Source organism: Pantoea sp. BAV 3049 (assembly GCF_009765445.1).
Classification (GTDB): domain Bacteria; phylum Pseudomonadota; class Gammaproteobacteria; order Enterobacterales; family Enterobacteriaceae; genus Erwinia.
This window is the reverse complement of record NZ_WHOY01000031.1, coordinates 3,265,445-3,323,115: the sequence shown is the minus strand read 5'-3', so window position 1 is coordinate 3,323,115 and position 57,671 is coordinate 3,265,445. Positions and strand designations below refer to the sequence as shown.

Genomic DNA, 57,671 nt, shown 5'->3' with positions numbered 1-57,671 from the left:
GCAGATAGTCCCGCTGCCACAGCAGGCAGACCGGCCCCAGTGCCAGCATGCCGATGCTTTCGGAGATCACCCAGATGGAGACAAAACGGAAGCTGGCGTGCCCGCTGGCGCTGAGCATCCAGCAGGCAAGCAGGCCACCCACCAGTGGCGTAAACAGCCCGACCGCTACAAACATTTTGCTCCAGCTCAGCAGCGAGTCCAGTGGAGTTTTTCGGTCCAGTAAAGCGCGGAGCAGCAGGCCGCCCAGCAGAGCCTGGGCCAGATTGAGGAGGGGAAACCTTATCGCCGTAAATGAATAGCCCAGCACCAGTGCATTGGCCACGGCGATCCCCAGCACGCAGCAGGCCAGCTGCAGGGGCAGTAATTTATTGGGCTGGCGGAAGACCAGGATGGTCATCAGGGCGGTGGAAAACCACAAAGGAGAAATCTGTCCGCTGACTTTTATTAACTCAACACAGAACAACGTCAAAGCGAAAGAGAGTACGCCAAACATCAGCGCGTTGGCCCACGGAGAAGAGGTGTGATCGGGTGCTAAAAAGGTCTCAGTCGTCATTCACAAATCCAGCAGGGCAACGGTTATGTCAGCTCGATCCAGGTTATTTTTGGCATGCTAACATAACCACCCTGGAATGCTTGTGGTAATTCAATTTACCCCTGTATTCGGACGATTGACGACCTGTTCTGCCGCAAATCGCAGGCTTACTGACGCAGCTTCAGCAGTTCGGAGCGCGTCCAGGCATGGTCGATGCCGGCAATCTGCACCGAAAGGCGTTGCAGAAATTGCTGGGTGGTGGCAATCCGGCCGTGGCCCATCAGTAAAATCGGCACCAGCAACGCTACGCACAGCTGGCCGGTGGAGAAGCCTTTCAACTCCGAACGGCGCTGGCTGACCAGGAATGCAGTACTAAGAGTAAAGCCGAGGATCAGACCGGTAATCACTTCGCTTTTGGAGTGATAGTTGAGGAGCAGGCGGGAAACACCCACCATCAGAGGGATCAGGTAGCCAATACCAATGGCGACGAACCGCCAGAAACTGGGGAGGCGTCCGCTGATCAGCCACAGCATCACCGGCCACAGGGTGGCGGACATCGCGCTATGGCCGCTGAAGCCGGTAAAGTTGAAGCGGGCGCTGCCGATGCCGAAACCCAGGAAAGCAATTTTAGACAGGCTGACAATAGCGCCAGCGGTGCAGAAAACCAGCGCCCAGTACCAGACGGCACGGCGGTCGCTGTTTTTCCAGGTGATCAGCAGAGCCATAATCACCGCGGTAGGGATAAGCAACATGCTGTCGCCAAAGTAGGTCAAAATATGCAAAATATGCCAGGACACCAGAATTCCTTATGACTAAAAACGTGAAGTCAGTCTCATTAACATCAGTTTAACCTTCATCTGCAGGGGCGTATAACGGTAAAGTCTGAAAAGCTTTTTCACTCCATTTCACTGGCATCAACCCCCCGAAATCCTTATAATTACGCGCGAATTCATCCTCTCCATTGTCTCTGACAATCCGTAACCAGGTCTTTAATTTATGACTGATAAGTCGCATCAGTGCGTCATCGTAGGTATTGCCGGCGCCTCAGCTTCGGGAAAAAGTCTTATTGCCAGTACCCTCTATCGCGAAGTACGCGAGCGGGTGGGCGACGAAAATATTGGTGTCATCCCCGAGGATGCGTATTACAAAGATCAAAGTCACCTGACTATGGATGAGCGGGTAAAAACTAACTACGATCACCCCAGCGCGATGGATCACAGTCTGCTGCTGCAACACCTGCAGATGCTGAAAGCCGGGAAGCCGATTGATCTGCCAGTTTACAGCTATGTTGAGCATACCCGTACCGGGCAAACTCTGCAGCTGAAGCCTAAAAAAGTGATTATTCTGGAAGGGATCCTTCTGCTGACCGATGCGCGTCTCCGTCAGGAAATGAATTTCTCTATTTTTGTCGACACGCCACTGGATATTTGCCTGATGCGCCGCATGAAGCGTGACGTTAACGAGCGAGGCCGCTCAATGGATTCGGTAATGGCTCAGTACCAGAAGACCGTCCGCCCGATGTTCTTACAGTTTATTGAACCTTCCAAACAGTACGCCGACATCATCGTGCCTCGCGGCGGTAAAAACCGCATTGCGATTGATATTCTCAAGGCGAAAATCAATCAGTTCTTCGAATAGCCCGGCTGACTCCGGTAGCCGCTGAGAGGTTGCCGGTCCCTGTACAGGATGTGCAGTGGTGCAGAGCCGGATAGCTCACTTTGACTTTTATGGAGTACCCCGATGAGATTATGCGACCGCGATATTGAAGCCTGGCTGGATAATGGCCAGCTGGAGATTTCCCCTCGTCCGCCGGTTGAACGAATCAATGGCGCGACTGTTGACGTGCGCCTGGGCAACCTGTTCAGAACCTTCCGCGGTCATACGGCGGCCTTTATTGACCTGAGTGGCCCGAAGGATGAAGTCAGCGCCGCGCTGGATCGCGTGATGAGCGATGAGATTGTGCTGGCCGAAGGCGAGGCCTTTTTCCTGCACCCGGGAGAACTGGCGCTGGCCGTGACGCTGGAGTCCGTTACGCTGCCCGATAACCTGGTTGGCTGGCTGGATGGGCGATCGTCGCTGGCCCGTCTGGGACTGATGGTTCACGTCACCGCGCACCGCATTGATCCGGGCTGGCAGGGCCGGATAGTGCTGGAGTTCTATAATTCAGGTAAGTTGCCGCTGGCGCTGCGTCCGGGCATGCTGATTGGCGCGCTGAGTTTTGAGCCGCTTTCCGGGCCTGCCGCCCGTCCTTATAACCGTCGTCAGGACGCGAAGTACAAAGGACAGCAGGGCGCGGACGCCAGCAGGATTGATAAGGATTGATTAAGGGGAAGGCATGAGAAGATTCATTACCACGCTGGCGATTTTGCTGGTGGTAATTGTGGCCGGAATGACTGCGCTGGTGCTGTTGGTCAATCCCAATGATTTTCGCGCCTATATGACCCAGCAGGTTGAACAGCGCAGCGGTTACCGCCTGGCGCTCAATGGCGATCTCCGCTGGCACGTCTGGCCGCAGCTCAGCATTCTCTCTGGCCAGATGACCCTGACCGCCCCGGGTGCACAGCAGCCGCTGGTCAGCGCCAGCAACATGCGGCTGGATGTCAAGCTGCTTCCTCTGCTTTCCCATCAACTGGCGGTAAAACAGGTGATGTTAAAAGGGGCGGTGGTCCGCCTGACGCCGGACAGCGAAGCACAAAGCCCTGCCAATGCGCCGGTCGGGCCCGCTGATTCAGCTCCGCCGGAAAGCAGCCACGGCTGGAAATTTGATATCGACCAGCTGCGCGTGGCTGACAGCCTGTTGATCTGGCAGCAGAGCAACGGCGAGCAGCTTAACGTGCGCGATCTGAACCTGCAGCTTTCGCAGAATCAGCGGCGGCAGGCACACATTGAAATGAGCAGCCGTATCAGCCGCGATCAGCGTGAACTGCTGGTCAGTCTCAATGCTGATGCGGATCTCAGCCGTTATCCTCAGCACCTTTCTGCGATGATTAACCAGCTGGATTACCAATTGACCGGGGCCGATTTGCCCACCGAGGGGCTGAAGGGGCAGGCGAAAATGCAGGCCGACTGGCGGGGTGATAACCAGGCCTTCAGCCTGAAAGAGATGGCGGTCAGCGCCAATGACAGCCAGCTTGAAGGCAGCGCAAGCGGTACGCTGGCCGGGCGGCCACAACTGAAGATTGCTCTGCACTCGGCAATGCTGAATATGGATTCGCTGCTGGGGCTGGAAACCGCGAACGTCAGCAACACGCAAGGCGTGGAGGCACAACGCTCCGGCCCGGGACCGGTGATTTCACAGCCGACGGAGCATGACAATGCCGATTCACCGCTGAATGCGCTGGACGGTAGTCTGACGCTGGCGGTTGACAAGATGCGCTGGCGCGGGATGGACTTTGACCAGGTGGCGCTGAATGCCAGCAGCACTAATGGTCTGCTGAAGTTAGCCACGCTGAGCGGTAAAGCCGGTAACGGGACTTTCTCGCTGCCGGGCACGGTGAATATTCGCAGCCCGCAAACGCAGGTTGCTCTTCAACCCTTACTGCAGAATATTGCTGTTGCGCCGCTGTTGAAGGCCTTTGATATGCCGCAATCCTTAAGTGGCGATCTGTCGCTTACCGGTAATTTCAGCGGAACCGGCCTGACGGTACCGTCATTCAAGCGCGCCTGGCAGGGGAGTGCAGAGCTGAGTCTGAACAATGCGCAGATGGCCGGTCTGAACTTCCAGCAGATGATCCAGCGCGCAGTTGAACGTAACAGCAGCCGGGTTCGCGGTCCGTCGAAAACGGAAGACGGCAGCAATCTGCAACAGATTAAAGGCAGCGCTAAGCTCAACAACGGCCAACTGACGTTTGGTGATTTGCAGGGGCACTCCTCAATGCTGGACTACAGCGGGAAGGGCGGTGTGAACCTGGCGGATCAGCAGGCGGATATTACCTTTGGCGTGACGGTGACCAAAGGCTGGCAGGGCGATGATGCGCTGGTAAGCCGATTGCAGCAAACGCCGGTGCCGCTGAGGATCTACGGTCCGTGGTCGTCGCTGAACTACTCTCTGCAGGTCGATCAGGTCCTGCGGCAGCAATTGCAGGACGAAGCGAAGAAACGGCTGAAGCAGTGGTCGGACCGTAATCAGAGCAGCGACAAGAACAGTTCGGTGCAGAAGCTGATCAAGGATTTATAACCGTAAGAAAAAGAGTCGCTGATATCCTTAACAGCGACTCTTTTAAACTTCGTAATCCGGTTCTTCCACCTTCAGTGGAATAATCTGCACCTTCTGCACACGGTGACTCTCCACCTGCAGAGTACGGAACAGGTACTCGCCGACCTGAATCTCTTCTCCTTCCTGCGGCACCCGCTGCATATGCTCCATCAGCAGACCGGCCAGCGTGTGGAATTCGCGTTTCTCATCCAGCGGCAGTTCAACGTACATTACCAAATCTTCCAGAGGCATATGCCCGTTCGCTGTCCAGCTGCCATCAACATTTTGCTGAATGTCATAGCGCGGATCGATCGCTTCTCCTTCGTTGGGCAGATTACCGGCAATCGTCTCCATCACATCACTTAATGTCACTACCCCTTCCACCGAGCCAAATTCATCCACAACAAAAGCAAAATGGGTGCGGGCTGTGCGGAACTGTTCAAGGGCAGGGAGCAGAGTGAGCTGCTCCGGAAAGACCAGGGGCTGGCGGATCAGTGCACGGATATCCAGGCTGTCGCCATGCAGCGCCTGCTTCAGCAGATCGATCACGTGCACCACGCCAAGAGGATCGTCGCTGTTCTCCGTCACCACCAGTCGCGTGTGCTGGTTGTTGTCGAGCAGCGCCATGATTTTCTCCGGCGATTCACTCAGGTCAATGTGCTCAATATCGTGACGCGAAGTCATAATGCTGCTGACGGTGCGCTGTCCCATCCTCAGCACCCGGGCAATCATCATCCGCTCCTGCTTATTGAAGATCGCGCGATTCTCTGCGTTGTCAGCTACCAGCGAGGAGGTTTCAGCATCCAGCTCTGCATGTTCATGACTGCCACGCAGTAAGCGCAGCACGGCTTCGGCAGTGCGCTTACGCAGGGGCGCCTTCGCCGAGAGAAAACGCCTGCGGTTAAACTGCGCCAGCTGATTAAGTGCCTCGATAATCACTGAGAAACCGATCGCGGCGTAGAGATAGCCTTTCGGAATGTGGTAACCAAAGCCATCCGCCACCAGGCTGAAGCCAATCATCAGCAGGAAACTGAGGCAGAGGATCACAATCGTCGGGTGTTCGTTGACAAATCGGGTCAGCGCCTTGCTGGCCAGCAGCATCAGCAGGATGGCGACAATCACCGCTGCCATCATCACCGCAAGATTATCCACCATCCCAACCGCAGTAATCACCGAGTCCAGCGAGAACACCGCGTCCAGGACCACTATTTGCGCGACTACCGGCCAGAATTTAGCACCACGCTTTTGTGGATTTTCATCCTCGTCCTTTCCTTCCAGCCGCTCGTTCAGTTCCATGGTGGCCTTGAACAGCAGAAACACGCCGCCAACCAGCATGATCAGGTCACGTGCACTGAAAGGGTGCCCAGCAAGTGTGAAGAGGGGAGAGGTTAAGGAAGAGAGCCAGGAGATAGAAGCCAGCAGCAGCAGACGCATGACCAGCGCCAGCATCAGACCCGTTATCCTGGCCCGGTCGCGTTGCGAGGGGGGAAGTTTCTCTGCCAGAATGGCAATGAACACAAGGTTATCAATGCCCAGCACCAGCTCCAGCACGATCAGGGTGACCAGCCCAGCCCAGATTGACGGATCGGCGATCCATTCGAACATCACACGCTCACCACTACAGGTTACAGGAATGGTCATGATGATAGTGAACGCAGCGCGATTCAACAAATAATAGCCGTGCGGACTGACCCAGGCTCAGATTATCGCCAGCAACGGGATTATCATCATTTGAAATTACCAGCATAAATCCGGGGAATATCCGCCATTTTATTTTCAGGACAATTCGCATAGGTCAGAGTGGTGAACTGAGGGATACTTATAGCGTTAAGACGAAGCGTTCAGGATTATTCTTATTTTTAGATCGAATTATTCTGAATTTTATCCGGAGGCAAAAGATGAAATGCACGGTATAGACTGGAGCGAAAGGTAGTCTTAATCCTAAAAGACCGTGCGGGTGCGGGCAGACTCTTGTAAACAGGCCAGTAATAACTAGTATAGCAACGTGTTAGTAAATGTCTGCGTTAATGTAACGATTAGCAAGGCGCGTCTTTTTCGTCCGGTTGCAGGATGCGTAAGATGGCTAATGCATGAGCCTGCCGACCGGAGAGGACAGGATAAAAGCAACAAGGTGAAAGCGCGTTACAGCACATTGGCAGCTACAAGCCAGGGGCGGTAGCGTGTCACGAAAGGGCGGGTCTGGTCCGTTTCGCTGCATTTATCACCCACTTTGTTGTTGATTTTACATGTCTAATCTCACGCCGCACCGCAAGTTACGATGACCTTTTAGCACGACTCCCAAATACGTTTCCTGTGTAATAAATGACGTGATGAGAAAACACGCAATTATTTTCAGCGGTGGAAATTAATAAATCACAGGCTTTCGAAGAAAAAATTAAGAGTTAACTATGCGCGATATAGAATTCACCTTTAAAGGGCTGTTAATAAAACTGTCACTGGCACTTTCAGACCTGATTTTTTTTAATGCCTCTTTGTTTATTGCAATCTTATTGATGAATGCATTACCAGGTAATCTGCTAGATGATATTCTGACACAAGATCTGCATTTGAAAATTGCTACACACATTATCCTCTCTGTGATTTGTATCGGCTGGTTCTGGGTTCGCCTGCGCCACTATACCTATCGCAAACCATTCTGGTTTGAGCTTAAGGAAATATTCAGAAGTGTCCTGATTTTTTCCGTTATCGATCTGTCAATTACCGCTTTGTCTAAATGGGAACTTTCCCGATGGATTTGGATCCTGACCTGGTTACTGGCACTGGTATTTATTCCGGTTGGCCGTGCGGTGATCAAACGCCTGCTGAATCATTATGGTCTGTGGAAGCGTCAGTCGATCATTATCGGCAGCGGTAAAAATGCGGAAGAAGCCTATATGGCGCTGCAGAGTGAAGAGGTGATGGGCTTTGACGTGGTGGCATTCTACGATGTGGATGGTACTACTCCTGCTCCTGCCCTGTTCGGTATTCCGGTGATCCGTGAAGAAGACGCCTTATGGCAGATGGTTAACGGCGACACGCAATTTATCGTTGCGGTTGAATTTGAACAGAGCCATCACCGCGATCTGTGGCTGAAGAATCTGGCTAAACATAACTGCCGTTCCGTTTCCGTGATACCTTCATTACGCGGCGTTCCGCTTTATGGCACGGATATGGCCTATATTTTCAGCCATGAAGTGATGATCCTGCGGGTCAGCAATAATCTTGCCAAGCGGACTTCGCGCTTTGTCAAAAGGGCGTTTGATATTGTCGGCGCACTGGGGATTATCATCATGCTGATGCCTGCGCTGGCGGTACTGATCTTTATGGTCGCTCGCGACGGCGGTAACCCAATTTATGGTCACGAACGTGTGGGGCTGAACGGGCGCAAGTTTAAATGCCTGAAGTTCCGCTCGATGGTTGTGAACTCGAAAGAAGTGTTGGAAGAAGTTCTGCGTACCGACCCGGTTGCCCGGGCGGAGTGGGACAAAGATTTCAAACTGAAAAACGACCCGCGTATTACACGCATTGGTCACTTTATCCGAAAAACCAGTCTCGACGAGTTGCCACAGCTATGGAATGTGGTGCGCGGCGAGATGAGCCTGGTCGGTCCGCGTCCGGTGATTGAAGATGAGCTGGAGCGTTATGCCGGTGATGTGGATTACTACTTCATGGCTAAACCGGGTATGACTGGCCTGTGGCAGGTCAGTGGCCGTAATGATGTGGATTACGAAACTCGCGTCTACTTTGACTCCTGGTATGTGAAGAACTGGTCACTGTGGAACGATATCGCCATCCTGTTCAAAACGGTTGGGGTAGTTTTGAAGCGCGATGGCGCTTACTGACAGAAGCGTTTTTCTGTCCTGCGGGTGCTGATGTGCCGGCAGTGCTGGCGTCTATTGACTGTTAACTGTCATTGACTTGCGTACTAAACAAACTTTTTTTTTGACGAATGTTAAGCGTCGGCTTTAATCAAACCGGCAAGGCATAAAAAAGGATAGGGAGTTTAAGATAATGACCGACAGTTACAGTGCCTGATTAAGTGATTCACCTTATTACTTTTGCATGACGCTACACAGCGGCGGATTCGCCACTATCATTCAAATTACTGATAGCGATGATATAGATGATTACAATCAAAACGAAAGTATTACCCTTGTTGATAACGGCTACCCTGCTTTCCGGCTGTACCGTGGTGCCTGGCTCAACGATTTCGACCAGCGGAAAAGATGTTATCAAGCAGCAGGATAGCGATTTCGATATCGATAAGTACGTCAACGTCTTTCCACTGACCCCAAGCCTGGTTGAGCAACTGAAACCAAAACCCGTTGTGGCCCAGCCTAACCCTGAGCTGCAAACCGAGCTGCAGAGCTACGAATACCGGATTGGTATCGGCGACGTACTGACCGTGACGGTCTGGGATCACCCGGAATTAACCACCCCGGCAGGTCAGTACCGTAGCGCCAGCGATACGGGTAACTGGGTCCACTCCGATGGCACCATTTTCTATCCGTATATCGGCCGTGTTCGCGTGGCAGGGCGTACCGTTCAGGAAGTGCGTAACGAGATTGCTAATCGTCTGGCACAGTACATCGAAAGCCCTCAGGTTGACGTCAGCGTGGCTTCCTTTAAGTCACAGAAAGCTTACGTGACGGGCGAAGTGACCACCTCCGGCCAGCAGCCAATCACCAACGTGCCGCTGACTATCCTTGATGCGGTTAACGCCGCGGGCGGCCTGACCGCTAACGCCGACTGGCGTAATGTGGTGCTGACCCATAATGGTCGCGAAATTCCAATCTCCTTACAGGCTCTGATGCAGAACGGCGATCTGTCGCAGAACCACCTGCTGTACCCAAGCGACATTCTCTATATTCCGCGTAACGACGACCTGAAAGTGTTTGTGATGGGCGAAGTGAAACAGCAGGCGACGCTGAAGATGGACCGCGCCGGTATGACACTGGCTGAAGCACTGGGCAACGCGCAGGGTATGGACCAGGCCGTGGCGGATGCGACCGGCGTGTTCGTTATTCGTCCGACCAAAGGACCGAACCGTAAGAAGATTGCCAACATTTACCAGCTGAACGTCAAAGACGCATCGGCCATGGTCATGGGCTCAGAGTTCCAGCTGCAGCCGTATGACATTGTCTACGTGACGGCGACGCCTCTGGCACGCTGGAACCGTGTCGTTTCTCAGCTGGTCCCAACCATCACCGGTATCTACAACGCCAGCGAAAACGCCCAGATTATTCATAACTGGTAACCACCGGAGAACATTATGATTAATTCAATCTTAGTGGTCTGCGTCGGCAATATCTGCCGCTCTCCTACCGGGGAGCGGATGCTCAAAACGGCTCTGCCAGGCAAGGACATCGCCTCAGCCGGATTGAGTGCCGTGGTGGATCACGCGGCTGACGATACCGCAAGCAGCGTTGCCAGTGAACACGGGCTCTCGCTGGAGGGGCATATCGCCCGCCAGCTGACCTCAGGCATGTGCCGGGATTACGATCTGCTCCTGGTAATGGAAAAAAAACATGTCGATCTGGTTAACCGCATCAACCCCTCCGTTCGTGGCAAGACCATGTTATTTGGCCACTGGCTCAACCAACAGGAAATAGCGGATCCCTACAAGAAAAGCCGCGATGCCTATGAAGCCACGTACGGATTACTCGAAAACGCTGCCCAGAAATGGGTCAACGCATTAAGCCGATAGTTGGGATTATCCATGAATATAAAAAGTAAGGCACCGTCAGCGTCGCAAGAGGACTCATCCGGATGGGACCTGGCGCATCTTGTGGGACAGCTTGTTGATCATCGTTGGGTAATTGTGGCTGTTACGGCTCTGTTTATGCTGCTCGGCACCCTGTACGTTCTGTTCGCCACGCCGATTTACAGTTCGGATGCGATGGTGCAGGTGGAAGACAAAAACGCCAATACCGTGCTGAATGACCTGAGCCAGATGATGCCGAACGCGCAGCCGATGTCTGCGACAGAAGTGGAAATCGTGACCTCCCGTCTGGTTATTGGCAAAACTGTTCAGGACCTGGGTCTGGATGCCCTGGTGCAGCAGCACTATCTGCCGGTCATCGGTAAAGGCCTGTCCCGTCTGATGGGTAACAAACCGGGTCAGGTGTCCGTTTCACAACTGAGCATCCCGGTCAGCTGGGAAAAGCCGGTTATGCAGCTGGAAGTCACCGGACCGGACAGTTATACCGTCAGCAAAGATGGTAATGAATTGTTCAAAGGTAAAGTCGGGGAGCTGGAAAACCACAATGGCGTGACCATGAAGGTTAACAGCATCCAGCAGGCCGATCCGGGTACGGATTTCACCGTGACCAAACTGACCCAGCTGCAGGCAATCAGTATGGTGAGCAATAACCTGACTGTTGCCGATAAAGGAAAAGACACCGGTGTACTGGGCCTGACCTATCTGGGTGAAGATCCGGTGCAGATCAGCACCGTGCTGAATCAGATTATCAACAACTACGTTGACCAGAACATTGACCGTAAATCGGCTGAAGCCCAAAAAAGCCTGGTGTTCCTGAAGAAGCAGCTGCCGGATGTGCGCTCCAAACTGGATGCCGCAGAAGATAAGCTGAACGCCTATCGTCGTCAGAATGATTCCGTGGATATGTCACTGGAAGCGAAATCTGCGCTGGACTCTTCAGTCAGCATCCAGAGCCAACTGAATGAACTGACCTTCCGTGAAGCGGAAGTGTCGCAGCTGTTCAAGAAAGATCACCCCACCTACCGTGCGCTGCTGGAAAAACGCCAGACGCTGGAAGATGAGCAGAAACGTCTGAATCAGAAAATTGGCCAGATGCCAGCTACCCAGCAGGAAATCGTGCGTCTGACCCGTGACGTTCAGTCCGGTCAGGAAATTTACATGCAGCTGCTGAACCGCCAGCAGGAACTGAACATCAGTAAAGCCAGTACCGTGGGCGATGTGCGCATCGTTGACCATGCTGAGACGGCTGCTGCTCCGGTCGCACCAAAAAAGCTGCTGGTGATCCTGGCCAGCATGATTCTGGGTGGCGTGGTGTCGGTGGGTTATATCCTGCTGAAAGCGCTGTTCCACCACGGCATCGACCGTCCGGATCAGCTGGAAGAGCGCGGCATCAACGTCTACGCCAGCGTGCCCCTGTCCGAATGGCAGCGTAAGCGTGATGCTGAAGCGCTGGCCCGCCGTGGTTCGCAGATAAAAGTTGATCCGCATAACTCGCTGCTGGCATTGGGTAACCCAACTGACCTGTCTATCGAAGCTATTCGTAGTCTGCGTACCAGCCTGCACTTCGCGATGATGGAAGCGAAAAACAACATTCTGATGATTACCGGTGCCAGCCCGGGGATTGGTAAAACCTTTATCTGTTCCAACCTGGCGACGCTGGTGGCGAAAGCCGATCAGAAAGTGCTGTTTATCGATGGTGACATGCGCCGTGGTTATACCCACGAGCTGCTGGGTGCCGCGAATAAAATCGGTCTGTCCGACGTGCTGTCCGGTAAAAAACCTTTCAGCACTGAGATGATTCAGAGCGGGCCATACGGCTTCGACTTTATCCCACGCGGTCAGGTTCCACCGAACCCGTCCGAACTGCTGATGCACAGCCGTCTGGGGGAGCTACTGGAATGGGCGAGCAAAAACTACGATCTGGTGCTGATCGATACGCCACCCATCCTGGCGGTAACGGACGCCTCCATTATCGGTAAGCTGGCGGGAACCTCACTGATGGTGGCTCGCTTCGAGACTAACACCCTGCGTGAGGTTGAGTTCAGCTATCGCCGCTTTGCTCAGAATGGTATCGAAGTGAAAGGCGTTATCCTGAACGCCGTGGTGCGTAAAGCAGCCAATGCCTATGGCTACGGTTATGACTATTACGATTACAACTACAAGCAGAATGCAAAAAGCTAACTAAACAGGCGGGAACCTTTCGCCTTACGTGAAGGGTTCCTGGCTGACTTTTCTGCGGTTTTGTATTCCAGGCCGTATCAACTGGACGTAAAAAGGTAGCTGGTAATGAAGGATATTTTCTTCTCGATTGTTATTCCTGCATACAATGCATCCGACTCTATTGTGACCACGCTGGATTGTGTGGCCGCACAGACTTATCAGAATTTTGAAGTGATCATCATTGACGATAAGTCCGCTGATGCTGAACAGCTTGCCGAAGTGGTGAAAAATTACAGCCAGCTGAAGATCCAGCTGGTGCTTTCACAGGAGAAGTTGTTTGGTTCTGCTGCCCGTAATAAAGGGATCGATCTGGCGACAGGGGACTATATCTGCTTTCTGGATGCTGACGATGAATGGCACAAGGACAAGCTGGCGGAATCACTGAAAACCATTCGTGAGCTGGAAGCGCAGGGTAAACAAAAAACCATCATTTTCAGCCAGGTCAATATCATTCAGGATGGAAAATTCCTGAAGGTGATGCCGATGCAGCCGGTCGCACACAATGAAACCGTGGCCGAGTATCTGTTTGGCTGCTACGGCTTTATCCAGACCAGCACCATTGTACTGAAGCGGGAATATGCGGAAGACATCAAATTCGATCCGCAATATATCCGTCATCAGGACTATGACTTCTGCATCCGGGCAGATAAAAAAGGCTACGAGTTTGTGATGATTGCTCAGCCGCTGGCAAACTATCACCTGGTTTCCTCGTTTGGCTCCAAACACAAAGGCGAGTCGGTGAAATACTCCTTCTTCTGGCTTGATAAGATGAAGCCTCACCTGACGCAGCGCGATATTAACACCTACAAAGCGTATAAACTGCCGTTGCGCTATAAAATGGATGGAAAATCACTGCAGGCCAGCGTCAGTTTTATCCGTTATTTCTTCTTAACAAATAAAGATAACCGCACCTACTTTATCAATCGTCTGAAGGATAAGGTCAGAGAGCGATTAGGTGGTAAATAGCGTTAGTTTTCGTTCCGGAAAACTAGCCTTGTGGGGATAAGAATGGCCATATACTGGATAATAAGCTACACACTGCTCGTTTTTTGTCTTTTTGAACTGGCCACCATTAACCAGTCAGCACAGCCGAAAACCCAACGTGTCATTACCTATTTTTTCTTTATAGGAACCGTGGTTCTGATCCTGTTCGCCGGGATGCGTGGGCCGGGCTCAGGGATAGATGACTGGCAGTATCTTGGGTTCTTCCATGACTTTTCACGACAGACCAGCATGGAAGGGTACTCAACGGTAGCGGATGTCTATCGCTACGAAAACCTGTTCATGATTCTGGCCTGGGTGCTGGGTTGGTTTACGCATAACAGCTACTATTTCCTGCTGTTTGTGGCTTTTATTGCGGTGACTACCAACGCCTTTATCTATAAAAAATATTCGCCGTTGATTCTGTGCTCGCTGTGTCTCTACTCCGCGCACCTGTTTATTAACAAAGACATGAACCAGATCCGTTTTGGTCTGTCGAGTGCCTTTGCCGTGGCCTGTATCTGTACCGCAGCGGGCAGAAAATACCTGCTGGCGGTCATCTTCCTTGTGCTGAGCAGCCAGTCACACTCTACCGGTTATGCCGTGTTGATGGTGACGCCATTCCTGTTCCTGAAAGAGCGCAAGTACTTCGGTATTGCGATGGTGATTGCGGCTATTCCACTTGGACTGATCGGCGGCAAAAAACTGTTCCTTGATTCGCTGGGGATAGTCCCGGCAATCGGTGACAGGGCAATGGGCTACAGCGGGACCACCTTTGACGTGGCGTCACCGGTGTTCGGTCTGGCTAACCTGAAGAATATAGCGTTTATTATCTTCTTCACTGTGGTCTATTTTAACAAGCCAATCGAACCCAAAGACCGGCTGGCGTACATGCTGCTCATTGCGTATTCCGCCGGTGCGGCCGTGCGTATCGTCTTCTCCGACTTCTCAATTCTCGGAGGAAGGGTGGGTAACCTGTTCCTGCACACGGAACCGCTGCTGCTGTCGTTTCTCATGCTGCGCATCAGAAACCCGCTGCTCAACTTCGGTTTGCTGTTCGCCATGACGACCTATTACCTGGCGTACAACACTATCCTCTCCGTTCAGTCGATAGACGGTTACAGTATTGCGCCGCTCTTTCGAATTTTTTGAGTCACTGGCCAGGTAATCTGGCCTTTTTTATTCCCAATTTTGGTCTTCCACGATTCACATGCAGGATTTCAGATGAATAATCAAATCGGCACAGTAGGCATTGTCATCCCTATGTATAACGCCCGTAACACAGTTTTACGCGCGGTACAGTCGGTACTTGATCAAACCTGGACGGACTGGCGGATATATCTGATAAACGATAAATCAACCGACGATTCGCTGGCCTTCGTGCAGGAACACTGCCGCGATCCGCGTATCACCATTCTCAGCAACGAGGTGAACCTTGGTGCAGCAGAAACCCGTAACGTGGGGCTGAAGGCCGCGCCCGAGGAGTTTATTGCCTTCCTTGACAGCGATGACGAGTGGGAAAAAGACAAGCTGATGCTACAGGTGCAGGCGCTGGCCGCCGGGGACGACCTGGTGATCTCCCATTACGGCTATAAATCGCGTACCAAAGCCTATGACGTCACCTACGGCAAACCTTATCTGATGAAAGAGAACTTTGTGAAAAAGCAGTTCCGTATCTGCTTCTCTTCCGTCTGCTACCGTCGTCCGGCCCGCCAGATTTTCTTCCAGAAAAAGGGTCACGAAGACTTCCTTTTTCTCTATGAATTATTCGATCAGTACAAACAGGCCCGGGTTATTGACCGAAACCTGGTTATTTATTATGAGCTGGGTGATTCTCTGTCGCGCAATAAAAATAAAGCGGCGAAGTGGCATCTCGATTTATTAAGATTTATCTATAAAAACAATCCTCTGAAAGTGTATTACTATTATCTCTGGTACATGGTTAACGGGGTTCTGTTCACGTTGAAGCACAGATAACCTGCCGGCTTGAAACGTTTCAGTCTTGCAATGACAAACGCCGTAGCCTGGGCTGACCGCTGGCACTGTTTGCCCGGTAGCGCAGGTTTTTAACATTGAAGTGATTGAGGTGGCGAGTCCGCGATGAAAAAGATAGTGCTGGTGATTAAAGACGCCTATTCCTATGCCGGAACCGAGAACATTTGTAACTTCATGTCCGAGTGTCTGGGCGATGAACATGAAGTGACGGTCTATTCACTGGAAGGCTCAGGCAAGCCGTTTTACCCGTTCGAAAAGGTGAAACAGATTGTCAGTTTTGCCGGTGACAGCAATCCGATCCGCAGTGCCGTAAAGCAGATTAATCAGCAAGGTTTTGACGCTGTTTTTCTGATCAGCATGGGGCGTCTGAGCGTGATGTTTGCGCTGCACAGCCTGCTGTCGCTGAAAAAGAAAAAGGCGAAAACCTACGCCTGCGAGCACATTGCGATCAACTCCTTCAGCAAACCGATTAAGTTCCTCAAATATCTCTTTCTGCGCTATTACGACCGCGTCATCGTTCTGACCGACAAAGATGACTCGGTGTTCACGCAGTGGGGCATTCCAAGTAAAACTATCCCCAACCCGGTGGTGTACAAAAATTTCCAGCGTACTCAGCGTAATTATCAGGCACTGGCCGTGGGCCGTCTCGACTTCCAGAAAGGTTTCGACCTGCTGCTGGATGTCTGGCAAGGGTTCCAGGCCACCAATCCACAATGGAAGCTGGCGATTGCCGGTGACGGCGAGCTGAAAGATGAGCTGATTGCTAAAGCCGCTTCGCTGAATATCTCGGACAGCGTGTCCTTCGTCGGGCGAGTTTCCAACATCAACGACTATTATCGCGACAGTGATATGGCCCTGATGACCTCTCGTTATGAAGGGTTGCCGCTGGTCCTGCTTGAAGCGAAATCCTGGTCGTTACCGGTGGTAGCCTATGACTGCCCGACCGGCCCGCAGGAGATCATCAACAATAACGAAGATGGTTTCCTGGTGGCAATGAACGATCGCGCCAGCTTTATCGAAAAAATGAACCAGCTCGCGCACAACGATGAGCTGTTCCACGCCATGAGCGAAAAAACTAAAACTACAGCCCTGAAATTTGACGGCAAGATCATCAAAGAAACCTGGCTCTCGCTTGTTTAAATAATTAATCCTCTGGAAACACATTCACGCCACACTAATGACTATGGGATTACATGAATGAAAAGAAGAGAATTAATTACCGGGTTCTCATCGATTCTTGCAGCCCTTTCTGTGAGTTCGTTTTCCAGCCAGGCCGCGCAAAAGAATGCTTCCGTTTCACTGACGGACGTCAATGCGGGTGATATACCAAAGGAAGATGTGCCGATCCTGACACCGGAAAATATCTATACCATGCCGGATCGTTTCTGGAAGAATTTCAACGGCAAACTCTATATCGGCAAGGCCGGTACAGACCCAACCCGACCGGGTAACCTGACCGATCTGTTCCTGCGTAACGCCAGCGGTAAGTTATCGAAAATTGAGCAGCCGGTGACGCTAAACCGGGGTAATTTTCAGCATTTTATCTCAGATAACGCTGCATTGATCGCCAATCCGGCCCACTCAATGGCGGTGGTGGATGACAATGGCCACGTGCTGTTCAACATTCCGGACGTCAGCCGTCCGGGGGCCAATAACTTCAGCCAGCGCCTCGCGCAGCCCGCAGGCTATCAGCTGATTGGTGAAATTGGTTCGGTCGCTGAATTACGCCAGACCCGCCCACTTTTTGAAGGTGCGAAGGTGAAGCTCAGCAGCTGGCACGACGGTCAGGAAGAGGGTGGCGGCGAATTTGTTGGCAGCCTTAGCGCCGCGCCGGACGATGGCGGTGTGATCTTCTCAGGGGCTGATTTCCACTGGCGTCGTGTGGTACAGGATTTTAACCATCTGACCCTGTTTGATTTCGGTGCCATTGATGACGGTAAGACCGATGCTGCACCGGCTATCCGGGCAATGTATGACTGGTCGCAGAAGTCTAACCAGCAGATTTGCGTGCAGTTCCCTGCAGGAACCTTCTTCGTCAGCGGCTGTAATTTTGCGAAAGAGACAACCCGCTTCTTCCGTATCTCCGGGGCAATGGTCAACTTCGGTTACTTCCCGGCGACCACCATTGTCTCAGACGGCAAGTCTGATTTTATTTTCCAGGTCAACGCCCGATGGGTGGAAATTAGCAACCTGATTGTTAATGGCCAGACCGACGGCCGCCCAAATGAGCAGGGCTTCTTTGATAATAAATGTCCGGGCGGCCAGTTCTTCCGCGGGGCCTGTCTGCGCTTCAATGCGCTGGGTGGCACCGCGCTGAGCCTGATGGATACCCTCGACTGTAAGATCGATCAATGGTACGCCAGCAAGTGTACCGGCGATGTGATCAAGTCAGTCTGGTCAGGTCAGAAGACCGGCAAGTGGGATCACAGCACGGCTATCGAGCTGTCCAACTTTAACGCGCAGCACTGTTCAAAAGGTATGGTGCTGAACCTCGATCGCTGCAGCCAGTCGCTGATCCATAACGGCTGGATTGAACACTCGGAGAATCCGGGCAACATCTCTAACGGCCAGTGGATTATTGATGCGCTGAGCCTGGAGACCTGTAAAAACCCGCTGATTGCGCACAACTCGCGACTGAACATGCGCCAGACTAATCTGCAGGCCGGGAGCTGGATTGATAACTCACGCGCCGACGGTGCCTGGCTGAGCGCCTTCGAGCAGGGGTCAACGCGCGTTGAATCCTATGGCGTCGCCGTTGATGGCAGCATGAAGTACAACTACCTGACCTCACGTTTCTGTCTGGTGAACAACACCAACCAGGAAAAGTGGTACGAACTCGGCAATATCTACAGCCCCGAAGTGGGGGATAACTGGGAAGTCGAGATCTTCGGTCAGGCCGGTTTCAGCAATGGCACCGGTAAAAATACGCTGGAGAAGGTGGTCGATGGTATCTCCACCGGTGGTAAGGCGATCATCAACCTGCAGCGTAAAACGCATAAGTTTGAAGCGAGCTGGCACGCGGAAGGCGCCAGTCCGATCGTCGATGTGATGATTGAGACACCGTATGACACCGACGTTCGCGTCTACGTCAAACTGGCAGGCTGGTTAGCGTCTGCTGGCGTACTGATGAAGTCCACCGCGAAAGATCGTTTTCTGACCGGTTCCTGTGCTCGTTTCGACAGCAAAATGGCGGAAGTCAAACAGCCATCTGGCGATAACGCTCACCGCGCCGTTCAGCGTTTTACCCTGCACAACGGCAAAGCCGGTATCGGTGCCAATGAGCAGGGCGATCTGCTGATGCAGTCACGTGTGCTGAAAGTGGAAGAGGTCGATACCTCCAAAGCGGAAGGCTACATTTCGATGGTTATAAACGGCCAGCAGGTTGCTGTGCCCTATTTTGCTATCAGGAAGTAAAAATTTGGGGGCGGTGCCTGACAGGGTCAGCCGCTCCTGACTATTCTCGGGTCTCTCTGACAGGGGGCGCTCCGAATGATGCTAAAAGTTTTCACCGGGTGAATACATTAGTTAAAAATATATGTTTATCAGTCTGTTATGGGTGGCTTAGCCCTGTGGGATGAAAAGCTTTTTTCTGGAGTTCTTATGAAGATTTTATTAGTTGGCAATCATACCTGTGGTAACCGTGGTGATGGTGCCATATTACGTGGCCTCATTGACTCGCTTAACCTTGCAAGGAACGATCTGGAAATTGATGTCATCAGTCGCTACCCAACCAGTTCAGGCTATCTGCTTCAGCAGGAAATTATGCCCGATGAACTTTTCCTCGAAACCAAAAAGGGAAAGAACAAACTGACCGATAAGGTCAAACGTCGTCTGATGCCGAAAATCATGATGGCGCATATCAGCGGCAAGGGCATCTTTAAGTTTTTCTCCGTGCCGAAATACCTGCAGGATTTTACCGACAAGCTGAAGCAGTATGATGCGGTCATTCAGGTTGGTGGCTCATTCTTTGTTGACCTGTATGGTCCGTTACAGTTTGAGCATTCACTTTGCGCGTTACTGGCAAAGAAGCCTGTTTATCTGGTAGGGCACAGCGTGGGGCCTTTCCAGAAGGAAAGATTTAACGAGATTGCCAACTTCGTCTTTTCCCGCGTTAACAGCCTGGTGCTGCGCGAGAGCGTGAGTCTGGAGATGATGAAGCAGGGTAATATCACCACGGAAAAAGTGCTCGCCGGTGTTGATACCGCCTTTTTGGTTCGTGCCCGAACGGTAGATCAGCCTGGACACAGCCTTCTGCACTGGCAAAAGAAAATTGCTGCCACAAAAACCATTGCGATTACCGTTCGTCAGTTGGCACCCTTTGATAAACGTCTTGGCGTAACGCAGCAGGAATATGAGGTAGCGTTTGGCAAGATGATCAACGCGATGATTGCGCGGGGTTATCATGTGGTGGCTCTCTCGACCTGTACTGGTATCGATGGTTATATTGATGACCGTATGGTGGCCATCACGCTGCGCGACCATGTGGTTGAAAAAGATAAATATCATGTGGCAATGGATGAATTTAACGATCTGGAGCTGGGTGTGCTGTTGAGTGAATGCCATCTCACCATCGGAACCCGTTTGCATTCGACCATTATTTCCATGAATTTTGGCACGCCGGCCGTTGCCATCAATTATGAGCACAAATCACTGGGCGTGATGAACCAGCTTGGACTGCCAGAAATGGCATCGGACGTTAAGAGCCTGATGGACGGAACGATTATCAGCAAAGTTTACGGCATTCTCGAAAATTATGAAGCGGTTAAACAACAGGTTGACAGCGCTGTCGCTCAGGAGCGGGTGCTTGGCAACACCATAACTGAAGACGTCGTCAGAGTTTAGGGTGAACAGATGAAACTTACGTTTTTCACAATGCGTTTTCCGGTGGCGTCCGAGACCTTTGTCCTGAATCAGGTAACGTATTTTATCGATCAGGGCTATGACGTGGAGATCATCTCCGTCTTCCCGGGCGACCTGGATAACCGACATGGTGCGTTTGACAGCTACAATCTGGCTGAGAAAACCCACTATCTGCTGCCGGAAGACACTTCTTCTAACGCCGAGAAGCTCAAGCAGCGTCTGAAGATTGTGCTGCCGAAAATGCTCAGTCCGACCACCATACGATCGCTTAACATCGGGCGCTACGGCGCCCAGTCCAGCAAACTTCTGCTACCGGCCATTGTGGCCGGGGCGAAGCAGACCTTCATCGCTGACGTATTTCTCGTGCATTTTGGTTATGCCGGTGCGCTGGCGAACAAGCTGCGCGAACTGAACGTGCTGCGCGGCAAGCAGGCTACGGTGTTCCATGGCGCGGATATTTCCCGCCGCCATATTCTGGAGGAGCATAAGCTGGACTACACCAACCTGTTCCGCCAGACCGAACTGCTGCTGCCGATCAGCCATCTGTGGGAAAATAAACTGATCGCCATGGGTTGTCCGCCGGAGAAGATCCATGTGACGCGGATGGGTATCGAGCCGGAGAAATTCAATCTCAAAGTTCGGGATGGTCTGCATTCGCCGCTACGTATCGTTTCGGTGGCCCGTCTGACCGAGAAGAAAGGGTTAGGTGTGGCGGTAGAAGCCTGCAAGCACCTGAAAGAGCAGGGCGCTAACTTTGAATACACCATTGTTGGTAACGGTGATATGGAAGAGGAGCTGCGCAATACCATTCGCTCAGCCAATCTGGAAGACTGCGTGAAAATGGTGGGCTTCAGGCCGCAGGAAGAGATCAAACGCTACCTTGACGAAGCGGATATTTTCCTGCTGCCTTCGTTGACCGCAGCGGACGGTGATATGGAGGGGATCCCGGTGGCGCTGATGGAAGCGATGGCCGTGGGCCTGCCAGTGGTCTCCAGCGACCACAGCGGTATTCCTGAACTGATCGAAAATAATGTTTCAGGCTGGCTGGCGCCAGAGGGCGATGCCCGTGCGCTTGCAGAGATCCTGTTAAAACTGGCTAAAAGCGATGTGGATATCGCACCAGTGGTGGCGGCAGCACGTCAAAAGGTGGAAACGGAATTCAACCAGCACATTGCTTACCGCCAGCTGGCTGAACTTCTGGAGCAACTTGCGTGAGTAGTTTAAAGTCCCAGGCCGTATGGCTGTTTGGCGGTACCTGTTTTGCCGCCGCGTTACAGGTGGTGCAGTTAGGCGTGCTGGCACGAAAACTGGAAGCCCATGAACTGGGTATCCTCGCCATTATCAACGCTATCCTCGCGGTGGCCATGGTGCTACAGGATATGGGGATGAGCAGCTATATCGTTCACCGCCAGAACATCACCCGTAAAGAACAGAGCACCATCTACTGGGTGAATGTACTGCTCAGCCTGCTGACTGGTTTGCTGTTAATCGCCATCGCCTGGCCGATTGCGTATTTCTACCATATCCCGCAGCTGACTGGTCTGATTATGCTGACCAGCCTGAATTTCCTGGTGCTCGGCTCACTGTCGCAATATCAGGCACACTTTATTAAAGCCAAGAAGATGATTCTGCTGGCTAAAATAGAGATGGTGACGAAATTCCTGGCGTTTGCATTCACCGTCGGGATGCTTTATTACTCTTCGCTCAATGTTTCAGCTGTAATTCTCGGTTTATTTTCCAATGCCGCTATGCGTATTCTTTGCATGATCTGGTTTGGTGAAAAATCCTGGCGGCCTACCTTTGAATTTGATAAGGCCACGTTCTTCAGCTCGATCAAATATGGCGTTTATCAGTTGGGTTCCCAGACAATTAACCAGCTGCGTACTCAGGCTGACTCCCTGATCGTCGGTAAAGTGATGGGCGCGGAAATGCTGGGGATTTACTCGCTGGCGAAGGAGCTGGTGCTGCAGCCGCTGAAGCTGGTCTCACCGGTGATCAACCGTCTGGCGCTGCCACGCTTTGCGGAGAAACAACACGAACCGGAGCAGCTGCAGAAGCTGTTCCTGAAAGGCACGCTGGCGATTATGCTGTTCAGCAGCCTGATGTATCTGGCTATCGGTATTCTGTCGCCGGTGATTGTCCGGGTGCTGTACGGCTCCTCGCACGAGGCGGTAGGACACCTGATCCCTCTGATGCTGCTGTTTGGTATGCTGCGTCCGATGGGCGGCCTGACCGGAGCGATATCGCAGGCAAACGGCCGGACCAACGTCGAGTTCTACTGGAATATCGTGGCGAGCATCATTGTGGTGCTGGTGCTGGCGACCACCTGGATTTATCCAAATGTCTGGTACGTGGCGCTGACGCTGTCGATCTCTCAGGTGCTGATTTCAGCCTTTGCCCACCCGTTCTTTATCAAACCGGTGATTGGCATTCGCTTCATGCCTTATGCCCGTCAGTGGGTTTCCGTCTCGATGGTGTTTGTCGGGATCATGGGGCTGGTCAGTTATTACAATTTATTTGTGTTGCCGGAATGGTTTACCGGTTGGTTATAATCTGAAAGCCAGATAATAAAAAGGTGACCCCTCAGGGGGTTGCCTTTTTTATTGCCGGGAAAAACAGATTTCGTGGCGATTGTCTGTGATCTGTCGCTAATTTGAAGGCCAGCGGCTGCGAAATTTTCAGATTAAGATTATACTTGCTAATCATCTCTTTAATGCATAATCGTTGAACGTTTTTTACTTCATTTATATGGAAAAAATATGACCAAGCTTAAAGCAGTTATCCCCGTTGCGGGTCTGGGTATGCACATGCTCCCTGCTACAAAAGCCATTCCTAAAGAGATGCTGCCAGTCGTGGACAAGCCGATGATCCAGTACATCATCGACGAGTGCGTGGCTGCAGGTATCAAGGAAATTGTGCTGGTCACTCATGCGTCCAAGAATGCAGTTGAAAACCACTTTGACACCTCTTACGAGCTGGAAGCCCTGTTGGAAGCGCGCGTTAAGCGTTCGCTGCTGAGCGAGGTTCAGTCTATCTGCCCACCGGGCGTGACTATCATGAACGTGCGCCAGCCACAGCCGCTGGGCCTGGCCAACTCCATCCTGTGCGCACGCCCGATGCTGCACGATGACGCTTTTGTGGTGGTCCTGCCAGATGTGCTGCTGGATGACTCTACTGCCGATCCACTGCGTTATAACCTGGCCGCCATGGTGGCGCGTTTCGAAGAGACCCATCGCAGTCAGGTGCTGGCGCATCATATGCCTGAATCGGATCTGTCCGAGTACTCGGTGATCAAAACCCAGGATGTGATGGATAACCCGGGCCAGACCAGCCAGATCGTTGACTTCGTTGAGAAACCTGAAAATGCTCAGGCGCTGGGTTCAGACCTGGCTGCCGTGGGCCGTTATGTGCTTTCTGCTGATATCTGGGCAGAGCTGGAAAACCTGGAGCCGGGAGCATGGGGCCGTTACCAGCTGACCGATGCCATTGCTGCTCTTGCGAAAAAACAGCCGGTTGACGCCCATCTGCTGAGTGGCACAAGTTTTGACTGTGGCCGTAAGCTGGGTTATATGAAAGCCTTCGTTTCATGGGGTCTGAGAAACAACGCGCAGGGACGTGAGTTCCGCGAAGAAATCCAGAAAATCCTCGCTAAATAATCCCAATCTCACGATGACCGCGCGGCAGCCGCGCGGTGGTAAGGAGTCAAAATGGCCATTTTAGTAACGGGTGGAGCGGGCTACATCGGTTCACACACTGTTCTGACGCTGCTTGAGCGCGGCGATGACGTAGTGGTACTGGACAATCTGAGCAATGCTTCACGCGAGTCGGTCAACCGTGTAGAACAGCTGACCGGCAAAAAAGCGGTTTTTTGTGAAGGTGATATCCTCGACCGTTCCTGCCTGCGCGACCTGTTCGCCCAGCACGATATCTCTGCTGTTATCCACTTCGCGGGCCTGAAAGCCGTGGGTGAATCCACCCGCATGCCGCTGGAATATTACCAGAACAACGTCACCGGCACACTGGTGCTGTTGGAAGAGATGCGTGCGGCAGGTGTGAACCAGTTTATCTTCAGTTCTTCTGCCACCGTGTACGGTGCGGATGCACCTGTTCCTTATGTGGAAACCACGCAGATCGGCGGCACCACCAGCCCATACGGCACGTCGAAGCTGATGGTGGAATTTATTCTGCGCGATTACGCTAAAGCGAACCCTGATTTCAAAGTTATCGCCCTGCGTTACTTCAACCCGGTTGGTGCGCATGAGTCAGGCCAGATTGGTGAAGATCCGAACGGTATTCCAAACAACCTGCTGCCTTATATTGCTCAGGTAGCGATTGGCCGTCTGGAGAAGTTGGGCATCTTCGGTGATGACTATCCCACTAAAGACGGTACCGGCGTGCGTGATTACATCCACGTGATGGACCTGGCCGAAGGCCACCTGAAAGCACTGGACCACCTGCCTGCCATCAACGGTTATAAAGCTTATAACCTGGGAGCCGGGGAAGGGTACTCAGTCCTGGAAATGGTCAAGGCGTTTGAAAAAGCCTCCGGCCGTCCGGTACCTTACCAGATCTCTCCACGTCGTGATGGCGACCTCGCCGCGTTCTGGGCCGACGCCTCTCTGGCTGATAAAGAGCTGAACTGGCGTGTCTCCCGCGGCATCGATGAGATGATGCGCGATACCTGGAACTGGCAGAGCCATAATCCGAACGGGTATAAATAGCAGTTATTCATGCTATGACTACAATATAAGCCCAGCTAAATGCTGGGCTTTTGTCTGTCTGTCACAGGAGAAGCTCAGGTAAAGCGACTACATTAAAATTGAATTTAAAAAGATTATAAAATATGCATGGTGTACAGCATTTTCTATTTCGTCGCGTTTGTAATCTGCAGAGTTGTTCACTTATCCGTCGGGTTCAGGCAGCAGAGGGCTACAGAGCTAATAATTGATTATGCGCACTGGGTCTGTCCGGATAATTCTTATTTTAGTTAGTTTTCATAATTGCTGAATGATACAATTACAGGTTGTACCTCTGAGTCATGTTGTCTCAGGTGTGGTAAATAAATGGATTTATATTCATAGTGTTAGACAAGCAGGGCGGCTTGTTCATACTATAGTGAGATGAAAAGTAAGCAGGGATTCAGCTTAAAATTTCAGACTGCACACTGGGGCCGCTAACCCAGGGGCGGTAGCATGGCTGAAATTTATTCAATCAACATGACCTGATAGCCCAATAATCTACGGTTATTGTTCCAAATCACTTCCGTTTAGAGACCTGATATGAAGATTTTGATCACTGGTGGCGCTGGATTCATTGGTTCAGCAGTTGTAAGACATATCATCCAGGATACGCAGGATTCCGTTATCAACGTGGACAAGTTGACCTATGCTGGCAACCTTGAATCCATTAAAAATGTCAGCGACAGTGAGCGTTATCAGTTCGTCCAGTTGGATATTTGTGACACCAACGGCCTGATCAAAGTGATGAACGAGTTAAAACCGGATGCCATCATGCACCTGGCGGCGGAAAGCCATGTTGACCGGTCCATTACCGGCCCGGCGGATTTCGTACAGACCAACGTGGTGGGTACTTATAGCCTGCTGGAAGCCACTCGTCAGTACTGGAATGCTCTCAGCGATGAAAAAAAACAGGCGTTCCGTTTCCACCATATCTCGACGGATGAAGTCTATGGCGATTTGCCCCATCCGGATGAGATGAGTGGCGAGCTTCCGTTGTTTACCGAGACAACCCCCTATGCACCAAGCAGCCCATACTCTTCCACTAAAGCAGCGAGCGACCATCTGGTTCGGGCATGGGGGCGCACCTACAAGCTGCCTGTCATCATTACCAACTGTTCCAATAACTATGGCCCCTATCACTTCCCGGAAAAATTGATTCCGCTGATTATCATCAACGCGCTGGAGAAAAAGCCCTTGCCTGTCTACGGCAAAGGCGATCAGATCCGCGACTGGCTCTATGTCGAAGATCATGCTCGTGCACTGTATAAAGTGGTTACTGAAGCGGAAGTGGGCAGCACCTATAATATTGGCGGCCATAACGAGAAGAAAAACCTCGAGGTTGTTGAAACTGTCTGTGCACTGCTCGATGAGCTGAAGCCGACAGAAGGCCGTTACGCGGACCTGATTACTTATGTTAACGATCGTCCTGGCCATGACCGCCGTTACGCCATCGACTCGAGCAAAATCCAGAAAGATCTTGGGTGGAAACCTCAGGAGACCTTTGAAAGCGGATTACGTAAAACTGTTCAGTGGTATCTGACCAATAATGAATGGATTGATAACGTTAAAAGCGGCGCCTATCAGAGCTGGATTGAACAAAACTACGAGAAGCGTGACTGATGAAGATTCTATTACTGGGTAAAAATGGTCAGGTTGGCTGGGAGTTGCAGCGAGCGCTGGCTCCTCTGGGCAACCTGATTGCTCTGGATCGTCATTCAACAGAATACTGTGGTGACTTATCGGACCCTGCCGGTATTGCTGCCACCATTCTGGCCGTTAAACCTGATGTCATCGTTAACGCGGCTGCGCATACCGCAGTTGATAAAGCTGAATCTGAACCGGAAGTCGCGGCCGTGCTGAACACTGCTGCTGTGGCCTCAATGGCTGAAGCTGCAGAAAAAGTGGGGGCTCTGCTGGTTCATTACTCAACGGATTATGTTTTCAACGGTCAGGGCAATAAGCCATGGGCTGAAACCGATGCTACTGACCCTCTCAGCGTTTACGGCAAAACCAAGCGTGACGGTGAAGAAGCCATTACAGCAGCCTGCAGTAACTACTTAATCTTTCGTACCAGCTGGGTCTATGCCGCAAAAGGCAATAATTTTGCGAAGACCATGCTGAAGCTGGCAAAAGACAGAGATGAGCTCTCAGTGATTAATGACCAGTTTGGTGCTCCCACGGGGGCTGAGCTGATTGCAGATTGCACCGCTCATGCCATTCGTAAAGCAAAAGCACAATCCGGGCTTACAGGCATATACCACCTTATCGCCAGCGGCACGACAACCTGGCATGAATATGCTTCCTATGTTATCAGTTCAGGCCGTGAAAAAGGGCTTGAACTGCAGGTCAGCAAAATCAATCCAGTTGCCACATCTGCCTTCCCGACCCCGGCTAAGCGACCTGCTAATTCACGACTGGATATCACGAAATTCCAGCAGAATTTTGAACTAACATTGCCAGACTGGCGTGTTGGTGTAGAGCGTATGCTCACTGAAATCATTGGATAAATTCTAAAATTCAGCATTGAAAAATGCGGCTAAATTGGTGCAATGCATTATGACAAAGAATAAAGGTATTATCTTAGCGGGCGGATCCGGGACCAGGCTCTACCCTGTAACGATGGCAGTCAGTAAGCAACTTCTGCCTATCTATGATAAGCCCATGATTTATTACCCGCTGAGCACGCTGATGATGGCAGGCATTCGTGACATTCTGATCATCAGTACTCCTCAGGATACCCCACGTTTTGAAAGCCTGCTCGGTGATGGTTCACAGTGGGGCCTGACAATCCAGTATAAAGTTCAGGAAAGTCCTGACGGTCTGGCTCAGGCATTTATTCTTGGCGAAGAATTTATTGGTCATGATGCCTGTGCGCTAATCCTTGGTGATAATATTTTCTACGGACATGACCTGACGAAACAGCTTGAAGAAGCCTGCAATAAAAAGCAGGGCGCAACTGTGTTTGCCTATCACGTCCAGGATCCGGAACGTTACGGCGTGGTTGAGTTCGATGACAATGGTAAAGCAATTTCTCTGGTGGAGAAACCTGAGCATCCGAAGAGCAATTACGCGGTAACCGGCCTGTATTTTTACGATAATAGCGTTGTGGAAATTGCTAAATCGCTGAAGCCATCACCACGTGGTGAACTGGAAATTACCGATGTAAACCGTATTTACATGGAAAAAGGCAAACTCTCCGTTTCGATTATGGGGCGTGGTCATGCCTGGCTGGATACCGGTACCCATCAGAGCATGATGGAAGCCAACAATTTTATCCAGACGATCGAAACCCGTCAGGGCCTTAAAGTATGCTGCCCTGAAGAGATTGCCTACCGTATGAAATTTATTGATGCGGAGCAGTTAAAAACGCTGGCTAAACCGCTGAGTAAAAATGATTACGGTAAGTATTTGCTTAATTTGATTAAAAAGTAAATTTGGTTGTAATGAAATAAAGGAATTAATTGTGAAGGTTATTAAAACGTCTTTAGCAGAAGTACTTATATTTGAACCTAACGTTTTTGGTGATCATCGGGGTTTCTTTTTTGAAAGTTTCAGCCAGAAAACTTTTGACGAAGCGGTAGGTTATCATGTCGACTTCGTTCAGGACAACCATTCTAAATCCACTAAAGGTGTTTTGCGTGGTCTGCATTATCAATTAAACCCTAACGCGCAAGGGAAATTGGTGCGTTGCGTTGAAGGTGAGGTATTAGATATTGCGGTCGATATTCGTCGTAGCTCACCTTCTTTTGGAAAATGGGTTGGTGTCAATCTTAGTGCAGATAACAAACGTCAGCTATGGATTCCTGAGGGATTTGCCCATGGCTTTGTCACGCTAAGTGAAACAGCCGAATTCGTCTATAAAACTACTAATTATTATGCCAAAGAAAGCGAGCGTTCAATTCTGTGGAATGATGAACGTATTGGCATTAATTGGGGAGTGACAGACGCACTTCTCTCTGAGAAAGACCAGCTTGCACCAGGTTTCGATAATGCTGAGGTTTTTGAATGAACACCCTTGTTAAAACCACGGGCGATGTGTTTAGAAACACATTTAATAATCGGCGATTAATATATTCTTTAACTAAACGTGAAGTAATCAGCCGGTATCGCGGGTCTGTATTAGGTTTACTGTGGTCATTTTTTACGCCTATTTTGATGTTAGTGGTTTACACTTTTGTATTCAGTGTGGTCTTTCAGGCTAAATGGAGTGAAGGAAGTACGTCAAAGTCAGCCTTTGCATTAGTTCTTTTTTCAGGCTTGATAATATTTAATTTATTTTCAGAATGTGTTAACAGAGCGCCAACGACAATCATTGCCAACGCTAACTATGTAAAAAAAGTCATTTTCCCCTTAGAAATACTACCGTTGGTAAATATGGGCGCCGCTCTTTTTCACTTCTTTATCAGCTGTATTGTCTGGCTGGTGTTTTATCTCGTCGAGGTAGGCTTACCTCATGTAACGCTTATTTTATTACCTCTGGTCATGCTACCTCTCATATTAATGACGTTAGGGCTGAGTTGGTTGCTGGCTTCATTGGGCGTTTATCTCCGTGATGTCAGCCAGTTAGTCGGTATTATCACCATGGTGTTGATGTTCCTCTCGCCTATTTTCTTTCCCACGTCGGCATTACCGGCCAGTGTCCGGCCGTTGCTTCTGCTAAATCCACTGGCGTTGTTCATTGAACAAGCTCGCGATGTGATGTATTGGGGAAGAATTCCTGAATGGTACCCCTGGGTTAGAGGCATGGTGATCAGCACTGTTGTTGCGTGGTTCGGCTTCTACTGGTTCCAGAAGACGCGTAAGGGGTTTGCTGATGTCATCTGATAATATCATTGAAGTTAAGGGACTGAGTAAGTGTTATCAGATTTATGATACCCCGAAAGATCGACTGCTCCAGATGTTTTTCCGCAGCCGTAAACAGTTATACCGTGAATTCTGGGCACTAAAAGATGTTTCGTTCAGCCTGAAAAAGGGAGAAACGGTAGGTATCATTGGCAGAAACGGCTCCGGTAAATCTACTCTTTTACAAATGATTTGTGGGACGTTAAACCCAACGGATGGTCAGATTAAAGTTAATGGGAAAATTGCCGCCCTGCTTGAACTTGGTGCCGGGTTCAACCCCGAGTTTACTGGCCATGAAAACGTTTTTATGGCTGCATCGCTTTATGGGCTGAGTAATGAGCAAATCAGAGATCGATATGATGATATTTTAGCCTTCGCTGAAATAGGCGATTATATTAACCAACCTGTAAAAACATATTCAAGTGGGATGTATGTTCGTCTCGCCTTTGCTGTTATTGCTCATGTTGATGCTGAGATATTAGTTGTCGATGAAGCTCTGGCTGTAGGAGATGCTGTATTTACTCAAAAATGCATGCGTTTTATACGGAAATTTAAAGAAAACGGCACGCTTTTGTTTGTCAGCCATGATACCAATTCAGTTATAAATCTTTGTGATAAAGCGATCTGGCTTCATCAGGGAGAGATGATTACCTCAGGTAAAGCAAAAAATGTTGCCGAGAAATATCTCCAGTACACTTTGCAGGAAGTCTATGGAGATGATGCTAAGCTACAGAGTTTAAAAGATGAGACAGTCAGTGATGAAGAACTGACGATTGTCGAAAATGAGGTTGATGGTCCAAAAACCACTGTAATCGACTACCGATCTCAATACGGAATTGAAGATAATCTGAACAATGCCAATGGTTGGAAAACCGGGGCGGGAGAGATTATTACAGTCAACTTCGCTGAAATAATGACGGGAAATACGTTACACGTATTCAAAGGCGGAGAGAAGGTAAAATTAACCATAGAAGCTCAGGCACATGAAGCTTTTGACTCTCCAATCATCGGCTTTCTGGTAAAAGACCGTTTGGGACAGGTACTGTTTGGTGAAAATACACTTCCTTTCACTAATACCCATACTGTTCAAGTTGCCGCCGGTGAAAAATTCAAAGCTGAATATATTTTCACGCTGCCCATGTTGCCTAATGGTGAATACTCGATGATGATTTCCCTGGCTAATGGTGACATCAACAATCATGTTCAGCATCACTGGTTGCATGATGCGCTAATTATAAATGTTTCATCGAGTGAAGTACGATGGGGTCTTGTTGGTATTAAATTTGATGAAGTGAAGCTGGATATTAAATGAAAACACTATTTGAACTTTATGAGAATCATCACGGTAAATCTTCGGATAAATGGTCTATTTATTTAAATACTTACCATGAAACTTTATCAAAACTACAACCTTTACCCGTTAGTTTTTTGGAGATAGGTGTACAGAACGGTGGTTCACTGGATATTTGGTCTCAATATTTTCCAAATGCGGTTAACATCATTGGCTGTGATATTGATGAGAAGTGTTCACTGCTGACCTATGATAAAGATAATATCAGTGTGATCATTGGTGATTCATCAACTCAAGAAGTTAAAGAACGAATTGAGAAAATATCACCGGAATTTGACGTGATCATTGATGATGGATCTCATGATTCATCAGATATCATAAAGTCTTTTCTACTCTATTTCCCTTTAATTAAGGAAGATGGATATTATATCATTGAGGATCTTCACTGCAGTTACTGGCAGAATTTTGAGGGTGGGCTTTACGATCCATACTCTTCGATGGCTTTCCTTAAAAAACTTGGTGATATCCCAAATTATGAGCACTGGGGCACTGCCAAAAGTGAACATGAATACCTGAAACCGTTTTATGAATATTATCAATGTAACGATTTAGATAATGTCGATTATACTGAAATTCATTCAGTGCAATTTATTAATTCCCTGTGTATTATTCAAAAAAGAAAGAAAGAGAGTAATGTTTTAGGGCCACGTGTCATCTCCGGTGAAATTGAAACCGTAGTTGAAGGTCATCAAAAAATTAATGGTTCTTTCAATATCCCGCAAGATCAAAGTAATAATCCATGGCGTGATATGCCAACATTTCCTGAAATGGAATGGTCCCGGTTAGTTGAAAGTAATCGTAATGATACTGCCACAATCGAACAACTTGAACGAGATGTGGTTTTTTATAAAAGTATCGAAGATACCTTAAGGCTTGAAATAGAAATAAAAAATAAAGACATTAATGAGAAAGACCAATTAATTCAACGTCTCTCTTATGATAATAATGCTCTAAGAACATCAACCAGTTGGAAACTGACCTTACCTTTACGTAAGTCTGTGACTGAATTGAGAAAAATAAAGAAGGGATTAGAGGTTTCTAAGCGTGTTGTAAGCACTTATGGTATTAAAGATAGTATTTCCAGAGCGAATATAATTTATCAACAGAAAGGCTTGCGTGGTATTATCGATAAAGTCAGGTTCCTGAATCAATTGCATCATTCATCAACTATTGTTGAAAGAAAGAGCCTTGGAGCAGTGGACGTGCCCGCACAAGATGTGTTGATGCCGAAGATTTTGCTTATTTCTGAGTTATCTATTCCGCAGTGCAAAAAATATCGTGTCGATCAAAAAGTTGAACTATTTAAGAAATTGGGTATACCAACGACTGTATTGCACTGGAGTCAACAAAATGAGTGCATTGAAGCGTTGCAGAGTCATTCTTTGGTCATTTTTTACCGGGTTCCTGGTTATGAGACTATGGATCCTGTTTTTGCTGAATGTGAACGACTTAATCTGCCAACATTCTGGGAAGTCGATGACCTCATCTTTGATCAGGAAGTGATGCGCCATAGCAAAACTCTACAGGCATTAGACAAACATACCTATAATGCTCTTCTTGATGGTGCGGCGCTGTATAAAAGAGCGATGTTGAAATGCAGAGGTGTTATTGCTTCAACACAGCATCTTGCTGACGCAATGGTCGCCGCTGGTGCACCTTATGCATATGTTATTGAGAATGCACTGGACCCTGAAACAATCATTACTGCTCAGGGGATATCTTCAAGTCGTCTCAGCGAGACGGATGGCATCATTCGTATTGTGTATGGTTCGGGAACAACGACTCATAATATTGATTTTCTTGAAGCCTCCCAGGCGATTTTAAATGTCCTTAAGGCGAACCAAAATGTTCATTTCAGATTAATTGGAGAACTCGATCTTCCTTCTTCTTTTGATGATGTACAGTCTCAAATAGAACGAGTGGCGCTTTGTCCTTATCAGGATTATCTGAGGGTGCTGGCAGAATGTGATATTAACCTTGCTCCTCTGGAAGATTACGTATTTAATTACTCAAAAAGTAATATCAAATATATTGAAGCATCGATATTGGGTCTTCCAAGTGTTTGTTCTCCGCGACCAACATTCAGCAGAGTGATTGAACATGGGGAGAACGGCTTCCTGTGTGAGTCGACCGGGGAATGGGAATCTGTACTGAACCAACTGATCGATTCTGCTGAACTTCGCCATGATACCGGGCATAAGGCTCAGAATACGGTTCTTCATCATTATTCACCAGAAAATATAGCGCATCAGCAAGTTTCACATTTAACTGATAACTTTATCCGTATTCACGCAAACGAACGGAAGAATGTCCTTTCTGTTAACTGCTATTATAATCCCCGTTCATTTGGTGGTGCGACCGTTGTTGCTGAGGAGATGAATAAACGTTTCGATCAGAATCAAGATATCAATATTCATGTTTTGACATCTTTATCTGAAGAATATGCAGCACCTTATCAACTTCGTCGTTATGGTGCATATAAGCATGAATGTTTTGGTATCGGGCTGCCTTCTTTTGTATCTGAAACCGATCAGATTTTAAACAAAAAAATTGATATTCCCTTCCAGCAAGTGCTGGATATTGTAAAGCCAGATATTGTGCATCTTCACTCTATTCAGGGATTAGGCCTTTCTATGGTTGATCTCTGCAAGAGCAGAAATATACCTGTTATCGTGACGGCTCATGATTTTTGGTGGCTTTATGAAAATCAATTTATACTCAGTTATGATGATAAACATAAAGAACGAGGTGTGTTAACGGGGCATGAGACTAAACCTATCTTTGATAAAGAAGAGAGTAAATACTATGTTATCAAGAAGCGTAACGCATTGTCTCGGGTACATAAAATCCTGGCACCTAGCCAATTCACTCATGATCTTTATGTGAATGAAGGTTTTATTAACACGACATTGAATAAGAATGGCGTTAATTATCCCATGGTCATGCCAGATCGTCAGGTCCCAACTAAAATTCGGTTTGGGTATATTGGTGGTAATACACAAATTAAAGGTTTTCATTTAATTCAGGCTGCTTTTAAGGGCTTTTCCTCTGCGGATGTGGAATTAGTCATTGTTGATAACACTTTAAATTTAGGTTTTTCCTCTTTCAGTAAAAATGATTTGGAAAACTTCCCGAGTTATACAGTCGTACCCGCATTTACTCAACAAGACATGGACGCATTTTACAGTAGTATTGATGTTTTGCTTTACCCGACCCAGTCTAAAGAAAGTTTTGGTCTGACAGTCAGGGAAGCTTTGATTCGTAATGTATGGGTTATCACTTCTGATGCGGGTGGGGCGGCTGAAGATATCATTGAGGGCCAGAACGGACTTGTTATCCCGTTTGACAATGACGCTGAGAGATTGAAAGTTGCCATTAGCCAAACTCTGGCGCACTTCAAAAGTATGCCACAGGGCAAATTGGAAACTTCCCCTCATGCTCATATTCGTTCTTTTGATGAACAATATAATGAATTAGTCGATATTTATCTCACAACTCACTAAAAAAAGGGCCTGTGGCCCTTTTAACTCAGGATGGAGTGGAGTGAAAAGTAGAGTTTTAGCTATTACTGTTACTTATCAACCGGATATTACGACACTTTTTGAACAGTTTGATATTCTGACCTCAAGCCATGTAGATATTTTGGTTGTAGATAATAATTCCGTTAATATTGGCGAAATAGCGGAACGATTAACCACATATCGCCCCACTATTGAATTATTTTCATTCAATGAAAATGTTGGTATAGCATCAGCTCAGAACCATGGCATTGAGATCGCTATCACCAGAAAATATGACTATATACTCTTAATGGATCAGGACAGTATACCTGAGAATAACATGGTTTCTGAGCTCCTAACCGCTGTCAAAAAATATCCTGAAGCGGCTGCCATTGGGCCAAACTTTATTGATAATGAGCATCGATCCAGAGCACGTTTCATTCGTGTTGAGCAACTCAGCATTGTAAAAATGTCAGAACATGACAGTGAAAATATTGTTGAGGTCGACCATGTTATTGCTTCAGGTTCCTTACTGCCTGTTCGTCATTTACCCGTTATAGGGATGATGGATGGAAGTCTTTTTATCGATTATGTCGATATAGAATGGGCATTACGTGCTCGCTCTGAAGGATATCGCTCATACGGTTGTTTTTCAGCAAAAATGCATCATGCTTTAGGTGACGACCATATCAATGTATTTGGCAGGCATGTTGCAGTTCATACCCCTTTGCGGCATTACTATATGGTACGTAATGCATTACTTCTTTATAAGAGAAGTTATATACCGATAAGTTGGAAGTTGATAGACGCTATTAAACTAATTTCTAAAATATCTATTCTTATATTGTTTTCAGAAAGTAAAAAGAAAAATATTTCAGCAGTTATTCGTGGTCTTTATCATGGTATTATCAACAGATCGGGTAAATACACACCAAAATAAATCGTATCCTTTAAGAAGCATATGCTATGATCGAAAGTGCACGAACAATACGTATTTCTGTGGTGACGTTCTTTATAGATGATGATATTTTTAATTTAATGGATTCACTTATTAAGGCGCTTGAACGTTGTAAGGATATCTCAGTACAGATCATTTTTATTGAAAATGGGTTCAACGAAAAACAACAGATTCATTTTCAACTCGAAGAGAATTATTCATTTTGTTCCGTGATTATCACCGGAAAAAATTTAGGATATGGCAGAGCACATAACCTTGCTATGACTAACGATGTTGATTATCACCTCATCCTTAATCCCGATATTATCTTAGACGAATCCTCATTAGAACAAGCACTCCAATTTTTCAATTTACATCCAAATTGTGGTCTGCTCTCACCTCTTGCGCGGTGGGAAGACGGTCAACGACAATTTCTTTGTAAACGCTATCCAAGCGTCCTGACACTTTTAGTCCGCGGCTTTGCGCCAACCTGGATAAAGAAATTCCTAAAACATAAGTTAGATTTATACAATATGGTTGACCAGATTGATGATATAAACGTCTACTGGAATCCCCCGATTGTAAGTGGGTGTTTCATGTTTTTCCGGAATTCTGTTTTGCAAGAACTTAAAGGGTTCGATCCTGATTTTTTTCTCTACTTCGAAGATACCGATCTCAGCTATCGTGCTGTTCAACAGACAGATGTTGCTTATGTTCCTCAAGTGCAAGTTATTCATCACGGTGGTAACGCTTCAAAAAAAGGACTTAAGCATATTCTTATGTTCTCATCGTCAATGTTGAAATTTTTTAATAAAAATGGCTGGAGATTGTTCTGATTTTGTCAGATTCTTCCGACTGAAGAATAAATGTTCAGTCATTAAAACATTTTGATAACCTATCACACCTATTGCTACCCTCCGGCAATGCTCTTCAGTTAATATGTTCTGACTTCAGACGATGAGTCTACGTTTTCCAAAGACAGGAGTATGTAATGTCCAAGCAACAGATCGGCGTTGTAGGTATGGCAGTAATGGGCCGTAACCTGGCTCTTAACATTGAGAGCCGCGGCTATACCGTTTCCATCTTTAACCGCTCTCGCGAGAAGACTGATGAAGTTATCGCCGAGAACGAAGGTAAAAAGCTGGCTCCTTACTACACCATCGAAGAGTTTGTTGATTCCCTTGAGAAACCGCGTCGTATTCTGCTGATGGTACAGGCCGGTGAAGCAACCGATAAAACCATTGCTTCCCTGACCCCACACCTCGACAAAGGCGATATCCTGATCGACGGCGGCAACACCTTCTATAAAGACACCATTCGCCGTAACCGCGAACTTTCTGAGCAAGGCTTTAACTTTATCGGTACCGGCGTTTCCGGCGGCGAAGAGGGTGCCCTGAAAGGGCCATCTATCATGCCTGGCGGTCAAAAAGAAGCGTACGAGCTGGTTGCACCGATTCTGGATAAGATTGCTGCCCGCGCTGAAGGTGAAGCGTGCGTTGCCTACATTGGTCCGGACGGCGCAGGTCACTATGTGAAAATGGTGCACAACGGTATCGAATATGGCGATATGCAGCTGATCGCTGAAGCTTATTCTCTGCTGAAAAACGCCCTGAACCTGAGTAACGACGATCTGGCTAAGACCTTCAGCGAGTGGAACGAAGGTGAACTGAGCAGCTACCTGATCGACATCACTAAAGATATCTTCACCAAAAAAGATGAAGACGGTAAGTACCTGGTTGATGTGATTCTGGATGAAGCCGCCAACAAAGGTACTGGTAAATGGACCAGCCAGAGCTCTCTGGATCTTGGCGAGCCGCTGTCTCTGATCACCGAGTCTGTGTTCGCCCGCTACCTCTCTTCGCTGAAAACTCAGCGTGTTGCAGCTTCTAAAGTGCTGAGCGGCCCGGCCGTCAAAACTATTTCTGGTGACAAAGCTGAATTCATCGAGAAAGTTCGCCGCGCGCTGTACCTGGGTAAAATCGTTTCCTATGCTCAGGGCTTCTCACAGCTGAAAGCGGCTTCGACTGAGAACAACTGGAACCTGCATTACGGTGAGATTGCTAAAATCTTCCGCGCGGGTTGCATCATCCGTGCTCAGTTCCTGCAGAAAATTACCGATGCTTATGCCGATAACGCTGACATTGCTAACCTGCTGCTGGCGCCTTACTTCAAAAATATTGCTGACGAATACCAGCAGGCACTGCGTGACGTTGTGGCTTATGCCGTGCAGAACGGTATTCCGACGCCAACGTTCTCCGCTGCTATCGCTTACTACGACAGCTACCGTTCAGCGGTACTGCCAGCGAACCTGATTCAGGCTCAGCGTGATTACTTTGGTGCGCACACTTACAAACGCACTGACAAAGACGGCGTGTTCCACACCGAATGGATGGATTAATTTAATCTCGTCGTCATTAAAAAGGCTTCCTTCGGGAAGCCTTTTTTTCGTTTGTAGTTTTCAACAGAAAGTCATGGTACCAGCAAATTCCCTTCGCGAACGGCATCAGTCCCGGCCAGCCGGACGATCAGCATTCCGGCAGTGGCAAAGCGTACCCAGTGGCGGGCATACAGCAATCCACCGTGCTCTGCCACCAGTGGCGTCAGCTTGTCAGTCAGCGGGTCGAGAATGTCGGCCACCACTTCGCCAGGGTTAATCCACTCGCCGATACGACGACGATGCAGAATGACGCCAGAATGGGGGGATGAAATATACTCACAGGCGGCCAGTGGGACGGCAGGATTAACCAGCGGCGGTAATGCGGTAGCGGCTCCGGCGATGTAGCCACCTTTAATCAGTGCTTTGACGATCGCATCAGCATCTTCCTCCGCCTGTGCATGGCTGACATCCATCACGCCACGTAGTTCCAGCGTGACTGGTTTCAGCCCTTGCGGTAGTGGGAAACGATCGCCTAAGGTACGTTGAAGATATTGCCACGGCTCGCAGCAAGCTTCGTCAAAAGGTTCGCCCCCCGAGATTTCTGCCATCAACTGCACTTCACTGCCCAGATAGCGGGCGAGTGGCTCAATGTCTGGCCAGGCCTGTGGCGTGGTGTAGAGGTGCGTTGTGGCTTCCCAGTCGCAATGCAGATCAATCATCAAATCTGCCTGACAGGCCATGCGCATCAGGGTATGACGCTGTGACTCCAGCTCGGTGACTGGGTGATGAGTATCAAAATAGTGATTTATGGCCTCGCGGATAAGCCGTCGGTTTTGTTCCGCATCCTGCGTTAATACTTTTGCCAGCGTTTTGGTCAGATCCGGGCCAAGAGAGGGAAACTGTCGGTTAAAATCCTGCCCCGAATGCGTATCAAAGCGGCCAAGGTGGGTACCATGCCAGTGTTGTCCTAGAGCCAGCGGATTTGCCACCGGCACCAGTGTAATCCGGGCTTTCAACCGGCCTGCCGCTTCCAGCTCAGAGAATTTCTTTTTCAGATACCAGGCAACAGCCACGCCGGGCAGTTCATCGCCGTGCAGCGCCGCCTGGATGTAAACCTGGCATGAGGCTTGTTCACCGTAGTGATAGCTGATGATTTCACGTTGTGTTCCCAGCGAGGCGCTGAGCAGGGGATGTTGGCATTGTTGCATCGTCAGGTCACTTTACTTGCGGCATAAAAAAGCCGTACCCGCAGGTACGGCTCCGGCCTTACTGCTTGATGGAGATGTCTGTGGCAAAATATTGCTTCTGGATCTTGTCAAACGTGCCGTTCTTTTTGATTTCAGCGAAGGCATTATCCAGCGCGGTTTTCAGCTCCGCATCCCCTTTACGCAGGCCAATCGCCGTGCCCGGGCCAATGATTGGATCCTGAATAATCGGACCGGCCAGCTCAAAGTCTTTGCCCTGCGGATGCTTCAGGAAACCAATAGCAGCCTGCGCTGCGTCGGTGAAGACCGCATCCAGACGACCGGAAACCAGGTCGCTTTCAACCTGTGCCTGATCGCCGTAAGGAACAACGTTTACGCCATGTGGCTGCCATTTGGCCAGCGCATAACGCTCCTGCACCGTACCCTGTTCCACACCCACAGTTTTCCCTTTCAGGGATTCCGGGGTTGGCAGCAGACCAGAACCTTTACGGGCGATTAGCTGAGTATGGGTATCGTAAAGCGGCACGGTAAAGTCGATCTGTTTCAGGCGCTCTTCGGTGATGCCCATATCTGACAGGATTGCATCAAATTTACGGGCCTTCAGCGCCGGGATCATCCCGTCGAACTGGCTTTCAACCCAGACGCATTTCGCCTGCATTTGTGTGCACAACGCATTACCCAGATCGATATCAAAACCGACCAGTTTGCCCTGCGGCGTTTTTGATTCAAAAGGGGGATAGGTCGGGTCAACAGCGAAGCGGACCTGGTCGATTTTCGCCTGGGCACCGAAGGCACAGCCCGCCAGCAGTGCCAGAGTCGCGGCCTGACGCAAGCGGGTGGAAAAAGTCATTTTAGCCATAATTCCTTTCATCTCAATAGCTTTACACAAGATGACAGAGTACCTTCTCACCTTATCCCTGTGAATCACTATTTGAGGATATTCGCCGCTTCGAAGGCGCAAATCCGCTGGTAATCCTGTGCATCCAGTACCATCGACTTTTCCAGCAGTCCGGCATTGAAGGCAATTTCACTGTTACGTTCACACAGCGTTGGGTCAACGATCAGTTTCAGCTCTTCATGGAAGCTGAACGGGGGAATGGCACCGAACACGCAACCGGTCAGGCGATCCACTTCCGCCGGGCTGGCCAGCGAAGCCCGCAAGCCGCCAACCGCCTGAGCAACTTTACTTAAGTCAGCTTGCTGATCCGCAGGGAGCACCGCCAGGACATACTGTTTCAGGCCGTTGCCCTTCACATGGCAAACCAGCGCTTTGGCTCCCTGACCGACAGCCGTGCCGCGAATGGCTGCGACCTCTTCACATTTGCCGGTAGGCTCATGTTCCATCAGCTTGTAGCTGGCCTGCTGATTGTCGAGCAGGGCGGTCAGTTTTTCGAAGGTGGTCATGGTTTCTCCCAAATGCAACAGGCCGGAATAACCGGCCCGTAACGATAGTGCAGGCGCGGGAGGCTTATTTCCCGGCCTGTGAATGACGAGCGAGTTACTTGTGACGCTGACGCAAATTATTGATCACCGCGCTCAGGTCTAACTGCTGGTCCTGCAGCAGAACCAGCAGGTGATAGATCAGGTCTGACGCTTCGTTGGTCAGCTCGAACCGATCGTTGACGGTTGCTGCCAGCGCAGTTTCCACGCCTTCTTCTCCTACTTTCTGCGCGATACGCTTGGTACCGCTGGCGTAGAGGCTGGCTGTATAGGAGCTTTTCGGATCGGCATGCTTACGCTCAGCCAGCAGTTGTTCCAGCTGGTAAAGGAACGTCCAGTCCGGGGCCGCAGGCGAGAAGCAGCTAGACGTCCCCAGATGGCAGGTTGGGCCAACAGGATTGACCAGCACCAGCAGCGTGTCGTTATCGCAGTCCGGCGTGATGCTGACCACGTTAAGGTAATGCTCAGACGTTTCGCCTTTGGTCCAAAGACGCTGTTTGGTGCGTGACCAGAAGGTGACCTTTCCGGTGTCCAGCGTCTTCTGCAGCGCTTCTTCGTTCATATAACCGTGCATCAGCACTTCGCCAGAAACGGCATGTTGCACAATGGCCGGCATCATGCCGTCGGTTTTTACCCAGTCCAGCTGGGCCAGCTGTTGTTCTGTTAACACGCGCGAATCTCCACACCTTTTTCGATCAGGAACGTTTTCAGCTCGCCAATATTGATAATCTGCTTATGGAAGACGGAAGCTGCCAGCGCACCATCCACATCTGCATCGCGGAACGCCTCATGGAAGTGGTCCATGGTGCCTGCGCCGCCGGAAGCGATCAGCGGCACTTTGCAGACCTCACGCACCTTTTGTAGCTGAATCAGGTCGTAGCCGTTGCGTACGCCATCCTGATTCATCATATTCAGCACAATTTCGCCCGCACCACGCTTTTGCACTTCCTGTACCCAGTCCAGCGTTTCCCAGGTTGTCACTTTCGTGCGGCTTTCGTCACCAGTGTACTGGTTAACGTGATATTTGCCGGTTTCACTGTCATACCAGGTATCAATCCCCACCACGATGCACTGCACGCCAAAGCGGTCGGCCAGGCGGGTGATCAGCTCAGGATCGGCCAGCGCCGGGGAGTTGATGGAAATTTTATCTGCGCCGAAGGAGAGGATTTGTGCAGCGTCTTCCGCCGTTTTGATCCCACCCGCCACGCAGAATGGAATATCAATCACTTCTGCCACGCGCGACACCCAGCTCTTATCCACCACGCGCCCGTCAGAGGAGGCGGTGATGTCATAAAAGACCAGTTCATCAGCCCCCTCCTGCGCATAACGCTGTGCCAGCGGCACAATATCTCCGATGATCTCGTGATTACGGAACTGAACGCCTTTGACCACCTGGCCGTCGCGGACGTCCAGGCAGGGAATTATCCGTTTTGCCAGCATGTTATAGCCTCCGACACGGTGAATTTTCCTTCCAGCAAGGCGCGGCCAACGATCACGCCTTGTGCGCCAGAGCCGCGAAGGGCATTGATATCGGCCAGTGAGCCGATGCCACCGGAAGACTGAAAGGCAATCTCCGGATAACGGGCAGAGACTTCGCGGTACAGCTCAACATTGGAGCCGCTCAGCGTGCCATCGCGGGAGATATCGGTGCAGAGCACATGCTTCAGGCCAAACGGCTTAAACTGTCCAATCACTTCTTCCAGCGTGGCGCCAGCCGCTTCCTGCCAGCCGCTGATCGCCACTTCCTTACGGTTGCTGGCATCGATTCTGACATCCAGCGCCAGCACTATTGCTTCTGCGCCATACTGTCTGAACCAGCTCTGCACTTCTTCCGGCTGTTTAACCGCAGTGGATCCAACCACCACCCGTGTTGCTCCTGCCGCCAACAGAGCTTCCACGTCTTCTTTAGTCCGGATACCGCCGCCAACCTGCACCGGCACGCTGACGCCTGCTAACAGTTTTTTCAGCAATGGGATCTGACGTGCTGCAGGATCTTTCGCGCCGGTCAGGTCAACCAGGTGCAGGATTTCTGCGCCCTGAGCTTCATAATCCTGCAGCCGGGGCAGAGGATCGCTGCCGTAATCACGTTGCTGCCCGTAGTCGCCCTGATGCAGACGCACGACTTTGCCTTCAATCAAATCTAATGCGGGAATAATCATGCCCGTTACATCTCCAGGAAGTTTTTCATCAGCTGTGCGCCAGCCGCGCCGGAACGTTCCGGATGGAACTGCACGCCGAAGAAATTGTCTTTCTGCACCGCAGCGGTAAACGGCTCACCGTAGCTGCATTGCGCGATGGTGTACTCATTCACCGGCATCGCATAGCTGTGAACGAAGTAGAAATAAGATCCGTCCGGGATGCCGCGAAACAGGTGGTTACCGGCTTGCGAGGCGAGCTGGTTCCAGCCCATGTGCGGCAGAGGCAAACCATGGTCATGCATGCGCAATACGGGTTTGTCGATAATGCCGAGTGTCTTCACGCCACCACTTTCATCACTCTCAGAGCCAAGCAGCTGCATGCCGAGGCAGATACCCAACACCGGCTGGGTACAGGCTTTGATCAAATCGACCAGCTCACGCTCCTGTAACTGATCCATCGCCGCCTGAGCCGTGCCCACACCGGGCAGAAAGAGTTTATCCGCCTGCAGCACAATATCCGACTCGCGACTGACCATCGGGTCATAACCCAGACGCTGTATTGCCCACCTCACTGAGGAGAGGTTGGCACAACCGGTATCCAGGATCACCACATTCATTCAGAGCACTCCTTTCGAGCTGGGCAGCGTGTTGCCGTCAACGCGAATCGCCTGGCGCAGGGTGCGGCCAAAGACTTTAAACAGGCTCTCCACGCGGTGATGGTCGTTCTTGCCTTTGGTTTTCAGGTGCAGAGTGCTGGCCATTGAGTAGGAAAGGGAACGGAAAAAGTGTTCGACCATCTCGGTGCTCAGATCGCCCACGCGCTGATAGTTGAATTCAGCTTTGTATTCCAGGTGCGGACGGCCGGAGATATCCAGCGCACAGCGTGCCAGGCACTCATCCATCGGCAGCACGAAGCCAAATCGGCCAATGCCGCGTTTGTCGCCAAGCGCTTTCAGCAACGCTTCACCCAGCGCCAGGCCGGTATCTTCAACCGTGTGGTGATCGTCGATATACAGGTCGCCCTTCACATCGATATTCATGCGGAAACCACCGTGGGTGGCGATCTGGTCGAGCATATGGTCGAAGAAGCCAACGCCGGTGTTGAGCTGGCTGTTGCCCTCGCGATCCAGCCAGACTTCCACGTGGATCTGGGTTTCTTTGGTGTTGCGGTTAACCACTGCGTGGCGGTCGCGTTTGGTCAGCTGCTGACCAATCGTCTGCCAGTTCAGACCTGACTTCGAATAGTGCAGGCCCTGAATGCCCATATTGCTGGCTAATTGCAGATCGGTGGTGCGGTCACCAATCACGTAGCTGTTGGCCGTATCCAGTACGCCTTCGGCCAGCCAGGTGGTAACCATTTTGGTTTTAGGCTTGCGGCAGTCGCAGTTGTCTTCCGGTTTGTGCGGACAAATCAGCACTTCGTCAAACTGGATGCCCTGCGAAGTCAGTACCTGCATCATCAGGTCGTGCGGGCCATCAAAATCTGCCTGCGGGAAGCTGTCGGTGCCCAGTCCATCCTGGTTGGTGATCATCACCAGTTTGAAACCGGCTGTCTGCAGCGCCAGCAGGGTGGGGATGACGTCCGGCTCAAAAGCCAGTTTGTCCATGCGATCCACCTGGAAATTTTCCGGTGGCTCGGAAATGATCGTACCGTCACGATCGATAAAAAGAACTTTCTGGCTCATGCTTGCTCCCTGGAAACGGACGCGCCGGATAAGGTCTGCAGCGCGGAGATAACGCGGTCACACTCTTCAGCGGTACCGACAGTAATGCGCAGACAGCCTGACAGTCCTGGCTGCTTGTTCTGATCACGCAAAATAATGCCCTGATCCCAAAGTGTTTTAAAGACTGTGCTTGCGGCGGTAAACCGCGCAAGGACGTAGTTAGAGTCGCTGTTGTAGACTTCTTCAACAAAATCGCATTTGCGCAGGTCGGCGATCAGCTTCTCACGGTTGGCGATAAGGGTAGCGACGTGTTGCCTCATCAGCGCCAGGCCCTGGTCGCTCAGTGCCTGCCCGGCGATATCGGCCACCGGTGTGGAGAGCGGATAAGGGGCAATTACCTTCATCAGCAGCGCAATCACTTCGGCGTTGGCCAGCGTAAAGCCGCAGCGCAGACCGGCCAGCGCAAAAGCTTTGGAGAGGGTGCGCAGGATCACCAGGTGTGGATACTCTTTCAGCCAGCCAGTCAGTGAAGCCTGCGGGCAGAACTCGATATAGGCTTCATCGGCCACCACCAGCGCTTTACCGCGAGTCATTTCCAGCAGTTGACGAATGTCATCCGGATTGATCACATTACCGGTCGGGTTATTGGGGCTGCAGACATACACAACCTTCACGCCGTCCAGTTTTTCAGCAATAGCAGGCAGATTGAGCTGCCAGTCTTCATGCGCTTCCACCGTGCGGTATTCCACGCCGATAGTTTCCGCACTCACGCTGTACATGCCGTAGGTTGGCGGGCAGAACAACACGGCATCTTTGCCCGGTTCGCAGAAGGCACGGATCAACAGTTCAATCCCTTCATCGGCGCCACGACAGACCAGTACCTGATCGGCAGCCAGGCCAGCATAGGCGGCATAGCGCTCGATAACCCGCTTCGGCTGGCATTCCGGATAGCGATTCAGCGTTTGCTGGCTCAGCTCAAACGGCACGGCCAGCGGATATTCATTAGCGTTCAGCCACACATCGCCATTGCCACCCAGGCGGCGGGCAGACAGATAGGGGGTCAGAGCGCGGACGTTAGCCCGTGCCAGCTCTTCAATCTTGCTACTCATGACTTCTCCTTGAGCGCGGCAACGCGCAGGGTAACGGCATTTTTGTGGGCGGTAAGCTGCTCGGCGGCGGCCAGTATTTCAATCGTCGAAGCCAGATTCATAAAGCCCTGCTGCGAGAGTTCCTGCACCGTCATGCGCTTCTGGAAATCGGCGAGGCCCAGGCTGGAACAGGTCGAAGTAAAGCCATAAGTTGGCAGCACGTGGTTGGTACCGGAAGCATAGTCACCCGCAGATTCCGGAGACCAGTCACCGAGGAACACTGAACCGGCGCTGGTGATACTGTCGACCAGCTCGCGTGCCTTGCGGGTCTGAATAATCAGGTGCTCAGGGCCATAACGGTTGCTGATTTCCACACACTGTTGCAGATCTTTCGCCACGATCAGGCGACTGCTTTCCAGGGCCTTACGCGCGGTTTCCGCACGCGGAAGGGCAGCCAGCTGTTTTTCAACCGCCACGGCGACGGCTTCGGCCATCTCCTGCGAAGGGGTCAGCAGGATCACCTGTGAATCCGGGCCATGTTCGGCCTGAGACAGCAGATCGGAAGCAACAAAATCCGGTGTGGCACCTTCATCGGCAATCACCAGAACTTCAGACGGCCCGGCCGGCATATCAATCGCGGCCCCATCGAGGCGCTGGCTGACCTGGCGTTTGGCTTCGGTGACGTAAGCATTGCCAGGTCCAAAAATTTTGTCGACTTTGGGTACCGATTCCGTGCCCAGTGCCAGAGCAGCAATCGCCTGTGCCCCGCCAACCTGAAACACTTCCTGCACGCCGCACAGCTTAGCTGCGTAGAGAATTTCATCAGCAATCGGCGGTGGCGAACACAGCACAACACGTTTGCAGCCAGCGATGCGGGCTGGGGTTGCCAGCATCAGCACGGTAGAAAACAGCGGTGCAGAGCCACCAGGGATGTACAACCCCACAGAAGCCACCGGACGGGTGATCTGTTGGCAGCGCACGCCTGGCTGGGTTTCAATATCAACCGCTGGCAGTTGCTGTGCCACGTGAAAGGTGTCGATATTGCTCACGGCAACGGCCATCGCCTGCTTAATTTGATCGCCAAGACGCTCGGAGGCGGCAGCGATCTGATCATCCGTCACGCGCAGGGCATCAACCTGCGTTTTATCAAAGGCGGCACTGTAATAACGCAGCGCCTCGTCACCTTCCGCTTTCACCTTGTCCAGGATGCTGCGGACGGTGGCGGTGATATTTTCTGATGCAGAGATCGCCGGACGTGTCAGCAGTGTTTCCTGCTGTTGCGTGCTGCATGCCTGCCAGTCGATGGGGGTCGCGAAGTTGGCCATCTGTTACTCCATCATCTTCTCAATAGGCAGCACGAGAATGGAGCTGGCACCCAGCGCCTTCAGTTTTTCCATCGTTTCCCAGAACAGCGTTTCGCTGCTGACCATGTGCATGGCTACACGGCTCTTGTCGCCAGCCAGTGGCAGCACGGTAGGGCGCTCGGCACCCGGCAGCAGGGAGATGATGTCTTCCAGGCGCTCGCTTGGGGCGTGCAGCATGATGTATTTGGATTCGCGGGCCTGAATCACGCCCTGAATACGGGTCATCAGTTTGTCGATCAGTTCCTGCTTGGCACCCGGCATTTCGCCATCGCGCTGGATCAGACAGGCTTTAGAGCGGTAGATCACTTCCACTTCACGCAGGCCGTTGGCTTCCAGCGTGGCACCGGTCGAAACCAGATCGCAGATGGCGTCGGCGAGACCAGCACGCGGCGCAACTTCAACAGAGCCGTTCAGCAGGCAGGATTTGAAAGCCACGCCCTGTTTGTCGAGATACTTCTTCAACAGGTGAGGATAAGAGGTGGCGATACGGGAATTTTGTAAACATTGTGGCCCGGTATACTCATCGTCAACCGGCATAGCCAGCGACAGGCGGCAGCCGCCAAAATCCAGGCGACGCAGAGTAAGATAACGGGGATCTTCGCCCTGAGCACGACGGGTCAACAGCTCTTCTTCCAGCACGTTTTCACCGATAATGCCCAGATCCACCACGCCATCCATTACCAGGCCCGGGATATCGTCATCACGCACCCGCAAAATATCAATCGGCATGTTCTCAGCAAAGGCAATCAGGCGCTGCTGTTGCAGGTTAATTTTGATCCCGCAGCGGGCCAGCAATTCGCGTGAGTCATCACTTAAACGACCGGATTTCTGCATAGCTATGCGTAAACGTGTGTTATCTAACATCGGTACTAATCCTCTTTTCCTGTGACCTGATGGGCTCAGCAGTTCATCCATTGCGGGCCGGACAACAGTCCAAAAAAAAGCCCCCGGAAGGTGATCTTCCGGGGGCTTCTCTTGCGTTCTGCACCACTGGAAGATCCTAAACGTCTTCCAGCACACATCGCCTGAAAGACTAGTCAGGATGATGGTGATGATGGTGGTTGAATTGAACGCGAGTCATAAAATTCTCTTGGATGAATGTCTATTCATATCGTGAGGAATAACCTAACCAGGATGAGTGCAGCGCGCAACCCTTTTTTGTCAATGATGTAAGATTCTCTCACCATCGGTCGGTTGTTACTGACAAAAGGCTGGCGTAGTTTTAAGGCTAAAGTACGGAACGTCACAGGAGTCACGGGATGAAAAGAGTTGCGATAGTCGGGTTAGGCTGGTTGGGCATGCCGCTGGGATTAGCACTGACCGCGCGAGGCTGGCAGGTTACTGGCAGCAAAACGACAGAAGATGGCGTGGAAGCCGCGAGAATGTGCGGGATTGAAAGCTACTGTCTGACGCTGACGCCTGAACTGATTTGTGAACCTGACGATCTCAGTGCGTTGCTGAATGTGGATGCGCTGGTGATCACGCTGCCTGCCAGCCGCACGGCTGCTGGTGGCGAGAATTATCTTCTGGCGGTACAGCAAATAGTCGACAGCGCTCTGGCTTTCGATATCCCACGAATTATCTTCACCAGTTCGACTTCTGTCTATGGCAGTGGAGCAGGGGTGATGAAAGAGAGCAGCCTGCTTGAGCCGGTCACGGAAGCGGGAAAGACGCTGAAGGAGCTGGAAGCCTGGCTGCATCATCTGCCGGGTACCTCCGTGGATATCCTGCGCCTTTCAGGGCTGGTGGGGCCAGAGCGCCACCCGGGCCGCTTCCTGGCGGGGAAAACCGATGTGGCCGACGGCAGTCATGGCGTGAACCTGGTGCATCTGGAAGATGTGGTTGAGGCAATTACGCTGCTGCTGCAAACCCCTCAGGGCGGCCATATCTACAACCTCAGTGCGCCTGAGCATCCAGCCCGGCAGGATTTCTATCCTGCTGTTGCCCGGCAATTGGGCCTGGAAGCGCCTGTTTTTCGGTCTGAAGAGGGGGGCAGAGAAGGAAAGATTATTGATGGCAGTAAGATCTGTAGCGAGCTGGGGTTTGTTTATCAGTATCCTGATCCGGCCAAGATGCCTTTGAAATAAGCCCGGTTGGCATCGACCAAACAGGCTTTAACGGATACGTAGTATACAGGGATGCAAATTTTGCTGTTGTTCAAACCCCCAACCGATCCCTCAGCGAATACCAGGCAGCGCCGATAGCCGTCAGTGGGACACGGAAACGGCGGCCGCCAGGGAAGGGCAGGTGAGGAAGTTTCGCGAAAGCATCAAAGCGTTGCGGGTTGCCCTTCAGCGCTTCGGTAACCAGTTTTCCGGCCAGATGAGTAAAAGTCACCCCATGCCCGCTGTCGCCCTGAATATAGAACACGCCATTTTCCAGCCGTCCAATCTGCGGCATTCTTGAGAGCGTCAGCAGGAAATTGCCGCTCCATGCGTAATCGAATTTGATCCCTGCCAGCAATGGGAAAGTTTTAAGCAGCTTTGGCCGGATCAATCGATCGATGTCTTCCGGCTCACGTGCACCATAAATCACGCCGCCGCCGTACAGTAGTCGGTTATCCGCCGTCAGACGAAAGTAATCGAGCAGATAATTACAATCTTCCACGCAGCGATTGTTGGGTAATAAGGTCAGTGCCTTGTCGGCTGACAGTGGCTCAGTAGTGATAATTTGCGACCCACAGGGAATGCTCATTCGTGTCAATCTGGGTTCAAGATGAGGTGCAAGATAGGCGTTTCCGGCGAAAATAACGAATTTTGCTGAAACATTGCCCTTTGCGGTGCTTACCTGATGAGAATGGCCGTAGGTTACTGAAGTGACCTCTGATTGCTCGTAAATCCGTCCGCCGTGACGCCTGACAGCTTCAGCCTCGCCCAATGCCAGATTCAGCGGATGGATATGGCCGCCGCTGTGATCCAACAGGCCACCAACGTAGCGATCGCTGGCAATCTCTCTTTTGATGCCGGTCTGATCGAGGATCTCCAGCTGATTATTGCCATACTGTTGCCAGCGCTTATGCTGATCTTTCAGGTGTTGCAGCTGAGGTTTATTAAGGGCGGCAAATATTCCTCCGGGTCGGTAATCACAGTCGATAGCATAACGTTTAATTCGATCGCGAATCACCTCCGCACCCTCAAACATCATGCTGCCCAACAGGCTGGCACTCTCCTTGCCATAACGCTGCTCAATGACATCCACATCCCGACTGTAGGAGTTCACCACCTGGCCGCCATTGCGACCGCTGGCCCCGAACCCCACTTTAGCCGCCTCCAGCACCACCACGTCGTAACCCGCTTCGGTCAGATACAGCGCAGATGAAAGGCCGGTGAAACCGCCGCCAATAATGCACACATCGCACTGGATGCTGTCATTAAGCTGTGGCCAGGGAGCGTGAGGATTAGCTGTTGCGGCATAGTAGCTCTTCACATGTTCCATATCTCCCTCCATGTAATTATCTCCGGTCAGAAGGTGGCCGGAGTATGCGCACTGACAATCCGGCACAGGTGTGCCGAAGAATTGGTGAAGCTGTGGGGATTGCCGGTATTAATAACGTAACTTTGCCCGGCCTTCAGGTGATAGCTCTGACCGCTGATGGTCAGCGTGATTTGCCCTTCCAGCAGCGTGCCGGTCTCTTCGCCCTGGTGGCGAATTTTTTCGCCGGTTGTCGCGCCAGGCTCATAAGTCTCCAGCATCATCGCCAGCGTTCGCTCCGGATTACCGTTATGAATTAACCTTAATGACACGCCCTGGCTGCCAATATCAATCAGCTCATGCTCGTCAATTACCACTTTTGGCGTTTCCACCTTTACCGGCTCGGAGAAAAATTCGGAGAGTGAGAGACCATAAACCTTCAGTAACTTCTGTAACGTGCTCACTGCAGGACTGACTTTATCCTGTTCTATAGTGCTGATAGCACTGTGTGTCAGGCCGGAGAGTTCCGCGACACGCCGCTGTGACAATCCCATCTGTTGCCGGATTTCCGATAAACGTCGTCCGGGAGCCAGAGTGGCTTCGCTCATAGCCGTATTTCCTTCTGATGCCGGTAGCAGGCGTGGATAAACCCATCGAACAGCAGGCGGGACAAGGCAGACGTGTCGCTTTGCCACTCGGGGTGCCATTGCACCGCAAGGGCAAAAGGATGTTGCTGCAGGCTGACGGCTTCAATCAGCCCATCTGCGGCGCGAGCTTCGATACGTAGTGGAGAGCCGAGTGAGCGGATCCCCTGTTGGTGAAGCGAATTAACCCAGAACTTTTTGCATCCTTCGACCAGTTCGGACAGCAGGCCATCTGGTTCAACATAGACCTCATGGGAAGGGGAGTACTGTTGGTCGAGGGGGAGTTCCTCATCTTCCCGATGCTCCTGAAAACCGGGAACGGTATGCAACTGGCGGTGAAGGGTACCGCCCGTGGCTACCACAAGTTCCTGTAAGCCGCGGCAGATGGCCAGAACAGGCATTCTCTTTTCGGTGGCCGCCTTTATTAAGGCAAGCGCCAGAGTGTCACGCCCGGGATCGGCATAGTCCTCAACGCCTTCTTCACCGTAGTGATGCGGTTCGATATTGCTCGGACTGCCGGTCAGCAGAATGCCGTCCAGCGGAGTCATAGCAATTTCCAATAGTTCGGGTGAGGACATCAAACCCTGAGGTAAAGCGAGAGGAACACCACCTGCCAGCAGAATGGCTTCAAGGTACTTGTCGTGCACCATCTGTGTAGGATGGCCACTCTTGTCAATCTGACACATTACTACGCCAATCAAGGGCTTGTTAAAAATATTGCCCATTCATTTACTCCCCGCGTTGTTCAATATATCAACCAGAAAAGATGCCAGAGACGCAATTTTGTGCAATTTATTTTCAATCTACCAACGGTCCGCTTAATATTCAAACGGATTTGGTGGCAAAATAAACTTGAATGTAACATTTGATCCCTTTTTGTGTTGGCGCTATGTTAGAAATGTGGCTGTTATTTTGAGCAACGCACAACGACTAACGAAGCGGGTGAGATCATGACTAATCTTGTAGAAGTAGAAGACTTCACGAGGCACAGTGAAGAGAAACGAACCAGCGCGTTCCAGCATGAAGTGCACGCTTATCTGGAACGCCACCCTGAAACGCAGTATGTCGATATCCTTCTCAACGATTTAAACGGTGTCTTTCGCGGTAAGCGCATTCCCGTCGCTAGTCTCCTCAAGCTGGAAAAAGGCTGCTATTTCCCCGCCTCAGTGTTCGCCATGGATATCCTCGGCAACACCGTAGAAGAAGCCGGTTTAGGCCAGGCGCTGGGGGAACCTGATAATATCTGTATTCCCGTCGAAGGCACGCTTATCCCTTCTGCCGCCGACCCTCAACATCTGGCGCAGGTCTTGCTGACCATGCGCAATCAAGATGGTACTCCCTTTGACGTTGAACCCCGGAACGTGCTGAATCACCTGTGGCAGCAATTGCGCAACAGGGGACTGTTTCCGGTGGTAGCGGTAGAGCTGGAGTTCTATCTGGTCGATAAAAAGCGTGATCCGGAGGGCTATATTCAGCCGCCGTGCGCGCCGGGTAGCGACGAACGAAACATGCAGAGCCAGGTCTATTCCGTCGATAATCTTGACCACTTTGCCGACGTGCTGAGTGATATCGACGCGCTGGCAAGAAAGCAGGGCATTCCTGCTGATGGTGCGCTGGCGGAAGCCTCTCCCGGACAGTTCGAAATCAACCTGCATCATACCCGTAACGTGCTCAGCGCCTGCGATCACGCTATCCAGCTTAAACGTCTTGTCCGTCAGGTTGCTGAGAACCACGGTATGAACGCCACGTTTATGGCCAAGCCTTACGAGGAGTATGCCGGTAGCGGGATGCACGTGCATGTCAGCATGCTGGATGCGGCGGACCACAACGCTTTTATCACCGATGACGGCAGCGATTCGCCGTTGCTGAAAAGGGCGCTGGCCGGGATGATTGACCTGATGCCTGCCTCAATGGCGCTGCTGGCGCCAAACGTTAATGCTTACCGCCGTTTCCTGCCGGAGGCTTTTGTGCCATTGCAGGCTTCCTGGGGGCATAACAACCGTACTGTGGCTTTGCGGATTCCCTGTGGTGATTTTGACAATCATCGTGTGGAGTATCGTGTGGCGGGAGCGGATGCAAACCCCTATCTGGTGGTGGCGGCTATTCTTGCAGGTATTCTGCATGGTATCGACAACCAGCTGCCTCTTCCACCTGCGGTGAAAGGCAATGGACATGAAGCTGATGGCAATCCTCTACCGATCCGCCAGAGCGATGCTCTTTATGAATTTGAGCAGAGCTACCCGATGCAAAAGTTACTGGGTGAGCGTTTCGGTTTTGTCTGGCACAGCTGCAAGCATCATGAACTGATGCATTTTGAACGGCTGATCACCGCCACGGAAATCGACTGGATGCTGAAAAACGCCTGATCCCGGAGAAGACTCATGACGCAATCGAACCAGCAGTGGCAGGCAAGACGGGAAGCAGCGGTGACGCCCGGCGTGGGGAACTCCCTGCAAGTTTATGTTCAGAAGGCATTAAATGCTGAGCTTTGGGATGTGGAAGGGAAGCGCTACATCGATTTCGCCTCCGGGATTGCGGTGGTCAATACCGGGCATAATCATCCCAAAGTCATTCAGGCCGTAGCGGCCCAGCTTGAATGCTTTACGCATCCCTGCTTTCAGGTCACGCCTTATGGCAGCTACGTCGAACTGGCTGAGAAATTAAACGCGCTGGTGCCGATTAAGGAGGCCACTCAGACGCTGCTGATGTCCACAGGTGCGGAGGCCGTGGAGAACGCCATCAAGGTCGCGAGGATTGCGACCGGCCGGAGTGCGGTTATCGCCTTTCGCGGCGGCTTTCATGGGCGCACGCTGTTGGGGATGGCACTGACCGGAAAAGTGCAGCCTTATAAAAAAGGTTACGGGCCGTTCCCCGGCGGGATTTTCCACGCGCCCTATCCTTCAGCTTACCTCGGCATCACTGAAACGCAGTCAATCGCTGCGCTAGAGGGGATCTTTGCAGCTGATGTGGCACCCGATGACGTTGCTGCGATTATTATCGAGCCTGTGCAGGGCGAGGGCGGATTCTATGCGGCTCAGGCCAGCTTCCTGCAGAAGTTGCGTCAATTGTGTGAAGAGCACGGCATCGTGCTGATTGCTGATGAAATTCAGAGCGGCTTCTGCCGTACCGGCAAAACGTTTGCTATCGAGCACAGCGGCGTGGAGCCGGATATTGTCACGATGGCAAAAAGCCTGGCCGGGGGATTCCCGCTTTCTGCCGTTGTCGGCCGGAAATCACTGATGGAGCGCGCGCAGGCTGGTGGACTGGGCGGCACCTACGCCGGATCGCCGATTAGCATTGCTGCCGCGCTGGCAGTCATTGGATTAATTGATGATGAACAGCTGAACAACAAAGCGCAGCAGCAGGGGGAATGGGTGGTGAATTATTTGCACCACCTGGCGGAAGAGTTCGACTGCATTGGCGAAATCCGTGGCCTGGGAGCAATGGTGGCGATGGAGCTGGTGGCAGGGAGGGATCGTAACAAACCCGCGAAAGAACTGACTCAGGCGCTGGTGCAGGAAGCCGGGCGTCAGGGGCTGGTTCTACTCTCATGCGGTGTGCGCGCCAACGTTATCCGCTTTCTTATCCCTTTGACTGCAAGTAAAGAAATTGTCTCTGAAGGTCTTAACCTCTTGTCTTCTTCCCTTCGTGTAGTGCAGAATATGCCCCCTGCAAAATGATATCCATAACCGACGCTTATAATGCGCCGGTTATTTTTTTGGCTGAAAACATAATCGCATCCAAGAGGCCGGTCCGAAACCGGATAGATACACGCTTTAAACACACTAACGTGTCTTTTTGAGGAAAAGAAAGATGGGGCAACACTTCATTACTCCGGCTGCCGCCGGCAAGCACCTGCGTGACGACTACGGCGCCGCGGCAGGTTATACCTTCACTCCCGCCTGCCAGTTCGTTACCCCAATCAAAAAGAACGCTCGCAATTTGCGAAGTTTCCCTGTGGTTCAACCCAGAAAGGTTGACTCTATGGGGAGGCTGAATCATGTCGCTTAATCCTCAGACTTCTGCGGCCCAGCCGCGCGCTCAGCTGAAAAAATCGCTGACCCTGCTGCCTGTAGTTATGATGGGCCTGGCCTATATGCAGCCAATGACCCTGTTTGATACCTTTGGCATCGTCTCTGGCCTGACCGATGGTCACGTGGCCACGGCCTATGCTTTCGCGTTGATCGCGATCCTTTTTACTGCTCTGAGCTATGGCAAGCTGGTACGCCGCTTCCCGTCTGCCGGCTCGGCGTATACCTATGCTCAGAAGGCCATCAGTCCGCACGTCGGATTTATGGTTGGCTGGTCGTCGCTGCTGGACTATCTGTTCATGCCGATGATCAATATCCTGCTGGCAAAAATTTATTTTGAAGCGCTGGTGCCGGGCATCCCGTCTTGGATTTTTGTGGTGATGCTGGTGGGCTTTATGACCCTTTCAAACCTGAAAGGCATCAAAACCGTGGCCAACTTCAACAGCGTGATTGTAGTGCTGCAGGTGGTGGTGATGGTGGCCATCATGGCGATGGTCATTTATGGCGTCGCTCACGGCGAAGGTGCCGGCACGCTGGTCAGCAGCAAGCCGTTCTGGTCTGAAAATGCGCATGTGGTACCGATGATCACCGGCGCGACCATACTCTGTTTTTCGTTCCTTGGTTTTGACGGCATCAGCTCGCTGTCTGAAGAGACGAAAGATGCCGGTCGTGTGATCCCGAAAGCCATCTTCCTGACAGCCCTGATTGGGGGGGTGATCTTTGTTGTGGTGTCCTACTTCCTGCAACTGTACTTCCCGGACATCTCACGCTTTAAAGATCCGGATGCATCACAGCCGGAAATCATGCTTTACGTGGCGGGCAAAGCCTTCCAGTTTGGCATCCTGATATTCTCCTGCGTAACCGTTCTGGCATCTGGTATGGCTGCACATGCGGGCGTATCACGCCTGATGTATGTGATGGGCCGTGATGGTGTGTTCCCGGAGCGTTTCTTCGGCTACATTCATCCCAAATGGCGTACTCCGGCGCTGAACGTGTTACTGGTGGGCGTGATTGCGCTGTCTTCGATCACCTTCGATCTGGTTACCGCGACAGCGCTGATCAACTTCGGTGCGCTGGTGGCCTTCACCTTTGTGAACCTGTCGGTGATTTCACAGTTCTGGATCCGTGAAGGGCGCAACAAAACTCTGAAAGACAACTTCAACTTTCTGCTGCTGCCGCTGTGCGGCGCGCTGACGGTGGGAGCGTTGTGGATTAACCTGGAAGAGAGCTCGATGATCCTCGGCCTGGTGTGGGGCACGATTGGCCTGATCTATCTGGCATTCGTTACCCGCAGTTTCCGCAACCCGGTGCCGCAGTGTACTGAAGAGCCGATGTAAGCTTCAGGGTATACTTTATATTCTCAGGCTGGCCATTTTCCATGGCCAGCCTTTTTTACAGGTCTTCTGCGCATTCCCGATGAAAATCGGTAAAATTTATTCACAACAGTCTTAAATTTCCTGTCGTTTTCATTCGTTCCATCAGGTATCGGCTCACTTAATCAGGCTGGTTACCACCCAGAACAAAGCGTTACTCACTTCTCATGAAATAAAATGGCTTAATCTTTACATGATATTTGTTAAGATTAGCCTTAAGTGTTTGAGCTATCATCAGGATAGTGAATATTTTTCATCTAATCGAAAATTGCCATGACAGAGAGTAGCTTAGTGAAATTGATAATTCAGATCCCCTGTTACAATGAAGCGGAAACGCTGGCGATTGCTCTTAAGGCGCTTCCTCGCCAGGTTGAAGGATTTAACTGTGTCGAATGGCTGATTATTGATGATGGTAGCCAGGATAAAACGGTTGAGGTTGCCAGGGAATGTGGCGTTGATCACATTGTTAAACATCCGGTAAACAAAGGTCTGGCTAAAGCATTCATGACAGGTATCAATGCCTGTCTGGACAAAGGAGCCGATGTCATTGTCAATACGGATGCTGATAATCAATATGAGGCGGATGATATTCCTCAGTTGACCGCTCCAATCATCAGCGGCAGTGCAGAGTTTGTAATTGGAGCTCGCCCCGTACAGACCATAGAGCATTTTTCACCGGTTAAAAAGTTTCTTCAGAAGTTGGGTAGTTGGGTAGTCCGTATTGCAAGTAAAACTGATATACCCGATGCGCCAAGTGGCTTCAGGGCTATGAGCAGGGCAACTGCACAAAAACTCATCGTTTTCAGTAATTATACCTATACGCTTGAAACTATTATTCAGGCTGGTCAAAAAGATATCGCTATTACTTCAGTTCCTGTACGAGTCAACGAGGATCTTCGCCCATCGCGCTTGGTTAAAAGTATTGCTTCATACATCAATCGTAGCATTATCACCATCATAAGAATTTTTGTCGTTTACCGACCTTTCAGATTCTTTGGCACAATTGGCGTCGTGCTTTTCAGTCTTGGTTTCATTATCGGACTTCGTTTTCTTTTTTCGTAT

Annotated in this window: 51 protein-coding genes and 1 other annotated feature (2 of these 52 running past the window's edge); of the genes, 32 read left to right on the top strand and 19 right to left on the bottom strand. The window is 50.8% G+C overall.

What is annotated here, in order from left to right:
- Together GSQ70_RS16530 and GSQ70_RS16525 are read right to left on the bottom strand one after the other, a co-directional pair.
- A protein-coding gene (locus GSQ70_RS16530; RefSeq protein ID WP_158783554.1) for a diguanylate cyclase crosses the window boundary here: on the bottom strand, positions 1-553 show its start. It extends 2,789 nt beyond the left edge of the window; 553 of the gene's 3,342 nt are visible here — the first part of the coding sequence; its start codon is at positions 551-553; its stop codon lies beyond the left edge, outside the window.
- A 146-nt stretch (positions 554-699) separates the two neighbouring features.
- Positions 700-1,329, bottom strand: coding sequence for a phosphatase PAP2 family protein (locus GSQ70_RS16525; RefSeq protein ID WP_370521073.1), 630 nt, complete (start codon positions 1,327-1,329; stop codon positions 700-702).
- A gap of 199 nt (positions 1,330-1,528) precedes the next feature.
- Here GSQ70_RS16525 and udk point away from each other — a divergent pair, with 199 nt between their 5' ends.
- From udk to asmA, 3 genes are all read left to right on the top strand, one after another.
- The gene (gene udk, locus GSQ70_RS16520) at positions 1,529-2,170 is read left to right on the top strand and encodes a uridine kinase (RefSeq protein ID WP_158783553.1); all 642 of its coding nucleotides are present in this window, start codon (positions 1,529-1,531) and stop codon (positions 2,168-2,170) included.
- 102 nt (positions 2,171-2,272) lie between these two features.
- Positions 2,273-2,854, top strand: a complete 582-nt coding sequence (gene dcd, locus GSQ70_RS16515; RefSeq protein ID WP_158783552.1) for a dCTP deaminase — start codon at positions 2,273-2,275, stop codon at positions 2,852-2,854.
- Between the two features lie 13 nt (positions 2,855-2,867).
- Entirely contained in the window at positions 2,868-4,709 is a 1,842-nt protein-coding gene (asmA, locus tag GSQ70_RS16510) for an outer membrane assembly protein AsmA (RefSeq protein WP_158783551.1), read from the top strand.
- Positions 4,710-4,751: 42 nt separating this feature from the next.
- Here the strand turns inward: asmA and GSQ70_RS16505 are convergent, their stop codons facing one another.
- Positions 4,752-6,332: a TerC family protein gene (locus tag GSQ70_RS16505; RefSeq protein WP_158785344.1), complete on the bottom strand. Its 1,581-nt coding sequence runs from the start codon at positions 6,330-6,332 to the stop codon at positions 4,752-4,754.
- Between the two features lie 803 nt (positions 6,333-7,135).
- Between GSQ70_RS16505 and wbaP the strand changes: the two genes are divergently transcribed.
- The 24 genes from wbaP (at position 7,136) to gndA (ending at position 38,272) form a co-directional block, all read left to right on the top strand.
- Entirely contained in the window at positions 7,136-8,569 is a 1,434-nt protein-coding gene (gene wbaP, locus GSQ70_RS16500) for an undecaprenyl-phosphate galactose phosphotransferase WbaP (RefSeq protein WP_158783550.1), read from the top strand.
- A 281-nt stretch (positions 8,570-8,850) separates the two neighbouring features.
- Positions 8,851-9,984 carry a polysaccharide export protein gene (locus GSQ70_RS16495; RefSeq protein ID WP_158783549.1) on the top strand — a complete coding sequence of 378 codons (1,134 nt, stop codon included), beginning with the start codon at positions 8,851-8,853 and terminating at the stop codon, positions 9,982-9,984.
- Positions 9,985-9,999: 15 nt separating this feature from the next.
- Positions 10,000-10,434, top strand: coding sequence for a protein tyrosine phosphatase (locus tag GSQ70_RS16490; RefSeq protein WP_158783548.1), 435 nt, complete (start codon positions 10,000-10,002; stop codon positions 10,432-10,434).
- A 12-nt stretch (positions 10,435-10,446) separates the two neighbouring features.
- Positions 10,447-12,630 carry a tyrosine-protein kinase Wzc gene (gene wzc, locus GSQ70_RS16485; RefSeq protein WP_158783547.1) on the top strand — a complete coding sequence of 728 codons (2,184 nt, stop codon included), beginning with the start codon at positions 10,447-10,449 and terminating at the stop codon, positions 12,628-12,630.
- Positions 12,631-12,735: 105 nt separating this feature from the next.
- Positions 12,736-13,635, top strand: coding sequence for a glycosyltransferase family 2 protein (locus GSQ70_RS16480; RefSeq protein ID WP_158783546.1), 900 nt, complete (start codon positions 12,736-12,738; stop codon positions 13,633-13,635).
- A 42-nt stretch (positions 13,636-13,677) separates the two neighbouring features.
- Positions 13,678-14,802 carry an EpsG family protein gene (locus GSQ70_RS16475; protein ID WP_158783545.1) on the top strand — a complete coding sequence of 375 codons (1,125 nt, stop codon included), beginning with the start codon at positions 13,678-13,680 and terminating at the stop codon, positions 14,800-14,802.
- 72 nt (positions 14,803-14,874) lie between these two features.
- Positions 14,875-15,627, top strand: coding sequence for a glycosyltransferase family 2 protein (locus GSQ70_RS16470; RefSeq protein WP_158783544.1), 753 nt, complete (start codon positions 14,875-14,877; stop codon positions 15,625-15,627).
- 123 nt (positions 15,628-15,750) lie between these two features.
- Entirely contained in the window at positions 15,751-16,785 is a 1,035-nt protein-coding gene (locus GSQ70_RS16465) for a glycosyltransferase (protein ID WP_158783543.1), read from the top strand.
- Positions 16,786-16,842: 57 nt separating this feature from the next.
- Positions 16,843-19,059 (top strand): phage tailspike protein, encoded by a 2,217-nt coding sequence (locus GSQ70_RS16460; protein WP_158783542.1) that lies wholly within the window; start codon positions 16,843-16,845, stop codon positions 19,057-19,059.
- A 186-nt stretch (positions 19,060-19,245) separates the two neighbouring features.
- Positions 19,246-20,487: a colanic acid biosynthesis pyruvyl transferase WcaK gene (wcaK, locus tag GSQ70_RS16455; RefSeq protein ID WP_158783541.1), complete on the top strand. Its 1,242-nt coding sequence runs from the start codon at positions 19,246-19,248 to the stop codon at positions 20,485-20,487.
- 9 nt (positions 20,488-20,496) lie between these two features.
- A complete protein-coding gene (locus GSQ70_RS16450) occupies positions 20,497-21,720 on the top strand; it encodes a glycosyltransferase (RefSeq protein ID WP_158783540.1) in 1,224 nt (407 codons plus the stop codon).
- Positions 21,717-23,057: a lipopolysaccharide biosynthesis protein gene (locus GSQ70_RS16445; protein ID WP_158783539.1), complete on the top strand. Its 1,341-nt coding sequence runs from the start codon at positions 21,717-21,719 to the stop codon at positions 23,055-23,057. Before GSQ70_RS16450 ends, GSQ70_RS16445 begins: the two co-directional genes overlap by 4 nt.
- A 207-nt stretch (positions 23,058-23,264) precedes the next feature.
- Positions 23,265-24,161, top strand: coding sequence for a UTP--glucose-1-phosphate uridylyltransferase GalF (galF, locus tag GSQ70_RS16440; protein ID WP_158783538.1), 897 nt, complete (start codon positions 23,265-23,267; stop codon positions 24,159-24,161).
- Positions 24,162-24,212: 51 nt separating this feature from the next.
- Positions 24,213-25,226, top strand: coding sequence for a UDP-glucose 4-epimerase GalE (galE, locus tag GSQ70_RS16435; protein ID WP_158783537.1), 1,014 nt, complete (start codon positions 24,213-24,215; stop codon positions 25,224-25,226).
- A 558-nt stretch (positions 25,227-25,784) separates the two neighbouring features.
- Positions 25,785-26,864: a dTDP-glucose 4,6-dehydratase gene (rfbB, locus tag GSQ70_RS16430; protein WP_158783536.1), complete on the top strand. Its 1,080-nt coding sequence runs from the start codon at positions 25,785-25,787 to the stop codon at positions 26,862-26,864.
- Positions 26,864-27,751 carry a dTDP-4-dehydrorhamnose reductase gene (gene rfbD, locus GSQ70_RS16425; RefSeq protein ID WP_158783535.1) on the top strand — a complete coding sequence of 296 codons (888 nt, stop codon included), beginning with the start codon at positions 26,864-26,866 and terminating at the stop codon, positions 27,749-27,751. The genes rfbB and rfbD overlap by 1 nt, the downstream gene beginning before the upstream one ends.
- A gap of 49 nt (positions 27,752-27,800) precedes the next feature.
- On the top strand, positions 27,801-28,676 hold the full coding sequence (rfbA, locus tag GSQ70_RS16420) for a glucose-1-phosphate thymidylyltransferase RfbA (protein ID WP_158783534.1): 876 nt from the start codon (positions 27,801-27,803) through the stop codon (positions 28,674-28,676).
- A 31-nt stretch (positions 28,677-28,707) separates the two neighbouring features.
- Positions 28,708-29,253 carry a dTDP-4-dehydrorhamnose 3,5-epimerase gene (rfbC, locus tag GSQ70_RS16415; protein WP_158783533.1) on the top strand — a complete coding sequence of 182 codons (546 nt, stop codon included), beginning with the start codon at positions 28,708-28,710 and terminating at the stop codon, positions 29,251-29,253.
- A complete protein-coding gene (locus GSQ70_RS16410; protein WP_158783532.1) occupies positions 29,250-30,068 on the top strand; it encodes an ABC transporter permease in 819 nt (272 codons plus the stop codon). Before rfbC ends, GSQ70_RS16410 begins: the two co-directional genes overlap by 4 nt.
- Positions 30,058-31,398, top strand: a complete 1,341-nt coding sequence (locus GSQ70_RS16405; RefSeq protein WP_158783531.1) for an ABC transporter ATP-binding protein — start codon at positions 30,058-30,060, stop codon at positions 31,396-31,398. Before GSQ70_RS16410 ends, GSQ70_RS16405 begins: the two co-directional genes overlap by 11 nt.
- On the top strand, positions 31,395-34,940 hold the full coding sequence (locus tag GSQ70_RS16400) for a CmcI family methyltransferase (protein WP_158783530.1): 3,546 nt from the start codon (positions 31,395-31,397) through the stop codon (positions 34,938-34,940). Before GSQ70_RS16405 ends, GSQ70_RS16400 begins: the two co-directional genes overlap by 4 nt.
- A gap of 40 nt (positions 34,941-34,980) precedes the next feature.
- A complete protein-coding gene (locus GSQ70_RS16395) occupies positions 34,981-35,877 on the top strand; it encodes a glycosyltransferase family 2 protein (protein ID WP_158783529.1) in 897 nt (298 codons plus the stop codon).
- 26 nt (positions 35,878-35,903) lie between these two features.
- On the top strand, positions 35,904-36,710 hold the full coding sequence (locus GSQ70_RS16390; protein WP_158783528.1) for a glycosyltransferase: 807 nt from the start codon (positions 35,904-35,906) through the stop codon (positions 36,708-36,710).
- 155 nt (positions 36,711-36,865) lie between these two features.
- Positions 36,866-38,272 carry an NADP-dependent phosphogluconate dehydrogenase gene (gene gndA / locus GSQ70_RS16385; protein WP_158783527.1) on the top strand — a complete coding sequence of 469 codons (1,407 nt, stop codon included), beginning with the start codon at positions 36,866-36,868 and terminating at the stop codon, positions 38,270-38,272.
- A gap of 71 nt (positions 38,273-38,343) precedes the next feature.
- Here the strand turns inward: gndA and GSQ70_RS16380 are convergent, their stop codons facing one another.
- The 12 genes from GSQ70_RS16380 to hisL all read right to left on the bottom strand — a co-directional run bounded on the left by GSQ70_RS16380 (position 38,344) and on the right by hisL (position 48,231).
- A complete protein-coding gene (locus GSQ70_RS16380; RefSeq protein ID WP_158783526.1) occupies positions 38,344-39,459 on the bottom strand; it encodes a succinylglutamate desuccinylase/aspartoacylase family protein in 1,116 nt (371 codons plus the stop codon).
- 58 nt (positions 39,460-39,517) lie between these two features.
- Complete coding sequence (locus GSQ70_RS16375; protein WP_158783525.1) at positions 39,518-40,315, bottom strand: ABC transporter substrate-binding protein; 798 nt, start codon at positions 40,313-40,315, stop codon at positions 39,518-39,520.
- Positions 40,316-40,383: 68 nt separating this feature from the next.
- Positions 40,384-40,860, bottom strand: a complete 477-nt coding sequence (locus GSQ70_RS16370; RefSeq protein ID WP_158783524.1) for a YbaK/prolyl-tRNA synthetase associated domain-containing protein — start codon at positions 40,858-40,860, stop codon at positions 40,384-40,386.
- A gap of 94 nt (positions 40,861-40,954) precedes the next feature.
- Positions 40,955-41,566, bottom strand: a complete 612-nt coding sequence (hisIE, locus tag GSQ70_RS16365; RefSeq protein ID WP_158783523.1) for a bifunctional phosphoribosyl-AMP cyclohydrolase/phosphoribosyl-ATP diphosphatase HisIE — start codon at positions 41,564-41,566, stop codon at positions 40,955-40,957.
- The gene (hisF, locus tag GSQ70_RS16360; protein ID WP_158783522.1) at positions 41,560-42,336 is read right to left on the bottom strand and encodes an imidazole glycerol phosphate synthase subunit HisF; all 777 of its coding nucleotides are present in this window, start codon (positions 42,334-42,336) and stop codon (positions 41,560-41,562) included. Before hisF ends, hisIE begins: the two co-directional genes overlap by 7 nt.
- Positions 42,318-43,055 carry a 1-(5-phosphoribosyl)-5-[(5-phosphoribosylamino)methylideneamino]imidazole-4-carboxamide isomerase gene (gene hisA, locus GSQ70_RS16355; protein WP_158783521.1) on the bottom strand — a complete coding sequence of 246 codons (738 nt, stop codon included), beginning with the start codon at positions 43,053-43,055 and terminating at the stop codon, positions 42,318-42,320. The genes hisF and hisA overlap by 19 nt, the downstream gene beginning before the upstream one ends.
- 5 nt (positions 43,056-43,060) lie before the next feature.
- On the bottom strand, positions 43,061-43,651 hold the full coding sequence (hisH, locus tag GSQ70_RS16350; RefSeq protein ID WP_158783520.1) for an imidazole glycerol phosphate synthase subunit HisH: 591 nt from the start codon (positions 43,649-43,651) through the stop codon (positions 43,061-43,063).
- On the bottom strand, positions 43,652-44,719 hold the full coding sequence (gene hisB / locus GSQ70_RS16345) for a bifunctional histidinol-phosphatase/imidazoleglycerol-phosphate dehydratase HisB (RefSeq protein WP_158783519.1): 1,068 nt from the start codon (positions 44,717-44,719) through the stop codon (positions 43,652-43,654). It lies immediately after the preceding gene.
- Entirely contained in the window at positions 44,716-45,807 is a 1,092-nt protein-coding gene (hisC, locus tag GSQ70_RS16340; protein WP_158783518.1) for a histidinol-phosphate transaminase, read from the bottom strand. Before hisC ends, hisB begins: the two co-directional genes overlap by 4 nt.
- The gene (gene hisD / locus GSQ70_RS16335; RefSeq protein ID WP_158783517.1) at positions 45,804-47,111 is read right to left on the bottom strand and encodes a histidinol dehydrogenase; all 1,308 of its coding nucleotides are present in this window, start codon (positions 47,109-47,111) and stop codon (positions 45,804-45,806) included. Before hisD ends, hisC begins: the two co-directional genes overlap by 4 nt.
- A 3-nt stretch (positions 47,112-47,114) precedes the next feature.
- A complete protein-coding gene (gene hisG, locus GSQ70_RS16330; RefSeq protein WP_158783516.1) occupies positions 47,115-48,014 on the bottom strand; it encodes an ATP phosphoribosyltransferase in 900 nt (299 codons plus the stop codon).
- A 71-nt stretch (positions 48,015-48,085) separates the two neighbouring features.
- Positions 48,086-48,208 (bottom strand) — a sequence feature (His leader region).
- Positions 48,184-48,231 (bottom strand): his operon leader peptide, encoded by a 48-nt coding sequence (gene hisL / locus GSQ70_RS16325; protein WP_100396937.1) that lies wholly within the window; start codon positions 48,229-48,231, stop codon positions 48,184-48,186. It overlaps the preceding feature by 25 nt.
- 178 nt (positions 48,232-48,409) lie before the next feature.
- On the opposite strand from hisL, the gene GSQ70_RS16320 reads away from it, so the two are divergent.
- Positions 48,410-49,237: an SDR family oxidoreductase gene (locus GSQ70_RS16320; RefSeq protein ID WP_158783515.1), complete on the top strand. Its 828-nt coding sequence runs from the start codon at positions 48,410-48,412 to the stop codon at positions 49,235-49,237.
- Positions 49,238-49,307: 70 nt separating this feature from the next.
- Here GSQ70_RS16320 and GSQ70_RS16315 read toward each other — a convergent pair whose 3' ends face one another.
- Genes GSQ70_RS16315 through puuD form a run of 3 tightly spaced genes read right to left on the bottom strand, consistent with a single transcriptional unit; the run spans position 49,308 to position 51,930 of the window.
- Positions 49,308-50,585, bottom strand: a complete 1,278-nt coding sequence (locus tag GSQ70_RS16315) for an FAD-binding oxidoreductase (RefSeq protein WP_158783514.1) — start codon at positions 50,583-50,585, stop codon at positions 49,308-49,310.
- 26 nt (positions 50,586-50,611) lie between these two features.
- A complete protein-coding gene (puuR, locus tag GSQ70_RS16310; RefSeq protein ID WP_158783513.1) occupies positions 50,612-51,169 on the bottom strand; it encodes an HTH-type transcriptional regulator PuuR in 558 nt (185 codons plus the stop codon).
- Positions 51,166-51,930, bottom strand: coding sequence for a gamma-glutamyl-gamma-aminobutyrate hydrolase (gene puuD / locus GSQ70_RS16305; protein ID WP_158783512.1), 765 nt, complete (start codon positions 51,928-51,930; stop codon positions 51,166-51,168). Before puuD ends, puuR begins: the two co-directional genes overlap by 4 nt.
- 222 nt (positions 51,931-52,152) lie before the next feature.
- Between puuD and GSQ70_RS16300 the strand changes: the two genes are divergently transcribed.
- Together GSQ70_RS16300 and gabT are read left to right on the top strand one after the other, a co-directional pair.
- A complete protein-coding gene (locus GSQ70_RS16300) occupies positions 52,153-53,571 on the top strand; it encodes a glutamine synthetase family protein (RefSeq protein WP_199257337.1) in 1,419 nt (472 codons plus the stop codon).
- Between the two features lie 15 nt (positions 53,572-53,586).
- Positions 53,587-54,885, top strand: coding sequence for a 4-aminobutyrate--2-oxoglutarate transaminase (gene gabT, locus GSQ70_RS16295; RefSeq protein ID WP_158783510.1), 1,299 nt, complete (start codon positions 53,587-53,589; stop codon positions 54,883-54,885).
- Positions 54,886-54,901: 16 nt separating this feature from the next.
- Here the strand turns inward: gabT and GSQ70_RS16290 are convergent, their stop codons facing one another.
- A complete protein-coding gene (locus GSQ70_RS16290; RefSeq protein WP_158783509.1) occupies positions 54,902-55,207 on the bottom strand; it encodes a hypothetical protein in 306 nt (101 codons plus the stop codon).
- On the opposite strand from GSQ70_RS16290, the gene GSQ70_RS16285 reads away from it, so the two are divergent.
- Positions 55,206-56,573, top strand: coding sequence for an APC family permease (locus GSQ70_RS16285; protein ID WP_158783508.1), 1,368 nt, complete (start codon positions 55,206-55,208; stop codon positions 56,571-56,573). The two genes, GSQ70_RS16290 and GSQ70_RS16285, sit on opposite strands and share 2 nt — an antisense overlap.
- Positions 56,574-56,900: 327 nt before the next feature.
- On the top strand, positions 56,901-57,671 hold the 5' portion of the coding sequence (locus tag GSQ70_RS16280; RefSeq protein WP_158783507.1) for a glycosyltransferase family 2 protein. The gene runs 201 nt beyond the window's last position; only the first 771 of its 972 coding nucleotides appear in the window; the start codon lies at positions 56,901-56,903; its stop codon lies beyond the right edge, outside the window.

Coding starts and splice junctions, on each gene's coding strand:
- hisB (WP_158783519.1), bottom strand. CDS start 44,719: ATGAGCCAGAAAGTTCTTTTTATCGATCGTGACGGTACGATCATTTCC.
- GSQ70_RS16505 (WP_158785344.1), bottom strand. CDS start 6,332: ATGTTCGAATGGATCGCCGATCCGTCAATCTGGGCTGGGCTGGTCACC.
- rfbA (WP_158783534.1), top strand. CDS start 27,801: ATGACAAAGAATAAAGGTATTATCTTAGCGGGCGGATCCGGGACCAGG.
- GSQ70_RS16370 (WP_158783524.1), bottom strand. CDS start 40,860: ATGACCACCTTCGAAAAACTGACCGCCCTGCTCGACAATCAGCAGGCC.
- GSQ70_RS16375 (WP_158783525.1), bottom strand. CDS start 40,315: ATGGCTAAAATGACTTTTTCCACCCGCTTGCGTCAGGCCGCGACTCTG.
- wzc (WP_158783547.1), top strand. CDS start 10,447: ATGAATATAAAAAGTAAGGCACCGTCAGCGTCGCAAGAGGACTCATCC.
- GSQ70_RS16285 (WP_158783508.1), top strand. CDS start 55,206: ATGTCGCTTAATCCTCAGACTTCTGCGGCCCAGCCGCGCGCTCAGCTG.
- GSQ70_RS16380 (WP_158783526.1), bottom strand. CDS start 39,459: ATGCAACAATGCCAACATCCCCTGCTCAGCGCCTCGCTGGGAACACAA.
- gndA (WP_158783527.1), top strand. CDS start 36,866: ATGTCCAAGCAACAGATCGGCGTTGTAGGTATGGCAGTAATGGGCCGT.
- rfbB (WP_158783536.1), top strand. CDS start 25,785: ATGAAGATTTTGATCACTGGTGGCGCTGGATTCATTGGTTCAGCAGTT.
- GSQ70_RS16470 (WP_158783544.1), top strand. CDS start 14,875: ATGAATAATCAAATCGGCACAGTAGGCATTGTCATCCCTATGTATAAC.
- GSQ70_RS16320 (WP_158783515.1), top strand. CDS start 48,410: ATGAAAAGAGTTGCGATAGTCGGGTTAGGCTGGTTGGGCATGCCGCTG.
- rfbD (WP_158783535.1), top strand. CDS start 26,864: ATGAAGATTCTATTACTGGGTAAAAATGGTCAGGTTGGCTGGGAGTTG.
- udk (WP_158783553.1), top strand. CDS start 1,529: ATGACTGATAAGTCGCATCAGTGCGTCATCGTAGGTATTGCCGGCGCC.
- hisG (WP_158783516.1), bottom strand. CDS start 48,014: ATGTTAGATAACACACGTTTACGCATAGCTATGCAGAAATCCGGTCGT.
- puuD (WP_158783512.1), bottom strand. CDS start 51,930: ATGGGCAATATTTTTAACAAGCCCTTGATTGGCGTAGTAATGTGTCAG.
- GSQ70_RS16475 (WP_158783545.1), top strand. CDS start 13,678: ATGGCCATATACTGGATAATAAGCTACACACTGCTCGTTTTTTGTCTT.
- GSQ70_RS16290 (WP_158783509.1), bottom strand. CDS start 55,207: ATGATTCAGCCTCCCCATAGAGTCAACCTTTCTGGGTTGAACCACAGG.
- GSQ70_RS16465 (WP_158783543.1), top strand. CDS start 15,751: ATGAAAAAGATAGTGCTGGTGATTAAAGACGCCTATTCCTATGCCGGA.
- wbaP (WP_158783550.1), top strand. CDS start 7,136: ATGCGCGATATAGAATTCACCTTTAAAGGGCTGTTAATAAAACTGTCA.
- GSQ70_RS16460 (WP_158783542.1), top strand. CDS start 16,843: ATGAAAAGAAGAGAATTAATTACCGGGTTCTCATCGATTCTTGCAGCC.
- GSQ70_RS16410 (WP_158783532.1), top strand. CDS start 29,250: ATGAACACCCTTGTTAAAACCACGGGCGATGTGTTTAGAAACACATTT.
- puuR (WP_158783513.1), bottom strand. CDS start 51,169: ATGAGCGAAGCCACTCTGGCTCCCGGACGACGTTTATCGGAAATCCGG.
- GSQ70_RS16405 (WP_158783531.1), top strand. CDS start 30,058: ATGTCATCTGATAATATCATTGAAGTTAAGGGACTGAGTAAGTGTTAT.
- GSQ70_RS16390 (WP_158783528.1), top strand. CDS start 35,904: ATGATCGAAAGTGCACGAACAATACGTATTTCTGTGGTGACGTTCTTT.
- dcd (WP_158783552.1), top strand. CDS start 2,273: ATGAGATTATGCGACCGCGATATTGAAGCCTGGCTGGATAATGGCCAG.
- gabT (WP_158783510.1), top strand. CDS start 53,587: ATGACGCAATCGAACCAGCAGTGGCAGGCAAGACGGGAAGCAGCGGTG.
- GSQ70_RS16495 (WP_158783549.1), top strand. CDS start 8,851: ATGATTACAATCAAAACGAAAGTATTACCCTTGTTGATAACGGCTACC.
- wcaK (WP_158783541.1), top strand. CDS start 19,246: ATGAAGATTTTATTAGTTGGCAATCATACCTGTGGTAACCGTGGTGAT.
- hisF (WP_158783522.1), bottom strand. CDS start 42,336: ATGCTGGCAAAACGGATAATTCCCTGCCTGGACGTCCGCGACGGCCAG.
- galE (WP_158783537.1), top strand. CDS start 24,213: ATGGCCATTTTAGTAACGGGTGGAGCGGGCTACATCGGTTCACACACT.
- galF (WP_158783538.1), top strand. CDS start 23,265: ATGACCAAGCTTAAAGCAGTTATCCCCGTTGCGGGTCTGGGTATGCAC.
- GSQ70_RS16490 (WP_158783548.1), top strand. CDS start 10,000: ATGATTAATTCAATCTTAGTGGTCTGCGTCGGCAATATCTGCCGCTCT.
- GSQ70_RS16450 (WP_158783540.1), top strand. CDS start 20,497: ATGAAACTTACGTTTTTCACAATGCGTTTTCCGGTGGCGTCCGAGACC.
- GSQ70_RS16400 (WP_158783530.1), top strand. CDS start 31,395: ATGAAAACACTATTTGAACTTTATGAGAATCATCACGGTAAATCTTCG.
- hisH (WP_158783520.1), bottom strand. CDS start 43,651: ATGAATGTGGTGATCCTGGATACCGGTTGTGCCAACCTCTCCTCAGTG.
- GSQ70_RS16315 (WP_158783514.1), bottom strand. CDS start 50,585: ATGGAACATGTGAAGAGCTACTATGCCGCAACAGCTAATCCTCACGCT.
- asmA (WP_158783551.1), top strand. CDS start 2,868: ATGAGAAGATTCATTACCACGCTGGCGATTTTGCTGGTGGTAATTGTG.
- hisA (WP_158783521.1), bottom strand. CDS start 43,055: ATGATTATTCCCGCATTAGATTTGATTGAAGGCAAAGTCGTGCGTCTG.
- GSQ70_RS16480 (WP_158783546.1), top strand. CDS start 12,736: ATGAAGGATATTTTCTTCTCGATTGTTATTCCTGCATACAATGCATCC.
- hisC (WP_158783518.1), bottom strand. CDS start 45,807: ATGAGTAGCAAGATTGAAGAGCTGGCACGGGCTAACGTCCGCGCTCTG.
- hisD (WP_158783517.1), bottom strand. CDS start 47,111: ATGGCCAACTTCGCGACCCCCATCGACTGGCAGGCATGCAGCACGCAA.